General features: G+C 72.9%; 55 protein-coding genes and 2 pseudogenes (1 of these 57 cut by a window edge). 29 read left to right on the forward strand and 28 right to left on the reverse strand.

Annotation, left to right across the window (positions count from 1 at the left end; genetic code table 11):
* On the forward strand, positions 1–15 hold the 3' portion of the coding sequence (locus IE313_RS25050) for an MBL fold metallo-hydrolase (protein WP_189935972.1). It extends 795 nt beyond the left edge of the window; only the last 15 of its 810 coding nucleotides appear in the window; its start codon lies beyond the left edge, outside the window; its stop codon occupies positions 13–15.
* Positions 16–46: 31 nt separating this feature from the next.
* Here IE313_RS25050 and IE313_RS25055 read toward each other — a convergent pair whose 3' ends face one another.
* The 6 genes from IE313_RS25055 to IE313_RS25080 form a co-directional block, all read right to left on the reverse strand.
* A complete protein-coding gene (locus IE313_RS25055) occupies positions 47–604 on the reverse strand; it encodes a hypothetical protein (protein ID WP_189935974.1) in 558 nt (185 codons plus the stop codon).
* A gap of 153 nt (positions 605–757) precedes the next feature.
* The gene (locus IE313_RS36465; protein ID WP_189935976.1) at positions 758–1,195 is read right to left on the reverse strand and encodes an alpha/beta fold hydrolase; all 438 of its coding nucleotides are present in this window, start codon (positions 1,193–1,195) and stop codon (positions 758–760) included.
* Between the two features lie 141 nt (positions 1,196–1,336).
* Entirely contained in the window at positions 1,337–2,170 is an 834-nt protein-coding gene (locus tag IE313_RS25065; protein WP_189935978.1) for an enoyl-CoA hydratase/isomerase family protein, read from the reverse strand.
* Positions 2,167–2,703, reverse strand: a complete 537-nt coding sequence (locus IE313_RS25070; RefSeq protein WP_189935979.1) for a winged helix-turn-helix transcriptional regulator — start codon at positions 2,701–2,703, stop codon at positions 2,167–2,169. Before IE313_RS25070 ends, IE313_RS25065 begins: the two co-directional genes overlap by 4 nt.
* An 871-nt stretch (positions 2,704–3,574) precedes the next feature.
* Entirely contained in the window at positions 3,575–4,000 is a 426-nt protein-coding gene (locus IE313_RS25075) for a VOC family protein (RefSeq protein WP_189935981.1), read from the reverse strand.
* A gap of 189 nt (positions 4,001–4,189) precedes the next feature.
* Positions 4,190–4,894 (reverse strand): TetR/AcrR family transcriptional regulator, encoded by a 705-nt coding sequence (locus tag IE313_RS25080; RefSeq protein WP_189935983.1) that lies wholly within the window; start codon positions 4,892–4,894, stop codon positions 4,190–4,192.
* A gap of 100 nt (positions 4,895–4,994) precedes the next feature.
* On the opposite strand from IE313_RS25080, the gene zwf reads away from it, so the two are divergent.
* Positions 4,995–6,377, forward strand: coding sequence for a glucose-6-phosphate dehydrogenase (gene zwf / locus IE313_RS25085; protein ID WP_189935985.1), 1,383 nt, complete (start codon positions 4,995–4,997; stop codon positions 6,375–6,377).
* Between the two features lie 305 nt (positions 6,378–6,682).
* On the opposite strand, the gene IE313_RS25090 is transcribed toward zwf, so the two are convergent.
* A complete protein-coding gene (locus IE313_RS25090) occupies positions 6,683–8,737 on the reverse strand; it encodes a sensor histidine kinase (RefSeq protein ID WP_373317059.1) in 2,055 nt (684 codons plus the stop codon).
* Positions 8,738–8,977: 240 nt separating this feature from the next.
* Here IE313_RS25090 and IE313_RS25095 point away from each other — a divergent pair, with 240 nt between their 5' ends.
* The 10 genes and pseudogenes from IE313_RS25095 to IE313_RS25135 all read left to right on the forward strand — a co-directional run bounded on the left by IE313_RS25095 (position 8,978) and on the right by IE313_RS25135 (position 18,389).
* The gene (locus IE313_RS25095) at positions 8,978–9,685 is read left to right on the forward strand and encodes a hypothetical protein (protein WP_189935987.1); all 708 of its coding nucleotides are present in this window, start codon (positions 8,978–8,980) and stop codon (positions 9,683–9,685) included.
* A 37-nt stretch (positions 9,686–9,722) separates the two neighbouring features.
* A complete protein-coding gene (locus IE313_RS25100; RefSeq protein ID WP_229924930.1) occupies positions 9,723–10,850 on the forward strand; it encodes an efflux RND transporter periplasmic adaptor subunit in 1,128 nt (375 codons plus the stop codon).
* Between the two features lie 212 nt (positions 10,851–11,062).
* The gene (locus IE313_RS25105; protein ID WP_229924944.1) at positions 11,063–11,770 is read left to right on the forward strand and encodes an ABC transporter ATP-binding protein; all 708 of its coding nucleotides are present in this window, start codon (positions 11,063–11,065) and stop codon (positions 11,768–11,770) included.
* Positions 11,767–13,086, forward strand: a complete 1,320-nt coding sequence (locus tag IE313_RS25110) for an ABC transporter permease (RefSeq protein ID WP_189935992.1) — start codon at positions 11,767–11,769, stop codon at positions 13,084–13,086. The genes IE313_RS25105 and IE313_RS25110 overlap by 4 nt, the downstream gene beginning before the upstream one ends.
* A 128-nt stretch (positions 13,087–13,214) precedes the next feature.
* Positions 13,215–13,712, forward strand: coding sequence for a methylated-DNA--[protein]-cysteine S-methyltransferase (locus IE313_RS25115; RefSeq protein WP_189935994.1), 498 nt, complete (start codon positions 13,215–13,217; stop codon positions 13,710–13,712).
* A 93-nt stretch (positions 13,713–13,805) separates the two neighbouring features.
* Positions 13,806–14,009: pseudogene (locus IE313_RS35470) on the forward strand (MFS transporter); the annotation flags it as partial.
* A gap of 115 nt (positions 14,010–14,124) precedes the next feature.
* The gene (locus tag IE313_RS25120; RefSeq protein ID WP_189935996.1) at positions 14,125–14,871 is read left to right on the forward strand and encodes an aminoglycoside phosphotransferase family protein; all 747 of its coding nucleotides are present in this window, start codon (positions 14,125–14,127) and stop codon (positions 14,869–14,871) included.
* A 685-nt stretch (positions 14,872–15,556) separates the two neighbouring features.
* Positions 15,557–17,038, forward strand: a complete 1,482-nt coding sequence (locus IE313_RS25125) for an amidase (protein ID WP_189936168.1) — start codon at positions 15,557–15,559, stop codon at positions 17,036–17,038.
* A gap of 233 nt (positions 17,039–17,271) precedes the next feature.
* Positions 17,272–17,763 carry an RNA polymerase sigma factor gene (locus tag IE313_RS25130; protein ID WP_189935998.1) on the forward strand — a complete coding sequence of 164 codons (492 nt, stop codon included), beginning with the start codon at positions 17,272–17,274 and terminating at the stop codon, positions 17,761–17,763.
* 5 nt (positions 17,764–17,768) lie between these two features.
* Positions 17,769–18,389 carry a methylated-DNA--[protein]-cysteine S-methyltransferase gene (locus IE313_RS25135; protein ID WP_189936170.1) on the forward strand — a complete coding sequence of 207 codons (621 nt, stop codon included), beginning with the start codon at positions 17,769–17,771 and terminating at the stop codon, positions 18,387–18,389.
* Positions 18,390–18,405: 16 nt separating this feature from the next.
* Here IE313_RS25135 and IE313_RS25140 read toward each other — a convergent pair whose 3' ends face one another.
* A complete protein-coding gene (locus tag IE313_RS25140; protein ID WP_229924931.1) occupies positions 18,406–20,031 on the reverse strand; it encodes a GNAT family N-acetyltransferase in 1,626 nt (541 codons plus the stop codon).
* A gap of 464 nt (positions 20,032–20,495) precedes the next feature.
* Here IE313_RS25140 and IE313_RS25145 point away from each other — a divergent pair, with 464 nt between their 5' ends.
* The 3 genes from IE313_RS25145 to IE313_RS25155 all read left to right on the forward strand — a co-directional run bounded on the left by IE313_RS25145 (position 20,496) and on the right by IE313_RS25155 (position 23,317).
* Entirely contained in the window at positions 20,496–21,380 is an 885-nt protein-coding gene (locus IE313_RS25145) for an RNA polymerase sigma-70 factor (protein ID WP_189936000.1), read from the forward strand.
* Between the two features lie 268 nt (positions 21,381–21,648).
* Positions 21,649–22,410: a GntR family transcriptional regulator gene (locus IE313_RS25150; protein WP_189936001.1), complete on the forward strand. Its 762-nt coding sequence runs from the start codon at positions 21,649–21,651 to the stop codon at positions 22,408–22,410.
* 139 nt (positions 22,411–22,549) lie between these two features.
* Entirely contained in the window at positions 22,550–23,317 is a 768-nt protein-coding gene (locus tag IE313_RS25155; RefSeq protein ID WP_189936003.1) for a nucleoside phosphorylase, read from the forward strand.
* Between the two features lie 221 nt (positions 23,318–23,538).
* Here the strand turns inward: IE313_RS25155 and IE313_RS25160 are convergent, their stop codons facing one another.
* On the reverse strand, positions 23,539–24,696 hold the full coding sequence (locus tag IE313_RS25160) for an ROK family transcriptional regulator (RefSeq protein WP_189936005.1): 1,158 nt from the start codon (positions 24,694–24,696) through the stop codon (positions 23,539–23,541).
* Between the two features lie 237 nt (positions 24,697–24,933).
* Here IE313_RS25160 and IE313_RS25165 point away from each other — a divergent pair, with 237 nt between their 5' ends.
* The 3 genes and pseudogenes from IE313_RS25165 to IE313_RS35475 all read left to right on the forward strand — a co-directional run.
* On the forward strand, positions 24,934–25,389 hold the full coding sequence (locus tag IE313_RS25165) for a hypothetical protein (protein WP_189936007.1): 456 nt from the start codon (positions 24,934–24,936) through the stop codon (positions 25,387–25,389).
* A 210-nt stretch (positions 25,390–25,599) separates the two neighbouring features.
* A complete protein-coding gene (locus tag IE313_RS25170) occupies positions 25,600–26,100 on the forward strand; it encodes an inorganic diphosphatase (protein WP_189936009.1) in 501 nt (166 codons plus the stop codon).
* Between the two features lie 555 nt (positions 26,101–26,655).
* A pseudogene (locus IE313_RS35475) lies at positions 26,656–26,793 on the forward strand (hypothetical protein); the annotation flags it as partial.
* Between the two features lie 203 nt (positions 26,794–26,996).
* Here the strand turns inward: IE313_RS35475 and IE313_RS25180 are convergent.
* Positions 26,997–27,956: an AraC family transcriptional regulator gene (locus tag IE313_RS25180; protein WP_189936011.1), complete on the reverse strand. Its 960-nt coding sequence runs from the start codon at positions 27,954–27,956 to the stop codon at positions 26,997–26,999.
* Positions 27,957–28,099: 143 nt separating this feature from the next.
* Between IE313_RS25180 and IE313_RS25185 the strand changes: the two genes are divergently transcribed.
* Positions 28,100–29,179: an aldo/keto reductase gene (locus IE313_RS25185; RefSeq protein ID WP_189936013.1), complete on the forward strand. Its 1,080-nt coding sequence runs from the start codon at positions 28,100–28,102 to the stop codon at positions 29,177–29,179.
* A gap of 206 nt (positions 29,180–29,385) precedes the next feature.
* Here the strand turns inward: IE313_RS25185 and mug are convergent, their stop codons facing one another.
* The 5 genes from mug to IE313_RS25210 form a co-directional block, all read right to left on the reverse strand.
* Positions 29,386–29,931 (reverse strand): G/U mismatch-specific DNA glycosylase, encoded by a 546-nt coding sequence (gene mug, locus IE313_RS25190; RefSeq protein WP_189936015.1) that lies wholly within the window; start codon positions 29,929–29,931, stop codon positions 29,386–29,388.
* A gap of 14 nt (positions 29,932–29,945) precedes the next feature.
* Positions 29,946–31,415, reverse strand: a complete 1,470-nt coding sequence (gene purB, locus IE313_RS25195) for an adenylosuccinate lyase (RefSeq protein ID WP_189936017.1) — start codon at positions 31,413–31,415, stop codon at positions 29,946–29,948.
* 48 nt (positions 31,416–31,463) lie between these two features.
* Positions 31,464–32,240: an SGNH/GDSL hydrolase family protein gene (locus IE313_RS25200; protein ID WP_189936019.1), complete on the reverse strand. Its 777-nt coding sequence runs from the start codon at positions 32,238–32,240 to the stop codon at positions 31,464–31,466.
* A gap of 271 nt (positions 32,241–32,511) precedes the next feature.
* Positions 32,512–33,525, reverse strand: coding sequence for a hemolysin family protein (locus IE313_RS25205; RefSeq protein ID WP_189936021.1), 1,014 nt, complete (start codon positions 33,523–33,525; stop codon positions 32,512–32,514).
* Positions 33,522–35,129, reverse strand: coding sequence for a hemolysin family protein (locus IE313_RS25210; RefSeq protein WP_229924932.1), 1,608 nt, complete (start codon positions 35,127–35,129; stop codon positions 33,522–33,524). Before IE313_RS25210 ends, IE313_RS25205 begins: the two co-directional genes overlap by 4 nt.
* Positions 35,130–35,696: 567 nt before the next feature.
* Between IE313_RS25210 and IE313_RS25215 the strand changes: the two genes are divergently transcribed.
* Positions 35,697–35,924, forward strand: coding sequence for an antitoxin (locus tag IE313_RS25215; protein WP_189936023.1), 228 nt, complete (start codon positions 35,697–35,699; stop codon positions 35,922–35,924).
* 29 nt (positions 35,925–35,953) lie between these two features.
* On the forward strand, positions 35,954–36,292 hold the full coding sequence (locus IE313_RS25220; RefSeq protein WP_189936173.1) for a fic family toxin-antitoxin system, toxin component: 339 nt from the start codon (positions 35,954–35,956) through the stop codon (positions 36,290–36,292).
* Between the two features lie 33 nt (positions 36,293–36,325).
* On the opposite strand, the gene bioD is transcribed toward IE313_RS25220, so the two are convergent.
* Genes bioD through bioB form a run of 3 tightly spaced genes read right to left on the reverse strand, consistent with a single transcriptional unit; the run spans position 36,326 to position 39,658 of the window.
* Positions 36,326–37,054 (reverse strand): dethiobiotin synthase, encoded by a 729-nt coding sequence (gene bioD, locus IE313_RS25225; protein ID WP_189936025.1) that lies wholly within the window; start codon positions 37,052–37,054, stop codon positions 36,326–36,328.
* A complete protein-coding gene (locus tag IE313_RS25230; RefSeq protein ID WP_189936027.1) occupies positions 37,051–38,388 on the reverse strand; it encodes an adenosylmethionine--8-amino-7-oxononanoate transaminase in 1,338 nt (445 codons plus the stop codon). The genes bioD and IE313_RS25230 overlap by 4 nt, the downstream gene beginning before the upstream one ends.
* A complete protein-coding gene (gene bioB / locus IE313_RS25235; RefSeq protein ID WP_189936029.1) occupies positions 38,381–39,658 on the reverse strand; it encodes a biotin synthase BioB in 1,278 nt (425 codons plus the stop codon). The genes IE313_RS25230 and bioB overlap by 8 nt, the downstream gene beginning before the upstream one ends.
* 160 nt (positions 39,659–39,818) lie before the next feature.
* Here bioB and IE313_RS25240 point away from each other — a divergent pair, with 160 nt between their 5' ends.
* The 5 genes from IE313_RS25240 to IE313_RS25260 all read left to right on the forward strand — a co-directional run bounded on the left by IE313_RS25240 (position 39,819) and on the right by IE313_RS25260 (position 45,303).
* Positions 39,819–40,958 carry an 8-amino-7-oxononanoate synthase gene (locus IE313_RS25240; protein ID WP_189936031.1) on the forward strand — a complete coding sequence of 380 codons (1,140 nt, stop codon included), beginning with the start codon at positions 39,819–39,821 and terminating at the stop codon, positions 40,956–40,958.
* Between the two features lie 269 nt (positions 40,959–41,227).
* Positions 41,228–42,265 carry an ABC transporter ATP-binding protein gene (locus IE313_RS25245; RefSeq protein WP_189936033.1) on the forward strand — a complete coding sequence of 346 codons (1,038 nt, stop codon included), beginning with the start codon at positions 41,228–41,230 and terminating at the stop codon, positions 42,263–42,265.
* Positions 42,266–42,411: 146 nt separating this feature from the next.
* The gene (locus tag IE313_RS25250; RefSeq protein ID WP_189936175.1) at positions 42,412–43,581 is read left to right on the forward strand and encodes an ABC transporter substrate-binding protein; all 1,170 of its coding nucleotides are present in this window, start codon (positions 42,412–42,414) and stop codon (positions 43,579–43,581) included.
* Between the two features lie 8 nt (positions 43,582–43,589).
* Positions 43,590–44,474, forward strand: coding sequence for an ABC transporter permease (locus tag IE313_RS25255; protein WP_189936035.1), 885 nt, complete (start codon positions 43,590–43,592; stop codon positions 44,472–44,474).
* 13 nt (positions 44,475–44,487) lie between these two features.
* Entirely contained in the window at positions 44,488–45,303 is an 816-nt protein-coding gene (locus IE313_RS25260) for an ABC transporter permease (protein WP_189936037.1), read from the forward strand.
* A gap of 51 nt (positions 45,304–45,354) precedes the next feature.
* Here IE313_RS25260 and IE313_RS25265 read toward each other — a convergent pair whose 3' ends face one another.
* Positions 45,355–45,579: a DUF397 domain-containing protein gene (locus IE313_RS25265; protein WP_189936039.1), complete on the reverse strand. Its 225-nt coding sequence runs from the start codon at positions 45,577–45,579 to the stop codon at positions 45,355–45,357.
* An 11-nt stretch (positions 45,580–45,590) separates the two neighbouring features.
* Positions 45,591–46,451 (reverse strand): helix-turn-helix domain-containing protein, encoded by an 861-nt coding sequence (locus tag IE313_RS25270; RefSeq protein WP_189936041.1) that lies wholly within the window; start codon positions 46,449–46,451, stop codon positions 45,591–45,593.
* 315 nt (positions 46,452–46,766) lie between these two features.
* Between IE313_RS25270 and IE313_RS25275 the strand changes: the two genes are divergently transcribed.
* Entirely contained in the window at positions 46,767–47,213 is a 447-nt protein-coding gene (locus tag IE313_RS25275) for an ATP-binding protein (protein WP_189936043.1), read from the forward strand.
* On the opposite strand, the gene IE313_RS25280 is transcribed toward IE313_RS25275, so the two are convergent.
* The 3 genes from IE313_RS25280 to IE313_RS25290 are packed head-to-tail and all read right to left on the reverse strand — an operon-like array spanning position 47,203 to position 48,765.
* Positions 47,203–47,739, reverse strand: a complete 537-nt coding sequence (locus IE313_RS25280) for a DUF6328 family protein (protein ID WP_229924934.1) — start codon at positions 47,737–47,739, stop codon at positions 47,203–47,205. The genes IE313_RS25275 and IE313_RS25280 overlap by 11 nt on opposite strands.
* Before the next feature lie 52 nt (positions 47,740–47,791).
* A complete protein-coding gene (locus tag IE313_RS25285; RefSeq protein ID WP_189936045.1) occupies positions 47,792–48,112 on the reverse strand; it encodes a hypothetical protein in 321 nt (106 codons plus the stop codon).
* An 8-nt stretch (positions 48,113–48,120) separates the two neighbouring features.
* Positions 48,121–48,765, reverse strand: a complete 645-nt coding sequence (locus IE313_RS25290; RefSeq protein WP_189936047.1) for an ATP-dependent Clp protease proteolytic subunit — start codon at positions 48,763–48,765, stop codon at positions 48,121–48,123.
* 86 nt (positions 48,766–48,851) lie between these two features.
* On the opposite strand from IE313_RS25290, the gene IE313_RS25295 reads away from it, so the two are divergent.
* The gene (locus tag IE313_RS25295; protein WP_189936049.1) at positions 48,852–49,130 is read left to right on the forward strand and encodes a type II toxin-antitoxin system Phd/YefM family antitoxin; all 279 of its coding nucleotides are present in this window, start codon (positions 48,852–48,854) and stop codon (positions 49,128–49,130) included.
* A 352-nt stretch (positions 49,131–49,482) separates the two neighbouring features.
* On the opposite strand, the gene IE313_RS36040 is transcribed toward IE313_RS25295, so the two are convergent.
* From IE313_RS36040 to IE313_RS25305, 3 genes are all read right to left on the reverse strand, one after another.
* On the reverse strand, positions 49,483–49,617 hold the full coding sequence (locus IE313_RS36040) for a hypothetical protein (RefSeq protein WP_268256742.1): 135 nt from the start codon (positions 49,615–49,617) through the stop codon (positions 49,483–49,485).
* Positions 49,618–49,852: 235 nt separating this feature from the next.
* Positions 49,853–50,887, reverse strand: coding sequence for an NAD-dependent epimerase/dehydratase family protein (locus tag IE313_RS25300; RefSeq protein ID WP_189936050.1), 1,035 nt, complete (start codon positions 50,885–50,887; stop codon positions 49,853–49,855).
* Between the two features lie 124 nt (positions 50,888–51,011).
* The gene (locus IE313_RS25305) at positions 51,012–51,752 is read right to left on the reverse strand and encodes a lysophospholipid acyltransferase family protein (protein ID WP_189936052.1); all 741 of its coding nucleotides are present in this window, start codon (positions 51,750–51,752) and stop codon (positions 51,012–51,014) included.
* A gap of 952 nt (positions 51,753–52,704) precedes the next feature.
* On the opposite strand from IE313_RS25305, the gene IE313_RS25310 reads away from it, so the two are divergent.
* Positions 52,705–53,259: an LmbU family transcriptional regulator gene (locus tag IE313_RS25310; protein ID WP_189936054.1), complete on the forward strand. Its 555-nt coding sequence runs from the start codon at positions 52,705–52,707 to the stop codon at positions 53,257–53,259.
* A gap of 956 nt (positions 53,260–54,215) precedes the next feature.
* Here IE313_RS25310 and IE313_RS25315 read toward each other — a convergent pair.
* Positions 54,216–54,734 carry a winged helix-turn-helix domain-containing protein gene (locus IE313_RS25315; RefSeq protein ID WP_229924935.1) on the reverse strand — a complete coding sequence of 173 codons (519 nt, stop codon included), beginning with the start codon at positions 54,732–54,734 and terminating at the stop codon, positions 54,216–54,218.
* Positions 54,735–55,055: 321 nt separating this feature from the next.
* Positions 55,056–55,535, reverse strand: a complete 480-nt coding sequence (locus IE313_RS25320; protein ID WP_229924936.1) for a winged helix-turn-helix transcriptional regulator — start codon at positions 55,533–55,535, stop codon at positions 55,056–55,058.
* Positions 55,536–55,800: the final 265 nt, after the last annotated feature.

The raw sequence follows: 55,800 nt of genomic DNA on the forward strand, positions 1-55,800 counted from the left end.
GCTCAGGAGGACTGAGCCGGCGGCCGTGCGGCGACGGCGCGGCCCCTCACGTCGCCGCCCGGATACGCAGGACGGCGGCGTGCTCGGCGATGCCGACGACCGTCAGGTGCATCTTGTTGACGACGGCCTTCTCGCCCACGTGGCAGGTCAGATCGACGTGAGCGGGGGCGTTCGCCGCGGGACCGGTGATGGCGGACGAGCAGCCGCCGTCGCTGGAGAACTGCGACTGGGTCAGCCGGGCGGACAGCGTGACGGTCCGGGCGTCGATCGCGGTCACCCGGACCGGCCCGAGTCCGAAGCGCGCCGGCAGGGGCACCTCGACGGACGCGGTCACCCGGACCTCGCAGGTGCCGTCCGCGCACGAGCCGGCGTTCCTGCCGTCCGCCGCGACCGGCAGCGAGGGAGTGGGAGACGCGGCGGGGGTCGTGGCAGGCCCGGAGTCGGGGCGAGCCGCGGCGGACGTGGACGGGGCGTGCGTCGACGAGGGGGCGCCGCCGGGGGGCGACGCGTCCGGCGTGCACGCCGTGAGCACGAAGGCCACGGTCGTGGACAGGACCACGACGGCGGACCGGACGGAACGGGCGGCTGACAGCGAGCGGATCATCCCCCCACCCAACAGGACCGCCCCGGGACCGGTCCCGGGGCACGGCCGGGCCCGCGACCAGGCCCGCCCCGACCCGCCGGGGTCCACCGGTTCTTCCACCGGAGCCGACCTCGGCCGCGCACCTCCGCGGCTGCTCCGGCGGCCCACGTCGGCTCACCCCGGACGGGGCCCCGCGTCACCGGACCGGCCCCGGTCGTACGCGCGGGTGGGGACGGTCCGCGCCCGGGCGTCAGCCACGGCTGCGAAGCGGTCGAATCCCAGCCGGGCCATCAGGCCGACCTGGTCGGCGGCCATCGCCCGCTTGCCGTACGCGGAGTGGTCAGGGCCTGCGGGCGGCTTGCCGGAGTCGCCGTAGCCGCGCAAGTCGGCGGCGACGACGGTGTGGTCGCGGGCGAGCCTCGGAGCCACGTACCGCCAGGCGGGGTGGGTCTGCGGGAAGCCGTGCAGGAGCAGCACGGGAGGCCCCGAGCCACCGACCCGGCCGTGAATCCGCACGCCGTCGACATCCACGTCGAAGGTGTGGAATCCAGTGCGGAAAGTCAACCCTGCTGAGGACGTGCCCGACTCGCAAGGGCGGTCGGCTTCATTCATGCTGCGCTCCTGCCGGCGGGCCGGTGCGAGGTCATGGGCGCCTGTGCGCTCCGGGGATTGCCGCGGGCCACCCGTCGCCCGGCCCCCCTTCGGCGACTGTGCCGCAATCTCCCCGACCGTTGCCGGTCCGGTTCACGGGTTTCACCGTGTGCCTTCCTCGGGCTGGCGCCCGAGGTGGTATCCCAGGCGCATCTCGTAGTCGCCCGGCTGGTTGCGCCCTGCCGCGAGCGCGGCAGGAAGCCTGCGCTTGGACCCCGGCCAGCCGAATGAGTGCATGTAGAGGTCGTAGGAGGACCGCAGGTCCTCCGCGGACGGCAGCGTGGATCGGTTGACCTGCTGCTTCACCGCGGCGATCGATTCCTTGTCGTAGGAGGCGACGCGGCGGGCGAGCGTGTCGACGAGCGCATCGAGTTCGCCGTCGGGAACCGTGCGGTTGACCCAGCCGTACCGCTCGGCCAGCTCACCCGGGTAGTCGTCGCTGGACAGGGCCACCTCCAGCGCGCGGGCACGGCCGAGCAGCAGGGGCAGATGTTCGAGGCCGCCGCCGCCGGGAAGGTTGCCGTTGGCGGTCTCGGGCTGGCAGAACAGCGCCCGTTCACTGGCGAAACGCATGTCCATCGCCTGGATCAGCTCGCTGCCCACGCCCCTGACCCGGCCCCGGACCTTGGCGATCGAGACGACCGGCAGGCGTGACAGGCGCGTGCTGGCGTCGATCAGCGGCGGGTAGCCGCTCGGGCCCGGTTCCTTGGGAGTCTCAGCCACCCGGGAGGTGTCGTAGTGGTTCAGGAAGTACTCGGGGTTCGCCGACTCGAACACGGCCACGCGCAGCTCCGGAGCAGCCTCCATCGCATCGACCAGTTGGGGGAGCTCCGTGAGCATCTCCGGGGACACCAGGTTGATGGGCGGGCTGTCGAATGTGATCCTCCACAGACGCCGGGTCTCGGCGGTGACGGAGAAATGGGTCCATTTCTTCACGGATTCGTCTCCTTGGGTTGCACATGCGTCCCCGGGGAAGCAGGTCGTACGACAGAGGCGAGGCGTATGGGAGGCCCGCCGGTGCCGGGCCGGGTCCACGCGGTCCGCTCGGTGGTCAGCGGCCGGTCGCAGGTGGTGCACCAGTCAGCGGACCGTGTCGGCCGGCCGCACCCGGTGCAGGTGATCGCCATCGGCCGTGCCCGTTCCGGTGCCGCGGTGTGCTTCGCCCCCCAGTGGGCGAGGGCGTGGAGTACGGGCAGGGCGTCGTGCCCGGCGTCGGTCAGGCGGTACTCGACGCGCGGGCGCACCGTACCGCCGTAAGGGATCCGCTCCGCCAGACCGGCCTCGGTCATGCGCGCGAGGCGGGTCGCGAGCACGTTGTCGGATGCGCCGAGTTCGGTGCGCAGACCCTCGAAGCGGGCGTTGCCGGCGAACAGTTCGCGAAGGATCACCAGCGTCCACGCGTCACCGAGAACATCGAGGCCGCGAGCGATCGGGCACGGCTTGTCCGACCAGTCCGAGCGGAGGGGCATCCTGTTTCCTTTCTTGAAGAAAGTGAATATGGACTGTACGCCCCTGACCTGACGGTCGGCAACCCGCGGCCCTCGCCCGCGTGCCGACGGCCGGCCATGGCCGGGCGGACGCCGATGGTGTTTCCCGGCTGGCCCCGCGGAGGGCCGCGAAGGGGGTCCGCGGGCGGCCGTGAGGGCGACTGGCCGCGTGCGCACCGGCCGCCCGCATTCGCCCACCGGTTGTCCACCGCCTTGGGCGGGACCCGGCAGACCGCCGCGCCATCCTCGGGAGTCCGGCTCGCCACCGACGCGGCCGGCGTCCGCGGCCCGAGGGGACTCCGCGCCGACGGCGACCACTGCCGTGCGTTCCCCACCGGTGCGCTCACACAGTGATCAACGACCCGGAGCACCTACCGTTGCGGATCCGTACGAGTCGCACACCCCCCGACGGTGGTGGGGCCCGGAGAGGGCGGCCGCTCGGAAAGGAGGGTTCCCCATCAGCTTCCGCGGCTCGCCTTTCTCCGAGGGGAAGCGAAGTGTCAGGACCGCGGCGGTTTCGGTGTCCTTCTCGAAGAGGAGGACCGGCACGGGTCGAGGAGGGCCGTACGAGGGGACCGGAAGTGGCGGAAGGTCGCGCGGTTCCGGTTCCGGGTTCGGTTCCGGTTTCGGGAGAGGCGCCACGCCGTCGTCCGCCGACCCGTCGCGGACGACCGGACAGTCCCCGCTCCGCACGCCGGCGGACAGTTCGTGTGGCAGCGGGCGGCGTGACGTAGGGGCCGCCCCATGCCGCCGCGGCGCCGGCGGGACCACGGTCATCGCGGACGGCGGCCAGGGCCGCGTTCGAGTCGGGCCCGAGGGGGACGGCTTCCCGCCTCGCCGTCTCGGGGCGTGCTCAGTCGAGACAGAACTCGTTGCCCTCGATGTCCTGCATCACGATGCACGAATCGTTGTCGTCGGCCAGCAGGCGCACGCGTACCGCGCCGAGCGCGACCAGTCGTGCGCATTCGGCCTCGAGCGCGGCCAGACGCTCCTCGCCCACGAGCCCGGTGCCGACCCGTACGTCAAGGTGCTGCCGGTTCTTGACGACCTTGCCTTCGGGCACGCGCTGGAAGAACAGCCGCGGGCCCGCCCCCGAGGGATCACTGCAGGCGAACCACGAACCCCGGTCCTCGGGCGGCCGCGAGCGATCGAAAGCGTCCCACGTGGCAAAGCCCTTCGGGGGCGATACGACGTACCCCAGCACCTCGCACCAGAAACGAGCGACACGCTCGGGTTCCGCGCAGTCGAAGGTGACCTGGAACTCTCTGATCGATGGCATCGGCGCACCGTAGCAGGGGGCTGCCGCCCATGTCTTGTCAGGAATCCGCCTCTTGACCGGCCGGCCCTCGCGGACCGCTGCGGTGTCGTGCGGTCGCAGGGGCACCCCCGGCCCCCCCGGATGCCGGGATTGTTGGATGCCCGGGATACCGGGAAGCGGTCCCGGCACCCGCACGGCGTGCGGGCGCGCTCACGGCTCGCGTACGCGGTCCGGCAGGTCACGGGCGGGGGGCTCGGTGCCCGGCCCCATCTCCGGACGGGGCCGTGCGGCGAACGACTCCACGTAGGCGATCGCGGCGTCGGTGGCCGCTTTGAGCGGGTGGACGCTGCGGCGCACCTGCGCGAGCAGCAACCCGCCCTGGAGCGACGTCAGCAGCACCGTGGCCAGATCGTGGACGTCGGCGGAGGCGTCCAACTCGCCGCTCCTCTGCATGCGGACGAGACCGGCGCGGATCGGCGCCTCCCAGCGCTCGAACGCGGCGACCAGCTCCGCGCGTGTGTCCGGGCCCGTCTCCACGAGCTCACCGGCCAGCGACCCGATCTCGCACCCGCCCTCGCAACCACGCCGCGCCTGCCCGGCGACGGTCTCCTCGCACCAGGCGCGCAGTGCCGCGAAGCTGTCCAGATGGTCCAGGGCCGGCCGCTGGCGGTCGAGTGTCGCCGTGACCTGGTGGTCGACGACGGCCCGGACGAGGCCCTGCTTGTCGCCGAAGTAGTGGTAGATCTGCGAGGCGCTGACACCGGCCGCCTGCTGGACGTCCGGGATGCTGGTGCCGGCCACGCCCCTGCGGAAGACGAGGCCGGCGGCCGCCCTGACGATGCGCTCGCGAGTGCGCCGCCCGGCCGCCGTGAGCCTCCGCTCGGTGGTGGGCGCGACGGAGTCCTGCCAGGTCATACGGCCAGCGTACCCAAAGTTGGAATTGACTTTCCACCACCGGCGTTGAAGGGTTCGGATCCACCGTTCCAATGAGTTCGCGTTTGAGAGGCGGCCGATCGTGGGAACCCGCGCCGACACCGTTGTGATCTTCGGAATAACAGGCGACCTGGCCTTCAAGAAGCTCCTGCCCGCCCTCTACCACCTGGCCCTGCGGGGTGGGTTGGGCGTGCCCGTGGTCGGCGTCGCCCGGTCCCGATGGGAGGACGGCAGGCTGGTGGCGACCGCGCGCAAGGCCGTCGAGGAGGTACGGCCGGACGTGGACGAGCCCGCTTTCGAGGAGTTGGCGGGGCGGTTGTCCATGGTCAGCGGCGACTATGCCGACGAGGGGCTGTACCGGCGCCTGGCCGAGCGGCTGGAGGGCGCCGAGCACCCCGTCTTCTACCTGGCCGTGCCCCCCGCCGTGTTCGGCGACGCGGTCGACGGACTGCGGGCCGCAGGACTCGCGGACCGGGGGAGGGTCGTCGTGGAGAAGCCCTTCGGCTACGACGCGTCCTCCTCACGTGCGCTCGACGACAAGCTGCGGTCCGCGTTCCCCGCCGAGCGGATCCTCAGGATGGACCACTACCTCGGCAAGGAGCCGGTCGAGGGACTGCTCGCCCTGCGCTTCGCGAACGCCTTCTTCGAGCCGATGTGGAACCGGGAGCACATCGCGAAGGTGGAGATCACGCTGGCCGAGAAGTTCGGCACCCAGGGGCGCGCCGGCTTCTACGACGCGGCCGGTGCCGTCCGCGACGTGCTCCAGAACCACGCGCTGCAGATCGCGGCACTGATCGCCATGGAACCGCCGGCCACTGCCGAGCAGGTCCAGGAGGCCCGCGTCGACGCGCTGCGCCACATGCGCCCGCTCTCCCTGGACACCACCGTGCGCGGCCAGTACCTCGGCTACCAGGACGAGCCCGGGGTGGCCCCCGGGTCCACCACGGAGACCTACGTGGCGACACGCCTCAGCGTGGACACGGCCCGGTGGCGCGGTGTGCCCTTCGTCCTGCGGGCCGGCAAGAACCTGCGCGAGAACGCGACCGACGTGGTGATAGGACTGCGGCGGCCCACGGGCGCCCTGTTCGCCGGAGCCGACTCGGGCTCCGGCTCGCCCGAGGGCAACCAACTGCACCTGCGGCTCGGCCGCGACGACGGCCTGACGTTCTCCCTGCAGGTCAAGTCCCCGGGCCCCGACGCGGTGAGCCGGACGGTGCGGGTGCCGCTCGACCTGGAAACCGTCCTCGGCCCGCGGCAGGAAGCCTACGAACGGCTGCTCGACGACGCCATGCGGGGGCGCTCCGACCGGTTCGTGGATCCCCGTGTGATCGAGGAGCAGTGGCGGATCGTCGGCCCGCTGCTCGACCCCGAGCAGGCTCCCCTGCCGTACGAGCCGGGCGGCTGGGGCCCCGCGGAGGCGGAACGGCTCGGCGTGGACGCGCACCCGGAGCGGAGCGCGCCGTGACCCGCGTCCGTGCTGCGGCAGGTACCCGTGCCGCGGCAGGTGTCCGGGCCGCGGCAGGTGGCAGGACGGTGGCACGTGTCCGCGCGGCGCGTGCCGGTTCCCGGGGGCGGGCCGGTTCCCGGGGGCCTGCCGGAGCGGACCGCGCCGCGCCGACCACCGCCCACGGGTCCCGCCACCCTCGGCGCCGTCACCCGTCGGCCACCGGATCCGCCGGCCGTCGCGGTGCCGCCGCGCGTGCGCACGGTGCCGCCCCGCGGCCGCGCGGCGCCCGTGTACGGCACGCGCCGCCGCGGTAGGCACTGCCCTCACCCCGCCGGGCCGCGCGGTGCGGGGATGCGCAGGACGAAACGGGAACCCTTGCCGGGCGTACTGGTGGCGGAGACCGTACCGCCGTGCGCCTCGGTCAGTTTGCGGACGATGGACAGCCCGAGACCGCTGCCGCCGCCCCGGCGGCTGCGTGACTTCTCGGCGCGCCAGAACCGGTCGAAGACATGGGGGAGTTCGCCGGGCGCGATGCCCGCCCCGGTGTCCGCCACCTCGATCGCCACCGCGTCCCCCTCGCGCCGCGACCGCAGCACGACGCGGCCGCCGGCGGGCGTGTGCCGGATCGCGTTGGAGACGAGGTTGCCGACCGCCTGGCGCAGCCGTACCCGGTCGGCGTCCACGACCAGCGGCGGCGACGGGTCCACCGCGACCGTCAGCCGTACACCCGCCGCCTCCGCGCTCGCCCGGTGCGCCATGGCCGTGGCCGCCAGCAGCTCGGCCACCTCCACCGGCTCCCTCGACAGCCGCAGTTCGCCCGCGTCCGCCTCCGACAGGTCCCGCAGGTCGTCGATGATGTGCTGGAGCAGCCGCGCCTGGCCCAGCAGCAGTGCCACCAGTTCGGAGTCGGGCCGTGCGACGCCGTCCTCCACCGCCTCCAGCCAGCCCCGGATGTTGCTCAACGGGGTCCGCAGCTCGTGGGCGACGTCGCTGGTCATCGCCTTGCGCACCGACTCCAGTCGGGCGCGCCGCGCCGACATCGCGTTGAACGCCGTGGACAGCCGCGCGATCTCGTCCCGCCCGGTGACCGCCACCCGCGCGGAGATGTCACCGCCCTCCATCCGCCGCGCCGCCTGCGTCAGGGCCCGCAGCGGCCGGACCAGCCGGATGCCGGCGAGCGTGGTGACCGCCACGGTCACCAGCAGCACCAGCGCGGCACCACCCGCGATCCGGGTCTTGTTGCCCGCGGACAGGTCGAAGAACGTGGTGGCCGTCCGGCCGGGACTGCTGACGTACAGCCGCGCCACCGGGGCCACGTACGGGGCGAGCTGCTGGCTGCGGCTGGTGCCGAGGCACGAGGCGGCCTGTGCGGACGGGACGGCGCGACCTGCCGACGCCGGTGTCCAGGTACCGTCGAGCGCCAGCCGTACACCGGCCGCGCCACGCCCCGCGAGACAGGCGTTGACCAGCTTGTTCAGGGCCTTGAGGGCCTTCGCCTCGGTGCTGGTGGCGGTGTCGAGCACGCCGGTGGAGCACCGCGTGATGCCCGCGGGCGCGGGTCCCGAGCCGGGATTGCCCAGGGGCTCGCCGTCAGGTCTGATCACTCTGGGCCGTCCGCCGGGTTCTGTCTCGATCCGCGCCTGGACGCCCATCTCGTCACGCAGGCAGGAGACGATACGGCCCGCAGTGACCTCCAGCCGGCTGCGCTCACCGTCGGACAGCCGGTAGGGGCCGACGGCCCGTGGGTCGATCCCGTCGGACGCGGCGGCGGGCAGCAACTGCGGATCGACCGCGAGCGGATCGATGAGGGCCGTCGGCTTGTCCGGCGGCCGGTAGGGGTGCCCGGCCACCGGATCTGAGTCGGCGATCGGCCGCCCCTCCTTGTCCAGCAGCACGATGCGGTGCCCGGTACTGCCGGCCAGCCCGGCGACGGTGGGTGCGACCTGGTCCCAGCGCGGGTGGGTGGCGGCATAGCCGATGAGCGCGTCGTAGATCCGGGCGTCGTCGGCGAGTGCCTGCCCGCGTTCCTGGCCGATCGCCACGGCCGTCGTCCGCACCACCACCCAGGCCGTCGCCGCGATCGAGCAGACGGAGACCAGCACGGAGACGGCAAGCAGCCGCACCAGCAGACTGCGCCGCAGCGGTACACCACGCTCCGGCAGCTCCCCGTCCGACCCGGCCGCGTCCGTTTCGGCCCGGTCCGGCCCGGGGGCACCGGCCGCGGTCCCGTCCGGCCCGGATTCTCCGGTCGCGGTCCCGGCCGGACGGCACGCGGCCGGGGCGTGGCGGTCGCGGGCGGATGCCTCCCGGGCACGGCGGTCGCGGGCGTTCGCGTCCTGGGCGTCGCGGTCGGGGGCGGACGCGTCCGGTCTCTGCACCCTCCTCACGCGGTCCCCCCATCCGTCCCGCGGCCGCAGGCCGTGGACCCGGGTGGGCGGCACGCTCCGGCCGCCGCCCGGTCCTCGCCGTCCTCGCCGCACCCGGCCGTCGTCACCTGCGTGCACATGACGGTGAGTCTAGGAACGCACCCCCGGCCGCGGTGCAGGGCTGTGCGGTGACCATGGGCCGACCACCGGTCCCTGACACGGTTCTGACAATCGCACGGCAGGCTCACCGCCATGTCAGTCCACACTCAGCGCCTGCTCCCGCATCCCCCTCCCGCCGTCCGCCCGCCCCGTGGCCCCGCCACCAGGGCCGCGGCCCTGTGCGCCGCGGTCCTGGCCGCCGCCGTCCTGGCCGGTTGCGGCACGGGCGGCGGCACGGGCGGTGGCCCGAGCGGCGGGAAGGAGGTCGACTCGCTGGCCGGCGGCTCGCCCGGGGCCGGTGGGGCGCGTCACGGCGCGGGCGCGGGCGGCGGCGCGTCGTCCGACGCCGTGCAGGCCAAGCGCCCCCAACTCCGCCTGGACACCTCCGAGGAGGAGAGCGCTCGGCTGACCGACGCGTACCACGCCTGTCTCCAGGCGCACGGCGTTCCCATGAACACCCAGCGTGCGGCCGCCGCGGGCCAGAAACAGGCGTGGCCGCTGGTGCCGCCCGGCCAGGAGGACAGGTACCGGCCCGCCTACGACGCCTGCCTCGTCAAACTGCCGCGTCAGCCACCCGAGACGTCCCCCAGGACCAACCCGCACTACGCGGACGACTACCGCACCTACGTGAAGTGCCTGAAGAAGCACGGCATGAAGATCCATATGGTGCCCGACACCAGCGTCTACTCCGACGGCCTCGGCTGGACGTACGACAGCGACGCGACGTCCTCGCTGCCCGAGTCCGAGCAGCCCGGGGTGGAGCGGAACTGCACGACGGAGGCGTTCGGTGGCAGGCGATAGCGAAACGGACGCGCCGCGGGGCAGGAGGGGCAGGCGCGTGGTCGCGGTGGTCGCTGTGCTGGCCGTCGCGGCGGGCGGCACGTACGGGGCGAAGGCGCTCGTGGCGCACGGCAGGACGCGCGAGCCGAAGGCGGCGGGCCCGCCCCGGGCCGAGACCACCCGCGTCAAGCGGATGGACCTCTCCAACGCCGAGACCCTGCCCGGCACCCTGGGCCACGGCACGCCGACGACGATCAAGGGCACCGGAGGGGGATCCGTGACCCGGCTGCCCGAGCCGGGCTCGACGATCTCCCGTGGCACACCGCTGTACTGGGTGGACGACCGTCCCGTGATGGTCTTCCTCGGCGACACACCGATCTTCAGGAAGCTGGCCGAGCCCGGCGTCACCGGCCGGGACGTCACCGTGCTCGACGAGAACCTGCGTGCCCTCGGCTACGACACGGGCACGCCCGCGAACGCGGGACAACCCCGGACCACGGGCAGCACGGGCAACACGGGCGGTTCCGCCGGTGGTGTGCCGGCCGAGTCGGGCACCAAGCTCACCTCCGCGCTGCTGGCCGCGGTCAAGCGGTGGCAGCGGGACACCGGTCAGCAGCAGACGGGCACGCTCGGCCCCGGTCAGGTCGTCGTGCTGCCCGGCACGGTACGGGTCGACGCGCTCAAGGCCCAGCTCGGCGATCCGGTCGCCGCACCCCTGCTGACGGTGGCCTCGACGAAGAAGTCCATCGGCGTCAAGGTCGACGCGTCGGACGCGGACCCGATCCACAAGGGCGACACGGTCGCCATCACCCTGCCCGACACCAAGGAGGTCCCCGGCAAGGTCGCCTCCGTCGGCACCACCGTGCAGGGCGGCGCGGGGCAGGACGGCCAGGACGCGGGTGTCGGCACCGCGGCGACCCTCCAGGTCACGGTCGTACCGGCCGACAGCGACGACGTGGCCGGACTCGACACGGCGTCCGTGCAGGTCACCTTCACCACCGAGACCAGGAGGCAGGTCCTCGCCGTACCGGTCGGCGCGCTGCTTGCGCTGAGCGAGGGCGGCTATGCGCTCCAGCGGCCCGACGGACGGCTGCTGGGCGTCAGGACCGGCCTCTTCGCGAAGGGCATGGTCGAGGTGTCCGGGGACGGCATCACGGCGGGCGAGCGGGTGGTGACGGCCTCGTGACGGCGTCCGAGGCCATGCCCCCGCGGGGCACCGATCCGCGACCGCGACCCGTACCGAGGGGCACGCGCCGACCGCGGACCCGCACGGAGCCGGAGCAGGCGCAGGCGGCGCAGGCGGAGCAGGGGGCGGAGCGGGGACCGGAGCCGGGGGCGGTGACGGAGGCCGGGGCGGGGCCGGGCGACCGGTCCCGCGGCGGAGCCGGCCGCGCGACCGTGCTGGAGGTGCGCCACGCCCGCAAGGCGTACCCCGGTGGCGTCAGGGCCCTGGACGACGTCTCGCTCGCCATCTACGAGGGCGAACTCCTCGCCATCGTCGGCCCCTCGGGCTCCGGCAAGTCCACCCTGCTCAACATCATGGGCACCCTCGACCTGCCGAGCAGCGGCACGGTCGAGATCGGCGGCCAGGACGCCGCGCGCCTGACCGACCGGCGGCTGTCCGCGCTGCGCGGCCGCCGGCTGGGCTTCGTCTTCCAGCAGTTCCACCTCACCGACGGGCTCACCGCCGCGGAGAACGTCGCCACCGGTCTGCTCTACGCGGGCGTGTCCCGCCGCAGACGCCGCGCCCTGGCGCTCTCGGCACTCGACCGGGTCGGACTGGCCGCACGCACGTCCCACCTGCCGCACCAGCTCTCCGGGGGCGAGCGCCAGCGCGTCGCCATCGCACGCGCGCTGGTCAACGAACCCGCGCTGGTCCTCGCCGACGAACCCACCGGTGCCCTCGACACCGCCAACGGCCAGGCCGTCCTCGATCTGCTGATCGCCCTGAACGGCGACGGCACCACCATCGCCGTCATCACCCACGACCGCGACATCGCGGCACGGCTGCCGAGGCAGGTCGAGATGCGGGACGGACGCATCGTCCTCGACACCGCGAACACCGCGAACACCGCGAACACCGCGAACACCGGGAGGCACCGATGAGCCGCCACGACGGCAGGGCGTCCAGGGCGGCGCCCCGCGGCGCCGCACCCGCCGCCGGGCCCGGACCCGAGCGGGGGCACGAGCGCGGGCGCGGGCCGCGCTCCCGGCGGTCCGCCGCCCGCCTGAGACCGGTCCGCCTCACTCCGTTCGACGTGCTGCGGCTCGGGATGCTCGGGATCCGTACCCGCAGGATGCGGGCCGCGCTCTCCGCGCTCGGCATCTCCATCGGCATCGCGACGCTGGTCCTGGTGACCGCGATACCGGCGTCCAGTCGGCAGGACCTGAACGAGCGGCTGTCCGCGCTCGGCACCAACATGCTGCGCGCCGAGCCGCTGCCGAACCAGCAGCCCCCCGTTCTGCTGCCGCCCGGCGCCGCACGGATGGCGGCGCGCATCGGCCCGGTCATCCGGACCAGCGCGGTCGCCAACACCCATGCGCTGGTGCGCCGTTCGGACCGCACCGACCCCGACGACGGCCTCGGGCTGAGCGTGCTGGCCGGCCAGGACGACCTGCTGCCCGCGGTCGGCGCCCGGATCAGGTCCGGGAGGTTCCTCGACCGGGCCACCGACCGGCTGCCGACGGTCGTGCTCGGCCACCAGGCCGCGGCGCGCCTCGGCATCCCGCGCCTCGTACGGGGGCAGGAGCCACCGCAGGTGACCATCCAGAAGCGGTGGTTCACCGTGATCGGCATCCTCGACCCCGTCCCGCTGGCACCGGACCTGGACCGCTCCGTGCTGGTCGGCTGGGTCGCGGCGGAGCGCAACCTCGGCTTCGACGGGCACCCCACGGTGGTCTACGTCAGGGCCCGCGAGGAGGCGGTCGAGGACGTGGCGGCGGTGCTGCCCGCCACCGTGTACCCGAAGCTGCCCGGCCTCGTGCAGGTCAGCCGGCCGTCGGACGCGCTGGCGGCGAAGCGGGCCACCGAGAGCACGTTCTCCGCGCTCTTCCTCGGTCTGGCCGGGGTGGCACTGCTGGTCGGCGGTATCGGGGTCGCCAACACCATGTACATCTCCGTCCTCGAACGGCGCAGGGAGATAGGGCTCCGGCGGGCGCTCGGCGCGAACCGGGGCCAGATCCGGGGCCAGTTCCTCACGGAGTCCGTGGTCCTCTCCCTGCTGGGCGGGACGGCCGGCACGGTCCTCGGTGTGTCGGCCACCGTGGCGTACGCCGCCTACCAGGGCTGGCCGCCCGTCGTACCACCGCTCGCGGTGCTGGCGGGGACGGCGGGTACGGTCGTCATCGGGGTGGCCGCCGGCGTCTACCCGGCGGTGCGCGCGGCCCGGCTCACCCCTACGGAGGCGCTGGCGACGGTGTGAGCGCGGGGGACCCGCGGCCCGGCGGCCGCGCCGGCGGGCGGCTCTACGTCGCGCGGTGCCCGTGCGTCTTGCCCACGGGTGCCGGGAAGAGCGGCCGGTACAGACCCGAGACGGAGAGGGAGGCCGGGATGAGGACGCACACGCTCGTCGACTCGCCGGTGGGAGATCTGACGGTGGTGGCACAGGACGGCGCGCTGGTGGGCCTGTACTTCGAGGGGCACAGGCGCGGCCCGTCCGCCGATGTCCTCGGGACACGCACCGGCGAGGGCTTCGAGGCCGTCAGGCAGCAACTGGCCGAGTACTTCGCCGGGCACAGGCGGCAGTTCGACCTGCCGCTCGCGCCCCGCGGCAACGACTTCCAGCGCAGGGTCTGGGAGCTCCTGAGGACCATCCCGTACAGCGAGACACGCTCGTACGCGGACCTCGCCCGTGCACTGGGCGATCCGGCGCTGGCCCAGGCGGTGGGCGCCGCCAGCGCCCGCAACCCGCTGTCGGTGGTCATCCCGTGCCACCGGGTCGTCGCGGCCGACGGCAGCCTTCGGGGGTACGCGGGCGGGCTGGAGCGCAAGCGGTTCCTGCTCGGCCTGGAGGAGCCCGCCGCCGCGGCGGCCGACCGGCTGTTCTGAGCCGGGGCCCGGCCCCGGGTACGCCCCCGGCCGGGTGTGAAACCGGCGCCCCCGCGCCTCGCCGTAACCAACGACGGCCCGGCCGCCGCCCGTGCCCGGCTCGGCGGCGCGCTCGGAACCGCACTCGGCCTCCGCACCGCCATGGCCATCACGACAGCAGGGGTCCCGCTCGCCGCACTGATCCTGCTCTTGTCCCCGATCCGGCGATCCCGGGACCTGCCGACGTCCCGCCGGCCGACGAGTAACCGCGAACTCCCGCTGGATTTCGATGGAAAGGCGTCCCTACCCCGTCATTGACCACGACCGCACCTGGCAACCGCTCCTCGGAACCGAGTGCCGCAACCCTCGGGCCGGGTCTCGCGGGGAGAAAATCCGGCGACGTCGTCGATCATCCCCGGGATACTGGGCGCCCATGGATGAGGTCGAAGTCGTCGTCTCCCATTCCGAGCGTGCGACCCTGCGGGTCGGCGACGTGTTCCTGAAGGTGGACGCCGATCAGGAGCGCATCGACGTCGAGGTCGAGGCGATGTCCCTCGCGCCGGTCCCGACACCCAAGGTCCTGTGGCGCAAGCCGCCCGTGCTCGCGATCGCCGCCGTCCCGGGGGCGGCGCTCGGCCGTCTCGGTGAGCCGTCGGCCGCGTCGCCGGCGGCGTGGGCCGCGGCGGGTGCCGCCGTCCGGCAGTTGCACGAGGCGCCGTTGCCGCCCTGGGTGGGCCGGCGCCGCCAGGGTCCCGACGAGTTGGTGGCGGAACTCGACGGCGAGTGCGAGTTGCTCGTGACGAACGGCCTCCTGCCCGCCGACCTGGTCACCCGCAACCTCCAGGTCGCCGAGGCCGCGCTCCGGCCGTGGAAACCGGTGTTCACACACGGCGACCTGCAGGTCGAGCACGTCTTTGTCGACGGCGACGAGGTCACCGGCATCATCGACTGGTCCGAGGCGGGCCGGGGTGATGCCGTGTTCGACCTCGCCACCTTGACGCTCGGACACGAGGAGCACCTCGACGACGTCATCGCCGGTTATGGCACTGACGTCGACCTCGACGTGATCCGTGCATGGTGGTCGTTGCGCAGCCTGCTGGGGGTTCGCTGGCTGGTCGAGCACGGCTTCGACCCCTTCGCGCCGGGCTGCGAGGTCGACGTGCTGAGATCCCGGATGTGAGGTTGCGCGGGCCCGACTGCTGCAAGTGCGTTCTGACGCATCGAGCAGGCCGTGCCCCGCGGCGCATCGCCCGCCCTTGCTCCCAACGCAGTGCGGTGCGCAGTCGTCGCCGGCGGATGACGGCGCGGCCAAGGTGGCGAGCGCGTGGTGGAAGTCGGCGCGGATCTCCCAGCGGATGCACAGGCGGCGGGACCAGTGCAGCAGCGCGATCGCTCCTTCCACGGCCCGGCGGTACACACCCAGGCCGGAGCCGTGCCCGGTGCCGCACCGGGCGCGATGGGGGGTGATCTGGAACTGGCGGACCCTGTCCCGGTAGACCTCGTGGTCACAGCCGCGGTCGGCGTACGGATAGCTGGGGCGGCGCAGTGGCCGGCCGCGCTTGCAGCGGATCGTCGGCACGGCCTGGATCAGCGGGATCAGTTGGGTGACGTCGTCGCGGTCGCCCCGGTGATGATTGCCGCGAGCGGTGTGCCGTGCGCCTACGAGGGGGGACAGCCGTCGATCGGGGCGCTGGGGCGCCTCCGTCGTGACCATCTCCGCAGGTGCGCCAGGCCGCCGCGTCTCGCCATGGCCGGCGGTCGGGCGAATGTGCGGCGGACAGCGCAACATGATGATTCGACAGGCGTATCCCATTGTGCGAATCGGTATTTCATGGCCTCTCCCAGAGGCCAGTACGGTCGCATTCATGGAGTGGAAATCTCAGAATGCAGAAGAAATCGCGGCCGCCTTGCGTTCCGGCGAAGTGACATCGGTGGAGCTGACCGACGAGGCAATCGCTCGTATCGAGCGCGACGACAAGGCGATCAACGCGATCTGCGTGCCGGACTTCGACCGTGCGCGGGCCGCCGCGCGCGGTGCAGACCAGGCGCGCGCCCGCGGCGAGGACCGGCCACTGCTCGGCATTCCGGTGACGGTCAAGGAGTGCTACAACATCGTCGGGCTGCCCACGACCTGGGGCATGCCGATGTACCGGGACTTTGTGCCGACCGAGGACGCGATACAGGTGGCGCGGCTCCGGGCCGCCGGCGCTGTGGTGCTCGGTAAGACGAATGTGCCCTTGAGGCTGCAGGATCTGCAGAGCTTCAACGAGATCTACGGCACCACCAACAACCCCTGGGACCATGCTCGCACGCCGGGCGGATCGTCCGGCGGATCGGCGGCGGCCCTGGCGGCTGGATTCGGCGCCTTGTCCATCGGTTCCGACATCGGCGGTTCATTGCGCACCCCCGCGCATTTCTGCGGTGTCTACGCGCACAAGCCGACGCTCGGACTGGTGGCGAACCGCGGTATGGTCCCGCCGACCACTCCGGCACTGCCGGTCGACCTCGACCTCGCCGTCGTCGGCCCGATGGCGCGCACCGCCCGCGACCTCACGCTCCTGCTCGACGTCATGGCCGGGCCGGACCCGCTGACGCTCGGCGTGGCGCACGACCTGACGCTGCCGCTCGCACGCCACCAGCGGCTGAGCGACTTCCGGGTGCTGGTCCTCGAAGAGCATCCGTTCATTCCGACCGGGTCCGCTGTGCGGGCCGGCGTGAACCGGGTGGCCGACGCACTTGTCGACGGCGGCGCCCACGTCGAACGGCACACTCCGCTGCTGCCCGACCTGGCCGAAGCCGCGACGCTCTACACGCAGTTGCTGTTCTCGGGCTCCGTCGCGCGCCTTCCCGTCGAAGCGTACGAGCAGTTTCGGACCCGCGCCGCCGGACTGAGCGCGGACGACCAGAGTCTCGACGCGGTGCGGCTGCGCGGGATGGCGTTCAGCCACCGCGACTGGATCGAGGCGAACGACCGTCGCGAGCTCCACCGTCACGGCTGGCGGCAGCTCTTCACCGAGTTCGACGCCGTGGTGTGCCCGATCACGCCCACTCCCGCGTTCCCGCACGACCACAACCCCGATCTGCTGGAACGCCGGATCGACGTCGATGGCGTCGAGTACCCGTACTTCGACCAGCTTGTCTGGGCCGGTCTGGCCACCATGCCCGGCCTGCCCGCCACCGCCGTACCAGCGGGCCTGTCCCCCGACGGCCTGCCGGTGGGGGTGCAACTCATCGGTCCGATGTTCGAGGACCGCACCCCGCTGCGGCTGGCCGAACTGCTGGAGCAGAGGATCGGCGGCTTCCAGGCACCGAAGCAGGGCGTACTACCGGATGTCCTCCGAGGATGAGGTGCGGATGACGGACGAGGCCGGGCCTGGTCCTGACGACCGCGGCCTGGGCACGCGGGACCGGCCATGCCGGCCGTCCGGTCGCCTCGACAGCCGGATCGTGTTCGCACCAGAGGCGGAGCCTTCGCGTCCGATGCGAACGCCGAAGGCCCACCAAGGGTGCCCGGCCCCGGCCCACCGGTCCTCGGTAGCGCCCGGGCTCACGTTTTTGGCGGCCGGAGCGTTTACCAGGTGTGAGCAAGCCGCCGTTCGAACAGATCGTGACCGACCACGGGCCCACGGTGTTCCGTGTCGTACGGGCCGTCGTGGGCCCGCACGACGCGGAGGACGCCTGGTCGGAGACGTTCCTCGCCGCGCTGCGCGGATATCCGCGGCTGCCCGCCGACGCGAACGTCGAGGCATGGCTGGTCACCATCGCGCACCGCAAGGCCATCGACGTCACGCGCGCGAGCGCGCGCCGTCCCGCGCCGGTCGGGGAGGTCCCCGACGCGCCCACCCGCCTCGGCCTGCCGCAGGACGCGGACCCCGATCTGTGGCGGGCGCTGGGGGACCTCCCCGACCGCCAGCGGCACGCGGTGGCCTACCACTACCTGGCGGGCCTGCCCTACAAGGAGATCGCCGCCCTGACCGGCGGCACCGCCGACGCGGCGCGCAGGGCGGCGGCGGACGGCATCAGGAACCTGCGCGGCACGTATCCGCGAGAGACCGACAGGATGGGACGGTGACGACGATGACCCACGCCCCCGAAGCCGACGGCGAGCGCCTCCGCGCGGCGCTGCCCGCACCCGACGACGCCGTCATGAGCCGGCTGCACTCCCGGCTGGCGGCGCAGGCCGGTGCCGCGGGCATCCTCGACGTCGCCTACCGCACCCTGGACAGCCCGGTCGGTTCGCTGCTGCTCGCGGCGACCGAGAAGGGCCTCGTCAGGGTCGCCTTCGCCGTCCAGGACCACACCCTGGCACTGCGGCAGCTCGCGGAGCGGGTGAGCCCCCGGGTGCTGCGCGCTCCCGCGCGGCTTGACGAGGCGAGCCGCCAGCTCGACGAGTACTTCGCCGGCCGGCGCAGGCTGTTCGACCTGCCCCTGGACTGGCAGCTCTCGCGGGCCTTCCGCCGCGACGCCCTGGCCCGGCTCCCCGAGATCGCCTACGGGCACACCGCCAGCTACGCCCAGGTGGCGGCCGCTGCGGGCAGTCCGCGGGCCGTACGTGCCGTGGGCACCGCCTGCGCCACGAACCCGCTGCCGCTCGTGGTGCCGTGCCACCGGGTGATCCGCTCCGACGGGTCGATGGGGCGGTACGCGGGCGGGACCGGTGCCAAGCGCTTCCTCCTCGACCTGGAGTCGGCCGCCTGATCCCGGCCCGCCGCGATCAGGCGCCGGACGGCCCTCGGTCCGCCGCGAACGACCCACCGCGCCGGCGCGGTCCGGGGTACGGCAGACGTGCCGGGACCGGAACGGACGACGGCTCCAGGCGCGCCGTGATCACCAGCGTGCCCTCCTCGATCCGGTAGTCGAGGGGCAGGCCCAGGCCGCGCATCGTGGCGACCATCCCGGTGTTGGAGGCACGGGTGACCGCGTAGACGTGCTCGCTGCCCGCCTCGACGGCCATGGCGACCAGCCGTCCCAGCAGCTCGCGCCCGATGCCGCGGCGCTGCCAGTCGTCCTCCACAAGCAGGGCGACCTCCGACTCCTCGCCGTCCCACATCAGATGCCCGAGCGCCACGATCCGGCCCGAGGCCGTCTGTGCGGCGAGCGTGCGGCCGAAACGGGGGCTCAGCAGATGGTCGAGGTAGCTGTCCGCGCCGCCCACCGGGCCGTGGTAGCGCAGGCCCAGCGTGTCCGCGGAGCAGCGCCGGTGCATCGCCCTGGCCGCCGCGAGGTCGTCGGTGCCTGCCCGGCGTACGGTGACCGCCTGACCGCGGGGCAGCGTGAACACATCACGGCCCGCGGGCACCCGGGGGCCGAGTCGTGCGTCGAGTTCGACCAGCGCCCGGGCCCGCGCGAACTCCGTCGGCGTGAACGGCAGATAGGGCCGCTCCACGGTGATCAGCTCCCCCTCGGGCGCCCGCAGGCGCAGCACCGTGTCCTCAAGGGCCCCTTCGACCGGTGGCAGGACGCCCGGCGCACCGGTCGTCCTGCCACCGGTGACCGGACCGCGGCTCTCACGGGTGGAGGCCGGGAACGAGCGGATGGTGCAGCGGCCCAGCAGACCCCGGAGCGCCAGCGGGAGCTCCGCCGGGTCGAGGGCGGTGCGGGTGGCGAGGCCGAGCACGCGCGTCGGCGTGTCCACCAGGTCGTGGGCGTCGGCGCGTTCCAGCCAGGTGTCGCCGCCGCCCACGGCGCAGACGGTGCCGCTGAGCTCCGAAGCGGTCAACTCGGCGGGCACCCGCAGCAGGAACTCGTCGACGGTGCCCTCGGCCAGCGGATGCGTCTGCAGGCTGAGGATGTCGATCTCCCGCTCGGCCATCGCCCCGCACAGCACCGCGAGGGATCCCGGGGCGTCCCGCACGGTCGTCCGCAGCCGCCACAGCGTGGTGGGGGACAGGGCCGCCGCAGGGCCGGCGGCAGGTACCGGCGGTGCGGCGGCCACAGGGGCGGTGACGTGCGGTGCCACGGCGGGAGCGGTGCCGTCCGTGCCGGGGACCGGTCCGGCGGAGGCGGGGAAGGAACCGGTGGGGACGGCACCGCTGGATCCGGTGGGGGCGGAACGGGTGGGGACGGCACCGGTGGGGTCGGGGCCCGTGGAGGCCGGCGGCGGTGGGGCGTGGCTGTGGCGGCGTGCCCACCACGTGTGGAACGCGACCGTGGTGAGCAGGGCCACCGCGTAGGCGCACAGCACGTAGGGGCCGTGCGGCCCGTGTCCGATGAGGTTCGCCATGACGTCGGCGACCGCGACCGCGGTGAAGAGCGCCGCCAGCTCCACCAGATCGCGACGCCAGTGGGGGACGGGACGGCCGTGCCGTGCATGCGTCACATCAGACATGTCTGGACTCATGCTGTCACTGTGTACAAGCCGTGTTGCCGAGTCGCGAACGCTTCGTGACCGCTGGGTAAAGCCGTGCCCGGGGCTCCCCGCACTGCCCGGAACGGGACCCGTCCGTGCAGGTGGAGGCCGTGGCACGGCTATGGACGAGTCGGACGGAAGGGACCTCTCCGTGCGCTTCGGCGGGCGCTCGCCCCCGCTGATGGTCACTCTCCGTGTGTGTCGGCCGGACCTTTGGCCGAAGCTTCCGGCTCGCGGGCGGTGGGTGCGGACGCGTTCGGACCCGGCGGAGCGGGGGGCGTACGGCGCCTCGGGCGGTGCGCTCGGGCCACGCGCCCGGGCGCACCGTCCTGGCCGCCCGCCCGGCCCGTACGTGCGGTCTTCGCCCGGCCCGTGCGCACGCTCCCGTCCGGCCCGTGCGCGGGGCGCGCCCGATCCGCCTGGACAGCGGCAGGCCGGTCCGCTGGGATGGCCGGGTGGCAACCGACACGGCGACCGAGGTCTTCGAGGAGCACCGCCCCGTGCTGATGGGCGTCGCCTACCGCATGCTCGGCCGGGTGGCTGACGCGGAGGACGTCGTCCAGGAGACATGGCTGCGCTGGTCGGCCGCGGAGCACGGGGAGGTGCGCGTCCCGCGCGCGTACCTGGTTCGCACCACCACCCGCCTCGCCATCGACCGGCTGCGCCGGATCAAGTCGCGCCGCGAGGCCTACGTGGGCCCCTGGCTGCCCGAGCCGCTGGTCACCGACCTGGCCAGGACCGTCCCCGACGCGGCGGAGCGCGCCGTACTCGCCGACACCGTCTCGCTGGCCGTCATGGTCGTCCTGGAGTCGCTGTCCCCTCTGGAACGCGCCGTCTTCGTGCTCCGGGAGGCGTTCGGGTTCCCGTTCACGGAGATCGCCACCACGCTAGACCGCAGCGAGCAGGCGGTGCGCCAACTCGCCACCCGGGCCCGAAGGCACGTCGACGAGCGCCGGCCGCGCTACGACGTCGATCCCGTGGAGCGCCGCGACCTGACCGAGCGCTTCCTCGCCGCCGCCGTCGACGGCGACCTGGACGGACTCGTGGCCCTGCTGGCCCCCGATGCGCGGCTGGTCGGGGACAGCGGGGGCAAGGCCAAGGCACCGGTGCGGGTCATCGAGTCCGCCGACAAGGTCGCACGGTTCCTGGACGGCGTGGCGCGGCAGGGCATCGCGGACCCGCGGTTCAGGTTCCTGGAGGTCAACGGCGGCGTCGCAGTGCTGGTCCTCTTCGGGGGCAAGCCGGACAGCGTGCTCCAGATCGACGTCAGCGAGGGGCGCGTCCAGTGCGTCCACATCGTGCGCAACCCTGACAAGCTGCTCCATCTGGCCGACGTCTGAGACGGACGCGGGGCCCGGCCCCGAGCCCCTCGTCCCGCGGCGGGCGAGGGGCTCGGGTGTGTGCGGGGTCAGCCCGAGGCCCTTGTGTGCGCCAGGCGCACCACGCGCATCACGCACACCACGCGCATCACTCGTACGCGCGGTAACAGTGCGGCGGATTGGTCTTGACCAACTCCCCGCGCCGCCGTATGGTCGGGCATAGTGCAGGAACCTTTAATAAAGAACGAAGTCAAAACTCTGCCAGGACACGGCGATTGCGGAGGACAGGGTGGGGACCACGCAGCTCGAATCGGTGCCGGAGCCCAAGTACTGGCACCTGCGGACCGTGCTCAGTGAGGCGCTCGACTCCGAGTTCGCGGTCGGGGAGATCCTGCCGAACGAGCGCGAACTCGCCGCCCGCTTCGGTGTGGCACGCGCCACACTCCGGCAGGCCCTGGAACAGCTCGAACTCGAAGGCCGCCTCCAGCGCCGCCGCGGCGTCGGCACCACCGTCGCGCCGCCGCGCGTGGGCGTGGCCGTAGGCCCGTCCGGACACGCCTGGCCGGGCGCGGGCGACGACGGCTGGCAGGCCGTCGACTGCACCCTGGCCGCACCCCCGGGCGCTGTGGCACGCATGCTGGAGACCGCGCCCCAGGAGCCCGTGCACACGGTCCGCCGCAGCCGGGTCTCGCACGGCCAGCCCGTCGCCGCCGAGCTGCTGTACATCCCCGCGTCCTCCGTGCCCGACCTCTCCGCGATAGACGCGCCGACCGGCACCACGCGTGCGCGTGCCGTGCTGCGGGAGCTGCACCGCCAGACCCTCGAAGGCCAGGACCGCTCCGTCGAGCTGGGCTCGGCGGGCGCCGACGATGCCAAGGAGCTGGACCGCCTCCCGGGCGCCCCGGTCCTCGTCGTCACCACCCGGTTCTTCACCGAGGGACGCACCGCCGCGGTCTCCCTGGCCACCTACCGCGCCGACACCTGCCGCCTCACCTTCGGCGACTCCGGCAGCGTGGAGATACACCACGGCCCGGAGACCCGCGCCTCCTGACACCGCACGGCCACCCGCCGGACCCCCGGACACCGCCCCTGCGCGCCGGTTGCCCAGCCGAGCGCGGCCGGGCCCGTACGCGCCGGCGAGGGGCACCCGCGCCCTTGACCCCCGGGCGCGCTGACGCCAACCTCGGCGAATGACCTTCCCCAACCTTCCCGGCAAGCACGCACTCCCGGCGCTCTTCCAACCGCACGAAGCCCCGCGCCACGCCCTCCGGAAGCAGACCGCGCTGCCGTCCGGCGTGGTGATGGTGTACAGCGCACGGCTGCGGGACGAGGTGCTGGAGCGTCACACATCGCGCCGCATCGAGGGCTTCTTCGGGGATTACCACCTGGTGGACGTGGCGGGCGGGCAGGTCGGCCTGCTCAGCGGGTTCGGCATCGGGGGCCCGGCGGCCGCCTGCGTGCTGGAGGAGGCCATCGCCTCGGGCGCGGTGCGCGCGATCAGCATCGGGGGCGCCGGCGGGCTCCGCGTCGGCCAGGCCCCCGGTGACCTCGTCGTCTGCGACCGTGCGGTACGGGACGAAGGCGTCTCGCACCACTACCTGGCGCCCGCACGCTACGTACGACCGGACGAGGAGCTGACGGCGCGTCTGATCGAGGCGCTCAAGGAACGCGGACGGCAGGTGCAGGTCGGCGGCACCTGGACGACTGACGCCATCTACCGCGAGACGCGCCAGGAGGTGCTCGCCTACCGGGAGGAGGGAGTGCTCACCGTCGAGATGGAGGCCGCGTCCCTGGCCGCCGTGGCTCGGTACCGGGGAGTGTCCTTCGCGACGGGGGTCGCGGTGATGGACTCACTGGCCGAGGAGTCGTGGGCGCCGGAGGGGCTCGTGGCCGCGGCCGCGTTCGCGGCGCTGAACGCCCTGTTCGACGCAGCGGCCGCCGTACTCGTCGCCGGCTGAACCCCCGTGAGGAACCCGCGGCCCCGGGGCCGCGTCGTGCGCCGCTCCTGGTTCGATCGAGTGTCCCGCGTCGACCGAGTGTCCCGCGGCCGGTCCGGCGGGCGCGGTACGGCGGATGTGGTCCCCAGGGGCCGGGGCGTCCCTCGGGGCAGGGCGCTCCGAGCGGGAACCGGGCGCGGCGCGGGGCGTCCCCGTGCCCGGAGGGCGGCTGCGGTGCCCGTTCACCGACGGGCCGTCACCGTGCCCTCCACGGCGAACAGCTCTTCCTCCACATGGTCGAGCGCGAGGCGCAGGGCTCCGGTCGCCACCGCGGCCTCGCCCAGTAAGGACAGGGCGACCCGCGGTGGCCTCAGGCAGTAGCGGGCCAGCTCGCCGCGGAGCGGGTCCAGCACACCGTCGAGGCCCGCGGCCCAGCCGCCCACGACCACCAGCTCGGGGTCGAGGGCCAGCACCAGGGCCGCCACGTCGTGCACCAGCCGCTGGATGAAGCGGTCGACGGCCGCCCTCGCCCGCACGTCGCCCTCGCGCGCGTGCCGGAAGACCTCGGCCACCGCCTGCTCGTCCAGCGGGTGCAGCGGCTCGTCCGTCGTGGACAGCAGCGTCTCCGGGGTGGCCTCGCGGCCCAGCAGGTGCAGCGCGCCGATCTCGCCGGCCGCGCCCCCGTAACCCCGGTGCAGCCGCCCGCCGATCAGCGAACCGGCGCCGGGGCTCAGTCCCGCCATGACGAACACCACGTCGTCCGACCCGGCCGCCGCGCCCTTCCAGTGCTCGGCCACCGCGGCGGTGTTGGCGTCGTTCTCCACGAGCACCGGGCACTTGAAGGAGCGCCGGAGCCGCTCGCCCAGCGGCAGCCCCGTCCACTCGGGCAGCGCGGTACCGAGCCGGACCGTGCCGTCGGCCTCCACGATGCCTGGGCTGCCCACGCCGACGGCCCGCAGCGAGCCCCGCGGAACGCCCGCGCGGCGCAGCAGGTCGGCGACCACCGACCGGAGCCGGTCCAACCGTTCGTCGGCGGGCGCAGTCTCGCAGACCTCCTTGGCACCGGTGCCGAGCACCTTGCCGTCCAGGTCGGAGAGCACGGCAGCCACCCGGTGCGGCCCGATCTCCAGGCCCAGCAGGTGCCCCGCCTCGGCACGGAAGCGGAATCTGCGGGCGGGCCGCCCCTGGCGTCTCGTCCCGCCTTCCTCCGCGGCCGTCTCCACCACCAGGCCGGCCTCGATCAGGCCCTCCACGACACCCTCCACCGTGGGTCTCGACAGGCCCGTCACATGCGTGATCTCGGTCAGTGTCGCGCAGTCCGTGGCGCGCAGCGCATGCAGCACCACCGCGGAATTGATCCTCCGGAGCAGAGAAGGATCCCCGCCGGTCAGCCGCCCCAACGTCCGTCCTCCCAGCCAGTGCCCGTGATGGCCGGATGTTACTCGCCAGGAGGGGTCGGCGGCGAGTACGGGGAGGGTGGAACTCCCGGAGCACGGCGGGCGGATGCGGAGGCGGCGGGCGCCGGTGACCGCCGCCCCGGCCGTGCTGCCCCACCGCGGACCCCGTCCGGTGGTCCCTCCCGCGGCCTGACGGGCCGCCAGGTAGGCCCTGTCAGTGCGTGCGGGTTTACTGGAGGCATGAGCGCAGCCCCGCACCTCGCCACCGTCGATCTGCTGTGCGCCCGCGAATTCCCCGCGGAGCACGGCGGATCCGACCTGGGCCGTGGCGGACCGGGGTACCACCTGGCCGAATGGGCGGCGGGCGGCGGCCCGGCGGGCGAAGCGGAGGACGACGCGGGCTGCACGGCCCGGCAGGCGGCGGAGGAGCAGTGCGAGGCCGAGCGCGACGGACTGACCGCCCGGCTCACCGAACGCTGGGGCGCGCCACAGGTCTTCGGGCTCGGTGGTGTCCTGCTCCGCGCGATGGAGTACGGCGAGCGCATACCCGAGCCCTGGGCGTACCTCAGCGCCCACGCGCCGGACGTATACCTGTGGCGGGCGGACGGCCGCTGGATAGCCCTCGCCGTCTCACGCCTGGACCCGAGCCGCCCGCCCGCACTGCTCGCCGCCGTCACGGAGGTGGATCCGCCGTAGCCGGGGCCCCGTCCGCACCCGGCCCGCGTCACCCGCCTCACCCGCGGCCAGTGGCCTTGCGCGGTGGGTCACCGAGCCGCCGCCCGGGGGTGTCCGGCGCCCCGGGCAGACCTACCATGAAGGGGAGGGGCCGCAGGCAGCCGGGAAGCGCCAGGGCCGTGCGCCTGCCGAGGGTCCCGGGGCGGGGCGCGACCAGGGAAGAAGGCCACGGTGGAGTTCCAGGTCACTGTCGAGATCCCGCAGGGCTCACGCAACCACTACGAGATGGACCACAAGGCGGGCCGCATTCGACTCGACCGGTTGCTGTTCACCTCCACCCGCTATCCCGCCGACTACGGATACGTCGACGGCACGCTCGGCCGGGACGGCGACCCCCTCGACGCGCTGGTCCTCACCGGCGAACCCACCTTCCCCGGATGCGTCATCGACTCCCGGGCGATCGGCATGTTCGTGATGCGCGACGAGAAGGGCCCGGACGAGAAGATCCTCTGCGTTCCCGCACGCGACCCACGCTACGAGGGCCTCCAGGAGATCACGGACGTCGCCGGGTTCGACCGCCTGGAGATCACCCACTTCTTCGAGGTCTACAAGGACCTCGAACCCGGGAAGTCGGTGGAGGGCTCGCACTGGGAAGGACGCGAACAGGCATACAGGGAGATCGAGGAATCCCGGCTCCGCAGGACCGAGGCAGCGGACCACCCCGGCCCGTGACTCGCCCCGCGGCGGCCCGCCGGGCCCGGTGACCCGCGCGCCCGTCGCCCCGCACACCGGTGACCGGCCGCTAGGGCGGTGGGCCCCGGTCCCGGCTTCCCTGGTCTCCCTGGTCTCCCCGGTCTCCGGTTTTCTCGGCTTCCCCGGTTTCCCCGGCCTCCCCGGCTTCCGCGGCCTCCCGTTTCCTCGGCTTCCCGGTCGCCGGTGCACGAGCGACGACAGCCCGAGGGCCAGCACGAGTCATGACAGCCCGTCAGCAGCCCAGTAGCCCCAGCAATCCCAACAGCCCCAGAGGCCGTCAGCGCCTGAGTCGCCGGAGGCTTCCGAGTCGGCTGACCTGCCTGACCCGGCCGAGCCGGCTGAGTCGCGCGAGCAGGCTGAGTCGCCTGGGTCGCCCGCGGGGGCCCAGCCGCCCAAGCGGCTCCGTCCGGCCGCGGCGGCACGCGGCCATCCGGGCACCCGGCCCCCTGCGCACCTCGCAGTCGCGCACCGCCCGCTCACGCCAGGGCACCGACGCCCGCGCAGGCGAGATCGCCGAGGCACTCCTGGCCAGGAGTGCCGAGTTCGCCGAGCTGTGCGCGATCCGCTTGCTCTCGAACAGGCATCCGCCGCCCGTTCGAGAGCAAGCGGATCGCGCACCCCGAGCTCGGCACCGTCGAGGTCCAGTGCCAGGTGCTCTTCGACGCCGACCAGGACCAGGCACTGCTGGTGCACTCGGCCACGCCGGGGACCGAGAGCCATGACAAGCTCCAGTTCCCGTCCGTCCTCGGCGACCGCTCCGCGCAGGAGCGATGTGGAGGAGCCCGCTCCCGCCCCGCCCGGCGCTCGCACCCCGGAGCGTGGCCGGGCCCGGCCGGCGAAGGGGCCGGCCCGCCCCCGGTCGCGCCTCGGGCACCTCAGAGAGGGGCGACGGCCGCACCGACGCGGCCGTCCGCCCGGTCCGGGCGCGCGGCCTCCTGCCGCAGCCGCGCGGCGTCCCGTCCCGGTGGGACGCCGAACTGCCGGCGGTACTCGCGGCTGAACTGGGACGCGCTGTCGTAGCCCACGGCGAAGCCGACCGCGGCCACCTCGTCCGTGCCGCTCATCAGCAGCAGCCGGGCCTCCTGGAGCCGGATCAGCTTCTGGAACTGGATCGGCGTCATGGCGGTCACCGCGCGGAAGTGCCGGTGGAAGGGGGAGACGCTCATCGCGGAGAGCCGGGCCAGGTCCTCGACGCGCAGCGACTGCGCGTAGTGCTCCCTGATCCAGCGGATGGCCCGGCCGATGTGCGCGAGACGGCTGTCGGCCAGGCCGATCTGGCGCACCAGCGCGCCCTGCTCGCCGGTGATCAGCCGCCACAGGATCTCCTTCTCGATGAGGGGGGAGAGGACCGGCAGATCGGCAGGGTGCTCGAACAGCCTGATCATGCGCGCCAGCGCGTCGATGAGCTCCGCGGGCGCATCGCTCACCCCCAGACCGGGGCGCGTCGTCCGTGCGGCACTTCCGCCGCCGGCAGCGGTCCGCGGGGTGCTCCCGGTCTCCAGCAGGAGGGAGGCGATGGCGGCCGGCCTGAGCGCGAGTCCGACACCGAGGAACGGCTTCTGCGGGCTGGCGCGGGTGAAGTGGCCGCTGACCGGCAGCCCGACGGAGACCACCAGGTACTGGCCGGCGCCGTAGTCGTAGATCCGATCGCCGAGCGTGAGGCGCTTCGCGCCCTGCGCGACGACCGCGAGCACGGGGTCCGTGATGCTGGAGGTGGGCTCCGTGGGCCGGTCCACCGAGGAGAGCAGCAGGCCGTCGATGGCACCGGCGGGCTGCCCCGCGTGCCGGGCGATCAGGGCGCGCAGGTCGTCGAGGTGCGGGGTCGGCTCACTCATACGGCGGTACCTCCTTCATGACGATCCTGGCAAGACGAGCAGGATCGTGCAAGAGATCGACGGTATCGCCCTAACGGCTTCGCTGCTCAGGCTGCTGTGATGGAGGTACCAACTTCTTCATGCCACTGCAACGGAGCATTTCCATGACACTCGACTCGTATGTCAGCCTCGGACGGTCCGGCCTCAAGGTGAGCCCCTTCTGCCTCGGCGCGATGAACTTCGGCGAGGACACCGGGACGGGCTGCAGCGTCGAGGAGGCCGAGAAGATCCTGGGGACCTACCTCGACCACGGCGGGAACTTCGTCGACACCGCCAACTTCTACACCAACGGCCATGCGGAGGCGATCCTCGGCGACTACCTCGCCGCCCGCCCCGGCCTGCGCGACCGGCTGGTGCTGGCCACGAAGTTCTTCTGCAACCTCCACCTCGGCGATCCCAACGGCGGCGGCGCGGGCCGCAAGGCCGTCATCGGACAGCTTGAGGAGTCGCTGCGCCGGTTGCGCACCGACTACGTCGACCTTTACTGGCTGCACAACTACGACTGGTCCACGCCCCTCGAAGAGACGCTGCGCACCCTGGACGACCTGGTGACCGCGGGCAAGATCCGCTACGTCGGCTTCTCCGACACCCCGGCCTGGTTCACCGCCAAGGCCCACACGACGGCCCTGCTGCGCGGCTGGACTCCCATCACCGCGCTCCAGATGGAGTACTCGCTGCTGGAGCGCACCATCGAGGGCGAGCTGATTCCGCTGGCGCAGGACGCGGGCATGGGGATGCTGCCGTGGAGCCCGCTCAAGAGCGGCTTCCTCTCCGGTGCGTACGGCCGGGGGCGGGCCGCGGTGGGCACGAGGCGGTCGGCGGTGCTGGGCGAGCCCACCGAGGAGCAGTTCACGGTGATCGACGCGGTCGCCGCCGTCGCCGAGGAGACCGGTACGACGTCCGCCGCCGTGGCCCTCTCCTGGGTGCAGAACCGCCCGGGCGTCACCTCCACCCTCATCGGCCCCCGCACACTGGAGCACCTGGAGGCCAACCTCAAGGCCCTCGACGTGCGGCTCACCCCGGCCCAGAGCGCCGCATTGGACGAGGTGTCCGCCCCGGCCCTCAACTTCCCCTACGACCTCAACCGCCGGGTGGGCCCGATGCTCAGGAACGCCGGGGCCACCGTCGACGGCGTCCGGGGCGAGGTGTACCCGCCGCTGCTGCAGAGCACGGCACGCTACTGACCGATCGGCACGCTGCGGACGACCGGCACGCTGCCGACCGGTCGGCACCGCTGCCGGCCGATGCGCACCGCGGCCGGTCGGCACCGCGGCCGGTCGACCGGTGCACGGCCGACCGGCCGGTGCCTCGCCGGGCGGTCCGGGGCACGCGCCGATCCCGGGTGGGAGGCCGGCGGCCGGTCCGGGTGCGGCGGGTCCGGCCCCGGTCCTCAGGCCCCCGCGGCCTCCCGCAGCCGTCCGAACTCCTCCGCCATCGTCGCCGCCGTCCAATGGGCGTTGAGGCCACTGGGGTTAGGGAGTACCCAGACACGGGTGGTGCCGATGGTGGACTCCTGCGGGCCGATGACGGCGCGCCGGTCGCCGAAGGCGGTGCGGTAGGCGGTTATGCCGGCCACCGCGAGCCAGGCGGGACGCAGCCGGACGACCTTCTCGGCGAGGAGCCGGCCGCCCTCGCGGTACTCCTCGTCGGTGAGCTCGTCGGCGCGGGCCGTGGCCCTCGCCACCACGTTGGTGATGCCGATGCCGTGGCCGAGCAGTTCGTGCTGCTCGGACGGGTGGTACTGGCGCGGTGTGAAGCCTGACAGGTGCAGCACCGGCCAGAAGCGGTTGCCGGGACGGCCGAAGTGGTGGCCCGTCGCCGCCGTCCAGAGCCCGGGGTTGATCCCGCAGAAGAGCACCCGAAGGCCCTCCGCGGCCACATCGGGCACCAGACGGTCGCGCGCGGCCTCCAGCTCTGCGGGGGTGAAACGCGGCACGGTCGGGCCCCCGGTCAGAGGATGGCGCCGGGCGCGTACCCGGCGGCCTGCGGGTGCTTCCCGACCACGGCGTCGATGCGCGCCACCACCGCCGCGACCTGGTCCGCCGCCGCGCCGGTGAAGGACAGCCGGTCTGCCATCAGGGCGTCGAGCTGCGCCCGGTCCAGCGGGATGCGCTCGTCCGCGGCGAGCCTGTCCAGCAGGTCGTTGCGCTCCGCGCCGCGTTCGCGCATCGCCAGCGCGCAGGCCACGGCGTGCTCCTTGATGGCCTCGTGCGCCACCTCGCGGCCCACCCCCGCGCGCACGGCGCCCATCAGCACCTTCGTCGTCGCCAGGAACGGCAGGTAGCGGTCCAGCTCACGGGCGACCACTGCCGGGAAGGCGCCGAACTCGTCCAGCACCGTCAGGAACGTCTCCAGCAGACCGTCCAGCGCGAAGAACGCGTCCGGCAGGGCCACCCGCCGTACGACGGAGCACGAGACGTCGCCCTCGTTCCACTGGTCGCCGGCCAGCTCGCCCGTCATGGAGGCGTAGCCGCGCAGGACCACCATGAGGCCGTTGACCCGCTCGCAGGACCGGGTGTTCATCTTGTGCGGCATGGCCGAGGAGCCCACCTGCCCGGGCTTGAACCCCTCGGTGACCAGTTCCTGGCCCGCCATCAGGCGGATCGTCCTGGCCAGCGACGACGGCGCCGCGGCGAGCTGGACCAGGGACGTGACCACCTCGTAGTCGAGGGAGCGCGGATAGACCTGCCCGACCGAGTCGAACGCCTGTGCGAACCCCAGATGACCTGCGATCCGGCGCTCCAGCTCGGCCAGCTTCGCCGCGTCCCCGCCCAGCAGGTCCAGCATGTCCTGGGCGGTGCCGACCGGGCCCTTGACGCCGCGCAGCGGGTAGCGGGCCAGCAGGTCCTCCAGGCGGCCGTAGGCCACCAGCAGTTCGTCGGCGGCGGTCGCGAAGCGCTTGCCCAAGGTGGTGGCCTGTGCGGCGACGTTGTGCGAACGGCCCGCCATGACCAGCTCGGCGTGCTCGCCCGCCAGCTTCCCGAGCCGGGCCAGCACCGCCACCGCCCGGTCCCTGACCAGTTCGAGCGAACGGCGGATCTGCAGTTGCTCGACGTTCTCCGTGAGGTCGCGTGAGGTCATGCCCTTGTGGACCTGCTCGTGGCCGGCCAGGGCGTTGAACTCCTCGATCCTGGCCTTCACGTCATGCCGGGTGACCCGCTCGCGCTCCGCGATGGAGGCCAGGTCGACCCGGTCCAGCACGAGCTCGTATGCGCTGAGCGCGTCCTGCGGCACCTCGATGCCGAGGTCCTTCTGGGCCCGCAGCACCGCGAGCCACAGCCTGCGCTCCAGCCGCACCTTCTCCTCGGGGGACCAGAGGGCGGCAAGCTCGGCGGAGGCGTAGCGGCCGGCCAGGACGTTGGGGATGACGGGCTTGACGCCGGCGGGGACGGAGGACGCGGAGGGTGCGGAAGAAGTCACGTGGACCGATTCTAGTGGCGGTCCGTGCAGGCCGGTGACGCCGCCGGGTCAGGCTCCGCCCTCGTAGGGCAGCAGCTCGGGGCGCTTGGGCGGCCGCCCGTCGCCCGACGAGCGGCCCGTGAGCCGGCGGCCGATCCAGGGCAGCAGATGCTGCCGGGTGAACCTCAGGTCCGCGGTCCGCCGTGCCGCCCAGCCGGTCCGCACCGCCGGGGGCAGCCCGGCCCGCCAGTCACTCCGGGCCTGGTGGCCGAGGGCCTGCCACACCGCCTCCGCCACCCGCTCGTGGCCCTCGCCCGTCAGGTGCAGCCGGTCCACGTCCCACATCCGCGGGTCGCCCAGCACGGGAGCCCCGAAGAGGTCGACGACGATCGCGCCGTGCCGGGCGGCCAGCTCGTCTATGCAGGCGAACAGTGCCTCCACACGGGGCCGCACCCGTTCGAGGACGGGCCCCTGGCGGCCCGGGCTGCGCATCAGCACCAGCCGTCCGCAGGACGGCGCCAGCTTCTCGACGGCCTCCTCCAGGAGCCCGCGCACCCGCCCCATGTCGCACCGCGGCCGCAGCGCGTCGTTGAGCCCGCCGACCAGGGTGACCACGTCCGCCTGCATGGCGACCGCCGCTCCCACCTGCTCGTCGACGATCTGGCCGATCAGCTTGCCGCGCACGGCGAGGTTGGCGTACCGGAAACCGGGGGTGCGGGCGGCCATCCGCGCGGCGAGGAGATCCGCCCAACCGCGGTACGAACCGTCGGGCAGCAGGTCCGACATGCCTTCGGTGAAGCTGTCGCCGAGCGCGACCAGACTCGTGTATTGGGCATTCTTCTGCATGGCGACGAGATCGTACCGCGGCGAGGACACCTGGGCAGACGTCCGAGGAGCCGGTCCGCGCGGTCCGGGACCGTACGGGGGCGCCGTGGCAGCGGAGGGGGCGGGTACCGCCGCCGCGGGGAAGCGGGCCACCGCCCCCGCAGGGACCGGATCGCCGCCCCGCAGGCTCCGGGGCGCGCGCCGGACCCCGCGGGAGGCCGCGTACCGCCCGCCTCCCGTGACCTCCCGTGACCTTCCGTGACCTTCCGAGGCGGCTCGCGGGGGCCGCCGGTCACACCGGCGCGCCGAACAGCTCCCGGAGCACGTCCTCCATGGTGACCAGGCCCGCCAGCCTGCCGTCCGCGCCGCGCACCGCCGCGATATGGGTGCGGCTGCGCCGCATCGCCGTCAGGGCGTCGTCCAGGGGGGCGGCCTCCCGCACCTGGGTGATGGAGCGCATCTCGTCGGCCCGGAACGGCTCGTTCCGGGGCATGGCGTCCAGCGCGTCCTTCACGTGCAGATAGCCGGCGATCCGGCGGTTGGCGTCCACCACGGGGAAGCGGGAGAAGCCCGTCTCGGCCGCCAGCCGCTCCAGCTCCTCCGGGGTGATTCCCACGCGTGCGTAGACCACCCGCTCCAGCGGCAGCAGCACGTCCCGCACGGTGAGGCGGCCCAGTTCCAGCGCGTCGTGCAGCCGCTCCTGCGCACGGTCGTCGAGCAGTCCCGCGTCCCCGGCGTCCCGCACCAACCGCGCAAGGCCGGCGTCCGAGATCGTCGCGGCCACCTCGCCGCGCACCTCCACCCGCAGCAGCTTGAGCACGGCGTTGGCCAGCGCGTTCACGCCGAAGATCACCGGACGCAGGGCACGGGCGATGGCGACCAGCGGCGGGCCGAGCAGCAGGGCGCTGCGCACCGGCTCGGCCAGCGCGATGTTCTTGGGGATCATCTCGCCCAGCAGCATGTGCAGATAGGTGGCCGCGACCAGCGCGATGACGAAGGAGATCGGGTGCACCAGGCCGTGCGCGAGGCCCACCGCGTCGAAGAGCGGCTCCACCAGGTGCGCGATGGCCGGCTCCGCGACCACGCCCAGGACCAGGGTGCACAGCGTGATGCCGAGCTGGGCCGCCGCCATCAGGGCCGAGACGTGTTCGAGGCCCCACAGCACGCTGCGGGCCCGCCGGTCGCCGGCCCGCGCCCTGGGCTCGATCTGGCTGCGGCGCACCGAGACCAGGGCGAACTCGCCGCCCACGAAGAAGGCGTTGGCGACGAGCGTCGCCAGGCCGATCAGGAGTTCGAGGACGGTCACGGGGCGCTCCCACCGGTGCCGTTCTCCCCGGTGCTGTTCTCCTCGGTGTCGGGCTCCCCGGTGCCGTTCTCCCCGGTATCGGGCTCTCCGGGGCCGTTCCCGTCGCCGTGGCGCGCGCGCCGCCCACGTGTACGGCCGTGGTCGCCTCGTCCGTCGTGGCCGCCGTCGTGGCCGCCGCGTCCGCCGCCGTTGCCGCCGGCCTCGCCGCGGTGGCCGGTGCCGCCCCGGTCGTGGTCACCGCCTCGGCCGCGACCGGGGTGCAGGTCGGCCCGGGTGCTCCCGTAGTCGCCGTCACGCCGCCCGGGCGGTGCGTGCAGCAGGACCCGTGCCGCGCGGTGGCCCGCTGCGTCCACCACCTCCAGGCGCCAGCCCTCGACCTCCACCGAGTCGCCGGGCGACGGGATCCGGCCGAGTGCCGTCGCGATCAGGCCGGCAAGCGTCTCGTACGGCCCCTCCGGGATGTGCAGGCCGATCCGCTCCAGGCGGTCGGTGCGGGCGGCGCCGTCCGCCGCGTACAGCGGGCGCCCCTCCGCGTCCCGCCCGCTGCGGGCCAGGTCGGGAGCCTCGTGCGGATCGTGCTCGTCGCGTACCTGGCCGACCACCTCCTCCACGATGTCCTCCAGGGTGGCAACCCCGGCGGTGCCCCCGTACTCGTCGATGACGACCGCCATCGTGCGGCGGGTGGACAGCCGGTCGAGCAGCCGGTCGACGGTGAGCGTCTCGGGCACCAGCAGCGGCTCGCGGATCAGCTCCGTGACCGCGGTGTTCGGCCTGTGTTCCGCCGGCACGGCCAGGACGTCCTTGATGTGCACCACGCCGATCACGGTGTCGAGGCTGTCGCGGTAGACGGGGAAGCGGGACAGTCCGGTGGCTCGGGTCGCGTTGGCCACGTCCTCGCAGGTCGCCAGGGCCTCCAGTGCCATCACCTGCACCCGGGGAGTCATGACGTTCTCGGCGGTCAGTTCCGCCAGGTTGAGGGTGCGCACGAACAGCTCGGCCGTGTCCGCCTCCAGGGCGCCCTGGCGTGCGGAGTGCTCGGCGAGCGCGATGAGCTCCTGGGGGCTGCGCGCCGAGGCCAGTTCCTCCGCGGGCTCCAGCCCGAGGCGGCGTACCGCGCGGTTGGCCGTGTTGTTCAGGTGCGCGATGAACGGCCGGAATGCGGTGCTGAACCAGCGCTGCGGGGTGGCCACCCGGCGCGCCACGGCCAGCGGTGAGGAGATCGCCCAGTTCTTCGGCACCAGCTCGCCGACGATCATCAGGAAGACGGTCGACAACGCCGTGCCCAGCACCAGCGCGGCCGAGGAAGCGGTGCTGTGGGAGATGCCGAGGTCCCGCAGCGGGCCGGTGATCAGCTTGGCGACGGACCCCTCGGAGAGCATGCCCACCACCAGGTTGGTGACCGTGATCCCGAGCTGCGCGCCGGACAACTGGAAGGTCAGTTGCCGCACCGCCCGCAGTGCGCCACGGCTGCCGCGCACGCCCCGTTCCACGGCCTCTTCGAGCTCGCTGCGCTCGACCGTGGTGAGGGAGAACTCCGCCGCGACGAAGGCGCCGCAGGCCAGCGAGAGCAGCACCGCCACCAGGAGCAGGAGCACTTCGGTCATCGGGTCACCTCCGTCCCCTCCCGGGGCAGGCTCGTGGCGGCCGCGCGACCTGACTGGCGGAGCGGGCAGCGGGGGCTGGGGAGGCGGCGTGGGCGTGGGGGATGGGCAGATTCGCCCATGGGGGGAGGCCGACACCTTTCATGGGGTACGGATGTCCAGCCATGGTAGAGAAACGCACGGGCCCGGGGTGCGCGCGCCGCACCGGCGGAGAGGTACCGGCGCCGTTCGGTGCCGGCCGGGCCGCGAGCGAGGGCAGTACGGACTTCCCGCCCCCGCCGGGGAGGACGTGACACGTGCCGCCGACGGACGAAGAACACGAAGAACACGAAGAACACGAAGAACACGAAGAAGACGGACAGGACGAAGAAGACGGACAGGACGAAGAGGGCGTGACACGTGCCGTCGGGACGAACGGAGAAGGCGCGGCCGCCCGCCGGCGAACCCGGCGGGCGGCCGGGTGGGCGTCGGCCGGTCCAGCCGCGGTGCAGGGTGGGCGGCGGGAGCGGATACCCCGGACGGGTGCAGGCCCTCTTGCACTGCTAGCGCTGGAGCGCTAGCTTTCTTCCCATGGCGAAGACCCAGCTCAATGTGCGGGTGGACGAGGACACCGCCCGGGCGGCCCGCGAGCGCGCGCTGGCCCGCGGTATGAGTGTCAACCGCTACATCGAGGAACTCGTCAGAGCGGACGCCGGCGAGGTCGGGCAGACCTTCGTGGAGGCGGCCGCCGACTTCATGAAGCAGTACGGGTCCGTATTCGCCGAGGAGTTCGGCGCGGAGCGCGAAGGCCGTCGTTGAACCTGCACATCGATCTCGCCTGGCTCCTGATGATCGCCGAACAGAAGACGCCCGGAGATCCCCAGGTCACCGACTGGGGTGCGCTGGTCGCCGCCGTCAGCAGGCATGAAGCGAACATATTCGGCATCCCGGTGTACGACACCCCGCACACCAGGGCGGCCGCCCTGCTCCAGCTCCTGCTGCACGTCCCGGCGCTGGAGCGCTCCAACGCGATGTTCGCGTCCGCCGTGGCCTACGCCTACCTGGTCGCCAGCGGAGCGAAGGTCGTCACCTCTCCGGAGCAGGTGCGTTCCCTGGCGCGACTGGTCAAGGACGGCACGGCGAGCGTGCACGAGATCGCGCGGGAACTGCGCCAGTGGAGCCTGTGACCGTGCAGCGGCCCGCCCCCGGCCGGGGCGCCGTCACGCCGGGGTGCCGGCCGCGTACCGTGCCCTGAACCCCGCCGCGTCCCAACTGCCGCCCAGCCGGGGCGCCAGCCAGTTGCCCGCCCCGGCGCGGAAGGCGTCCGGGGTCAGCGCCGCGGCCCGCTCGGGCAGGGCGCCGAGCAGCGGGGCGCCCGCGACATCCGGCAGGTCGACCAGGTTGCACCGCTCGGCGAGGCCCGGGTCGCTCGGCCAGCTACCGATCACCACGCCGAGCTGCGCCAGGCCGCGGGTCCGCAGCGCCTCCGCCGTGAGCGTCACCGCGTTGAGCGTGCCGAGCCCGGGCGCGGCCACCACGAGGACCTCGGCCGCCAGCTCGCGTGCCGCATCCGCCAGCGTGGCCCCGTCGGCGTCGAACCGCACCAGCAGGCCCCCCGCGCCCTCCACCAGGACCAGGTCGTGGTCCGCGGCCAGCTTCCCGGCCGCCTCGGCCACGTCCCGCGCGGACACGGGTGCCAGGCCGGCGCGCAGCGCCGCCGTCGCGGGCGACAGCGGCTCGGGGAAGCGGGCGAGTTCCACCGCCGTGAGCGCTCCCGCGAGCCGGACCACCTCGTCGGCGTCGCCGGGCTCGCCGGGCGCCACACCGGTCTGCGCCGGCTTGAGCACCGCGACGGACCGCCCCGCCGCCCTGGCGACGGCCGCCAGTGCAGCCGTCGTCACCGTCTTGCCGATCTCCGTACCCGTCCCGGTGACCACCACGACCGTCATCGCTGCGTACTCCTTCCCGCCGACGTGTGCGAAGGCCGCGCCGCCGCCCCGCCGGCCGCCTCCGCCGCCGCGCACATCGCCCGGCAGATCCGTGCCACGTCCTCGTCGTCCGTCACGTACGGCGGCATGGTGTAGACGAGATCGCGGAACGGCCTGAGCCAGACGCCCTCCTCGACCGCCGCCCGGGTCGCCGCGGCCATGCCCGCCTCGTCCAGGGGCCGCTCCAACTGCACCACGCCGATCGCGCCGAGCACCCGTACGTCCCGTACCGCGGGCAGCGCGGCCGCGGGTGCGAGCCCGGCGTGCAGGGCCCGCTCGATGCGCCGCACCCCGGCGGCCCAGTCCTGCGAGAGCAGCAGCTCCACGGAGGCGTCCGCGACCGCCGCGGCCAGCGGATTGCCCATGAAGGTCGGCCCGTGCGCCAGGACGGGCACCTCACCCCGTGCGATGCCCTCGGCGACCCGTGCCGTGCACAGCGTCGCCGCCATCGTCAGATAACCGCCGGTCAGCGCCTTGCCCACGCACATCACATCGGGCCTGACACCGGCCTGCTCCGCGGCGAACAGCGTGCCCGTGCGCCCGAAGCCCGTCGCGATCTCGTCGAGGACGAGCAGCACGCCATTGCGGTCGCACGTCTCGCGGAGCACCCGCAGGTAGCCGGGGGAGTGGAAGCGCATCCCGCCCGCTCCCTGCACCACCGGTTCCACGATCACGGCCGCCAACTCCCCGGCGTGCCGGGCCACCAGGTCGTCCAGGGCCGCCGCGTACGACTCCTCGTACTCCGCGGGCGGTGCCTCCGCGAAGACCTGCTGCGGCAGGACGCCGGACCACAGCTCGTGCATGCCCCCGTCCGGGTCGCACACCGACATCGGGTGCCAGGTGTCGCCGTGGTAGCCGCCGCGCCAGGTCAGCAGCCGCCGCTTCTCCGGACGGCCGAGGGAGCGCCAGTACTGGAGGCACATCTTGACGGCCACCTCGACGGAGACCGAACCGGAGTCCGCGAGGAAGACGTGTTCCAGGCCCGGCGGTGATATGTCGACAAGTCGTTTCGTCAATCGGATGGCGGGCTCATGGGTGAGGCCACCGAACATCACATGGCTCATCCGGTCGAGTTGGCGCCGCGCCGCCTCGTTGAGCACCGGGTGGTTGTAGCCGTGGATCGCCGACCACCAGGACGCCATGCCGTCCACCAGCTCACGGCCGTCCGCCAGTCGCAGCCTGACACCCGAGGCGGACGTGACGAGCAGCGGCTCCTGGCGGCCGGGCATCGGGCCGTACGGATGCCAGACGTGCCGGCGGTCCAGCTCCAGCAGGGTGCGGGCCGCCTCACGCATTGGGCGCGAGATCGGTGCCGGCGCCGCGGCGGCGCAGCGCCACCAGGTCGGCGTGCGACACGGGCCCGGGCTGCTCCGGGGAGCGCTCCGCCGTGGTTCGACCGGCCTCGCCCCCGCACCCGCTCGCGCCCCCGCACCCGCCCGTGTGGCCGTTCGCGCCCCGGCAGTCGTCCGCGGTGGCGCGGTCGTCGGCGTGCGCACGGCCGTCGGCGGGCGTACAGGAGGGGGCCGTACGGCCGTCGGCCGGCGCGCCCCCCGGGGCCGTGCGCCGGTGCCCGGGCAGTGTCGTCGTGCCGGCGCCCTCCACCTCGAACCCGGCGTCCGCGATCATGTCCAGGTCCGCCTTGCCCGCCTGGCCCTCGCTGGTCAGGTAGTCGCCCAGGAAGATCGAGTTGGCCAGGTGCAGGGCGAGCGGCTGGAGGGTGCGCAGGTGGATCTCCCGCCCGCCCGCGATCCGCACCTCGGCGTCCGGGCAGACGAAGCGGACCATCGCCAGGATGCGCAGGCAGTGCTGCGGGGTCAGGTGCCACTCCGCGCCCAGCGGAGTGCCCTCGAACGGGATCAGGAAGTTCACCGGTACCGAGTCGGGATCGAGCGCACGCAGCCCGAAGACCACGTCGACGAGGTCCTCGGAGCTCTCACCCATGCCCGCGATCAGGCCGGAGCAGGCCGAGAGACCGGCGCTCTGCGCCTGCCGCACGGTGTCCACCCGGTCGTCATAGGTGTGCGTGGTGGTGATGGCGCCGTAGGTCGCGGCCGAGGTGTTGAGGTTGTGGTTGTAGGCGTCCGCCCCGGCGGTGCGCAGCCGCTCCGCCTGCCCCGCCGAGAGCAGTCCGAGGCAGGCGCAGACCTCCACGCCCTCGTTCTGCTCCTTGATCGCCGCGATCGTGCCCGACACCCGGTCGACGTCGTGGTCCGTCGGGCCCCGGCCGCTGGCAACCAGGCAGACCCGTTTGGCGCCGCCCGCCACCCCGGCGGCCGCGGCCTGCGCCGCCTCACCCGGTTTCAGCCAGGTGTACTTCAGGATGCCTGCCTGCGAGCCGAGGCGCTGCGAGCAGTACGAGCAGTCCTCCGGGCACAGCCCCGACTTGAGGTTGACCAGGTAGTTGAGCTTCACCCGCCGCCCGAACCAGTGCCTGCGCACCCGTCCGGCGGCCGCCACCACATCCAGCAGCTCGTCGTCGGAGGTCGCCAGCACGGCGAGCGCCTCCTCGCGGGTCGGCAGCTCGCACCGAAGCCCCTTGTCCACCAGCGTGTTCAACAGGTCCATGACGATGATCCTCGCTTATGCCGGTGCTCTGAGCCAAGGAGGATCCATACAACACCACACGCCCAGGCTGTGGGTATTGCCACAGCCTGGGCGTGTGGTGTGACCGCTAGGGTCTGTGCATTGCCTACAAAACCATTTCTGTTCTACTCCGGAGATCCGCATGCCCACAGCGCCCTTCGACTGGATCGAGGCGCAGGCCAGGCAGCGCCGCGCCGCCGGCCTGGTCCGCACCCTGCGCCCCCGGGCGCACGACGCACGGCGGCTCGACCTGGCCGGAAACGACTACCTGGGCCTGGCCCGCCATCCCGAGGTCACGGCCGCGGCGGGCGCGGCGGCGCGGCTGTGGGGCGCGGGATCCACCGGCTCCCGGCTGGTCACCGGCACCACCGAACTGCACACGCGGCTGGAGCACGAACTCGCCGCCTTCTGCGGTGCAACGGCGGCCCTCGTCTTCTCCTCCGGCTACGCGGCCAACCTCGCGGCCGTCACCTCGCTCGCGCCGCACGGCAGCCTGATCGTCTCCGACGCGGACAACCACGCCTCGCTCATCGACGGCTGCCGGCTGGCCCGCGGCACCACCCGGGTGGTGCCCCACGCCGATCCCGCCGCCGTCCGCAAGGCGCTGGCCGGCCACGGCGGGCCGGCCCTCGTCGTGTGCGACTCGGTGTTCTCGGTGGACGGCGACGCGATGCCGCTGGCCGCCCTCGCCGACGCGTGCCGTGCCGCGGGCGCCGGTCTGCTCGTCGACGACGCGCACGGCCTCGGTGTGCTGGGCGACGGCGGCCGGGGCGGGCCCTGGTCTGCGGGCCTCGCCGGCGCCGACGACACCGTCACCGTCGTCACGCTCTCCAAGGCCCTGGGCAGCCAGGGCGGCGCCGTGCTCGGCCCGGCCCGGGTCATCGACCACCTGGTCAACACGGCGCGCACCTTCTTCTTCGACACCGGCCTCGCACCGGCCGCGGCGGGCGCCGCGCTCGCCGCCCTGCGGCTGCTCGAACGTGAACCGGACCGCCCCGAGCGCACCCGCGCGGCCGCCCTGGCCCTCCATGAACGCCTCACCGCGGCCGGTCTGACGGCCCGGCGGCCCGCCGCCGCCGTGGTCTCCGTGCACGCCCCGTCACCCGAGGCGGCCGTCCGCTGGGCCGCCGACTGCCGTGCCGCGGGCGTGGAGGTCGGCTGTTTCCGCCCGCCCTCGGTACCGGACGGCGTCTCCCGCCTCCGCCTCGCCGCCCGCGCCGATCTGACGGAGCACGATCTCGAACGGGCCGTGGAGACGGTGGTACGCACGGCACCTCGTTGAGCGTGAACGCCGGGGCGCACGCGCGGTGTTCGGGCACCGGCCTCCCCCGACGCCCCGGGGCGGACCCACGGGGCGGGGGCGGGGCCGGTCCCCGGGCGCCCGGGAAGGGGCCGGCGGGGCGAAGAACCGGCCGGTCAGGCACGTGCGGACGGTCCGGCAGCACAACGGATGAGCCGTCCCGCGCTTGAGACACGGCCCACCGGGGCAAGAACACGGGCACCGGATCGAGATCCGATCCACGCCCACCAGCTTCGGAAAGGTTCGGGCCCATGGAGGCAGCGGCGATCCGGCTCAGGGATGTGACCAAGGCCTTCGGCAGGTTCACGGCAGTGGCCGGGATCGACCTGGAGATGTCCGACGGGGAGTTCTTCTCGATGCTCGGACCCTCGGGGTCGGGCAAGACCACCGTGCTGCGCCTCATCGCCGGTTTCGAGACGCCCACGGCCGGAGCCGTCGAGCTGGCGGGCCGCGACGTGACCCGCCTCGCGCCCTTCGAGCGGGACGTGCACACCGTCTTCCAGGACTACGCGCTCTTCCCGCACATGACGGTCGAGCAGAACATCGCCTACTCCCTCAAGATCCGCCGGGTGCCGAGGCCGGAGCGACTGCGCAGGGCCGGGGAGGCGCTGGAACAGGTGCGGCTCACGGGGTACGGGAAGCGGCGTCCCGCACAGCTCTCCGGCGGCCAGCGGCAGCGCGTCGCGCTGGCCAGGGCGCTGGTCGGCCGTCCGAAGGTGCTGCTCCTCGACGAACCGCTGGGCGCCCTCGACCTCAAGCTCCGCGAACAGATGCAGACAGAGCTCAAGCAGATCCAGCGGGACGTGGGCATCACCTTCGTGTTCGTCACCCACGACCAGGAGGAGGCGCTGACCCTGAGCGACCGCATCGCCGTCTTCCACCGGGGCAGGGTCGAACAGGTCGGTACACCCGCCCAGATCTACGAACGCCCCGCGAACACCTTCGTCGCCGGTTTCGTCGGCACCTCCAACCTCCTCACCGGCGAGGCGGCCGAGCGGGTCGTCGGCGCCTCGGGCACGTACAGCATCCGGCCGGAGAAGATCCGGGTCCTGGACGGGGCCGCGGCCGGGGACGACCCGGAGCACACCACGGCAGCCGGCACGGTCGCCGACGTCCTCTACCTCGGCGATGTGACCCGGTTCGTCGTCGACCTTGACGCCGGCGGCAGACTCACGGCCCTGCAGCAGAACCTGGAGACCTCCTCCGAGGACGTCGCCGCCTACCGCGGCGCCCGCGTCGGCCTCCGGTGGCGGCGCCGTCACACGGTACGCATCCCCGACCCCGGCTGAGCCCCTTTTCCCCGCTTCCTTCCGCTTCCTCCTGCTCCCCCCACCTCCGAACCGCCTCCCTCACCCGTGCGCTCCCCCCGCCAGTTCCCTCACGTCTGGAGAACGTCGTGCGCGTGAACCCCACCCTCAGGGCCGCAGCGGCATGCATGGCGCTGCTCGCGGCCGCGGCCTGCGGATCGTCCGACTCCACCGGCTCCTCGGGATCGCCGGGCGCGGGCGGGTTCCACCCGCCCCACCTCGCGGCCCGGTCCACGCTCGGCAAGCCCGAGGGGCAGGTCAACCTGATCGCCTGGGCCGGATACGTCGAGGACGGCTCCGACGACCCCGGGGCCGACTGGGTCACCGACTTCGAGAAGCGCACCGGCTGCGACGTCCACGCAAGGACCGCGGCCACCTCCGACGAGATGGTGTCCCTGATGAAGACCGGCGACTACGACGCGGTCTCCGCCTCCGGCGACGCCTCGCTCAGGCTGATCGCCTCAGGTGACGCGGCCCCGGTCAACACCAGGCTGGTGCCCCACTACAAGGACGTCTTCCCGGGGCTGAAGAACCGGGCCTGGAACTCGGTCGAGGGCGTGGCCTACGGCATCCCGCACGGGCGCGGCGCCAACCTCCTCATGTACAACACCCGAAAGGTCAGGCCCGCCCCGGACTCCTGGTCCGCGGTCTTCGACGACGCCTCCCGGTACAAGGGCAGGGTCACCGCGTACGACTCGCCGATCTACATCGCGGACGCGGCCCTGTACCTGAGCGCCACCGAGCCCGGCCTCCACATCAAGGACCCCTACGCGCTCGACCAGAAGCAGTTCGACGCCGCCGTGGGCCTGCTCAAGAAGCAGAACGCCGACATCGGCGAGTACTGGAGCGACTACCTCAAGGAGATCTCCGCGTTCAAGACCGGCGACTCCGTCGTCGGCACCGCCTGGCAGGTCATCGCCAACCTGGCCAAGTCCGAGGGCGCCGACGTCCGCGCGGTGCTGCCCAAGGAGGGGGCCACCGGCTGGTCCGACACCTGGATGCTCTCGGCCCGGGCCAAGCACCCCACCTGCGCCTACAAGTGGTTCGACTGGATCATCTCGCCCAAGGTCAACGCCGAGGTCGCCGAGTACTTCGGCGAGGCCCCGTCCAACGCCAGGGCCTGCGACGAGAGCGCCGACAAGAACCTCTGCGCGGTCTTCCACGCCGCCGACGAGCCGTACTGGAGGAAGGTCCACTACTGGACCACGCCCATCGAGCAGTGCCTCGACGGCCGTACCGGCGTCCGGTGCGTGCCGTACGCGAAGTGGGTGCAGGCCTGGAACGAGATCAAGGGCTGAGGCGGGCCGTGACGTCCACCGGGCAGGCCGCTGGATCCGTCCGGCGGCTCGCGGGAGCGCTGCACCGCCGTCCCCGGCTGCGGCTGTCGCTGCTGCTCGGCGCACCCCTGCTGTGGCTGGTGGTGGCCTATCTCGGATCGCTGGCGGTGCTGTTCCTGTCGGCGTTGTGGACCACCGACTCCTTCACGTCCGAGGTGGTGAAGGTGTGGTCCGCCGAGAACTTCTCGGCCCTGGTCTCCGAACCCCTCTACCGGCAGGTCGCGCTGCGCAGCATCGGCGTGGCGCTGGCAGTGACGGCGCTGTGCGCCGTCATCGCGTTCCCGGTCGCCTTCTACACGGCGCGCGTGGCGCACCCGCGAAGGCGCCCGCTGCTGGTGGTGGCCATCCTCACCCCGCTGTGGGCCAGCTACCTGGTGAAGGTGTACGCGTGGCGGCTCATCCTGTCCGCCCAAGGGCCGCTCGACTGGGTGCTGGCACCGTTCGGCGTCAGCGGGCCCGGCTACGGCAGGGCCGCCACCGTCATCGTCCTGACCTACCTCTGGCTGCCGTACATGATCCTGCCGGTGCACGCCGGGCTCGAACGGCTGCCGGAGAGCCTGCTGGACGCCTCTGCGGACCTCGGCGCACGCTCCTGGCGCACCTTCCGATCGGTGGTGCTGCCCATGGTGCTGCCCTCGGTGGCGGCCGGGTCGGTCTTCACGTTCTCGCTCAGCCTGGGCGACTACATCACCGTGCAGATCGTCGGCGGCAAGACGCAGTTGATCGGCAACCTCGTCTACTCGAACGTCACTCTGAACCTGCCCCTGGCCGCCGCGCTCGGCACCGTCCCCGTCGTCGTCATCGTGCTCTACCTGCTCGCGGTGCGCCGCAGCGGTGCGTCGAGCAGCCTGTGAGGAGCGCCGACCCATGCGACTCTCCCGACCCGCACGCATAGCGCTGCGCACCGCCGCGGCCGTCGGCTTCGCCGTCATCTACCTGCCGCTGCTGGTGGTCGTGCTGAACTCCTTCAACCGGGACCGCGGTTCGGGCTGGCCGCCGCCCGGCCTCACCCTGCGCTGGTGGACGGCGGCGTGGCGCAACACGGGGGCAAGGGAGGCGCTGTGGACCTCCGTGGCGGCGGGCACGGCGGCCACCGCCGTCGCCCTGGCGCTCGGCACGCTGATCGCGTTCGCCGTGCAGCGCCACGCCTTCTTCGGGCGCGAGGCGCTCTCCTTCGCCGTGGTGCTGCCCCTCGCGCTGCCGGGCATCGTCACCGGGATCGCACTCAACTCCGCCTTCAGAACGGTGCTCGAACCGCTGGGTGTCGGCCTCGGGCTGTTCACCGTGGTCATCGGGCACGCCACGTTCTGCGTGGTCGTGGTGTTCAACAACGTCGTGGCGCGGCTGCGCAGGACGCCCGGCTCCCTGGAGGAGGCCGCGATGGACCTGGGCGCCCACACCTTCCGCGTGTTCGCCGACATCACCTTCCCGCTGGTGCGTTCCGCGCTGGTGGCGGGGGGCCTGCTGGCGTTCGCGCTGTCGTTCGACGAGATCGTGGTGACGACGTTCACCGCGGGGCCGGGCGTGCGGACCCTGCCGCTGTGGATCTTCGACAACATGGCGCGGCCCCGGCAGGCGCCGGTGGTCAACGTGGTGGCGGCGGTGCTGGTGCTGCTGTCCGTGCTGCCGATCTACCTCGCCGAACGGCTCTCCTCGGACACCGCCTCGGGCAGCAGGATCTGAGTGCCCGGGGCGGGCCGTGCGGCAGGAGCCGGACGACGACGCGGTCCCGGCTCAGCCCACCTTCTCCAGGAACGCCCGCCAGGCCGCCGGCGGGAACAGCACGGCGGGCCCTTCGGGACGCTTCGAGTCGCGCACCGCCACCAGGCCGGCGCCCGGTCCGGCCGCCAGGGCGGCGGCCTCCACGCAGTTGTTCGCTCCCGTGCTGCGGCTGCTGCGCCGCCACGCCGCGCCCCGCAGTGCGGTGCTGGACGGTATGTGCCGAAACCGTGCGGCCATGAGAGTGCTCCCTACGTTCCCTCGCCGACATGGGCGATGAATTCCATTGAGTCCTCGGGGGAAAGGGCGTAGCCCTGAAGCGAGGTGAAGGCATCGGTATACGCCCGTAGGTCTTCTTTCCGTTCCAGATAGAGGCTACTCGTCAAATGGTCGAGAACGATGACATCGAGATCGGTAATGTTCGGAAATGACAGAACGACAAAGGGTCCGGTGATTCCGATGTGCTCGCCGGCGGCGAACGGCAGGACCTGGAGCCGCACGTGCGGGCGTTGGGCCGCATCCAGCAGGGCACGGAGCTGACGCCCCATCACCCCCGCTCCGCCGACCGAGCGGCGCAGCACGGCCTCGTCGAGCACGGCACTGAACTCGACCGGAGGATCGGCGCGCAGCACGTCCTGGCGTGCCAGGCGCACCTCCACCAGCGCGTCGATCCGGTCGTGCGGCGCGGGGCCGAGGGCGGCACGGGTGACGGCCCGCGCGTAGTCCGGCGTCTGGAGCAGCCCAGGCACCACCGATGTCTCCAGCGTCCGCACCCGGCTGGCCTGCGCCTCCAGGCTGATGAAGTCCCGGTAGGCGGGCGGCAGCAGGCCCCGGTAGGCGTGCCACCAGTCGTGCCGTCCGCCGTCGTGCTCCGAGCCCGCCAGCGCGGCGAGCAACTGGCGCTGCGCCGGGTCGCCGACACCGTAGGCGTCCAGCAGCAACTGCACGTCGGCGGGCCGCACTCCGCTGCGGCCCGTCTCGACGCGGCTCACCTTCGACTGGTGCCAGCCGACGAGTGCAGCCGCCCCGCCGCTGGTGAGTCCGGCGCGCAGACGCAGCGCGCGCAGTTCGGCGCCGAGTCTTCGGCGGCGCACCGCGGGACCGTTGCGCATGGTCGTCTCCTTTCCGGTGCTCCGGTGCTCCGGTGCTCCGGTGCTGTACCGGTGCTCCGTTCTACCGGTTCCCGGCGCTCCGGCCGACCCGGCGGGTCGGCCGAACGGCAGGGGACGCGACGGCCTTTCTCCCGAATGCGGTCGACGGAAGCAGAGTTCACCGCATCGAGGGACAGATATATGCACTTACCGGTGGATCGCCCCCCGCGGCCGGTGGCCGAGTGGCAGTCTGGCGCCCAGCACCAGTCCGGGGCCGCCCTCGAACCATCCGCACGTGCCGGAGCCCGGCCCCGGCGGGAAAGGGACGACGTCGTCATGGCAGACCATCAGGAAGCATCCGTCACCCTGCCGAGCGATCCCGCCTCGGTCTCCGCCGCTCGCACGTACGTCAGCAACCTCCTCACCCAGTGGGGCCTGCCGGGGGAGGCCCAGGCGGCGGACACCGCGCGGCTCATCGTCTCCGAACTCGCCACCAACGCCGTGCAGCACACCCTCGGGCAGTCGCCCACCTTCACCGTCCACGTATCGCTGGAGCGCGACGAGGAGATCCGCATCGGCGTCACCGACAGCCACCCGCGCCACCCCGAGCGCCTGCCCGGCCCCCTGCGGCAGGACAACGGCCGGGGCATGGTCATCATCCGCTGGCTGATCGCGGAGCACGGCGGCCGGCTCTTCGTCGACCCCACCCCCGAAGGCGGCAAGACGGTGTGGATCGTCCTGCCGTGGACGGTTCCGATGCGGGAGGGCCCGCTCAGTCCGTAGGTCCTCGGCTCCCGTCGCCCGTGGCCGGGGTCTGCACCGTGTCGGGTCCGGGCACGCGGCGCCGCGCCATCAGCGGCATGACGCCCCACAGCCCGGCGTGCAGCAGGAACACCGCCACGCCCGCGCCGATGCCGGCCGGCCTGCCCAGCGCCACGTCCACCACCAGCAGGACGGACCCGGTCAGCGCGAGTGCCAGCGCGGCCATGCCGGCGATCGCGAAGCGCGAGGACGTGTCGACGATCTGCGGCTTGGCGTGCCGCCGGAACAACCCGCGATGCAGTGCCGCCGGTGCCATGAAGAGCACCGTGGCCAGCACCGCGAGCAGCAGCGTCGCCACGTACATCCCGCGCTGCACGCTGTCCAGCGACGGGAAGCGCGGTGTGAAGGCCAGGGTGAGCAGGAACGCGAAGAGGATCTGCACCCCGGTCTGGGTGACCCGCAACTCCTGGAGCAGTTCGGCGAAGTTGCGGTCGGCCCGCTCCATCGGTGTCTCGTTGCGGATGGGCTCGGCAGGCGGCTCGTTCATATGAGCATGAGTAACCCACCCGGCGCGCCTCACGCCACTACCGGGCCCAAGGTCATGAGGAAGGCTTGTCGCCGTGTTGCGAGGGCACCGTGACCCGGGCGGCGCGCCGCTCGCCGTCCAGGACGCGCAGCGCTCGCGTGAGGGTCTCGGCGTGCAGCTCGCTCTCCCCGCGCTGGTGCATCAGCACCAGTGCGTCCCGGAGGGCGACCGCCTTCGACACCAGGGCCTGCGCGGCGCGCAGACCGCCGTAGGTGTCGCCGGCCCGGGCCGGATTGATCCGGCCCAGCAGGTCCACGACCTCCAGGTACCTGTCGACCAGCTCGCCCTCGGCCCGGGTGAGGGCGGGCAGCGGCGGAAGCTCGGGTGGCAGCATCGGGTTCCTCAGCTCGCGTCGAAGTACGAGTCCGACCCGCGGCGGGTGGGCACGACCCGGTCCACCAGGCCGTACTCGACCGCCTGCTGGGCGTCGAGAATCTTGTCGCGCTCGATGTCGGTGTTGATCTGCGCGACGCTCCTGCCGGTGTGCCGCGAGAGCATCTCCTCCAGCAGATCGCGGGTGCGCAGGATCTCGCTCGCCTGGATGGCCAGGTCGGACGCCTGGCCCTCGATGGGCTCGGCGAACTCCGGCTGGTGGATGAGGATGCGTGCGTCCGGCAGCGCGGACCGCTTTCCGTGTGTCCCGGAGGCCAGCAGCACCGCGGCCGCCGAGCCCGCCTGGCCGAGGCAGATCGTCTCCACCTCGCAGGTGACGAACTGCATGGTGTCGTAGATCGCGGTCATCGCGCTGAACGAACCACCGGGCGAGTTGATGTACAGCGAGATGTCACGGTCCGGCGCAAGGTATTCGAGGTGCATGAACTGGGCCATCACATCGTTCGCCGAGGTGTCGTCGATCGGGGTGCCGAGGAAGACGATCCGCTCGTCGAGCAGCTTCGAGTACGGATCCAGCGTGCGCTGCCCCGTGCTGGTGCGCTCGGTGAACTCGGGCAGGACATAACGGCTGGTAGGACCGGTCGGACGGGTCATGGCAGCGCCTCCTCGAAACGGTCTCCGGGTCTCTGCACGCCCCTGTAAGAAATGTACAGGATGTACGTGCCGTTATGATGGGGAGCATGGCCTACGAGATTCCGGTGACGCAAGCGCGGGCAGAGCTCGCCGATCTGATCAACCGCGTCGTGTACGGGGGCGAACGGGTGGTCGTCACCCGTCACGGCAAGCCTCTTGTCGCCCTGGTCTCGGCGGCTGACCTGCGACGACTCGAAGAGGAACGGGACATGGCCGACGAGCAGGTGATCAGCTCCGTGTCGGCGATCGGTACGGCGCCCTCCGCTGCCGGCGAACCGCAGCGCTTCGGCATCGCCGCGGAGCACCGCGGCCCCGACGCCCGCTGAGGCCGCGCCCGGCGTCGTCGCGCACCGACGCCCCGGCCTCGTCGCACCCCGGCCTCGTCGTGCGCTGATGCCCCGGCCTCGTCGTGCGCTCGTGCACCGGCGCGGCTGTCCCGTGTCGCCCGTGTCCGTACGGGTTCTGTGTCGCGGGTGCCCCGCGGGGCGGTCGTGCGCCCGGCCGTGCCCGCCCGGCTCCGCTCCGCTGCTGGGCCGGTCGGAGCCCTGGGAAAGCCATGGGCCGGTTCCGCACCGCCGCTCGCGCGAACCGTGCGCTGCGTCGTGTCCGCCTGGTCACCCGACGCTGTGTACGAACAAAGAAGCGGTATGGCGATAACTTTGCACAAAGTTAGACGATCTAGGGGATGACGAGGGTCCTGGGGTCGTTTTTTCGGTCGCGCATTGGCCGCTGTTCGTCCCCTTCGCCGACGCCGCCGGGACCCGCGCCCCGCAGGGCCATCTCGACGCCCTGCTCGCGGTGCTGCAGAGCCACGGGTACGGCGCCTGGGTGTGGGACAGACACGTCAGCGACCACCTGGCCGTGGTCGACGTCTTCGTGCCCGTCATGGAGCGCTTCATGGTCGTCACCGACGGCCGGGTCGTCCTCCCAGGGCCGCGCGGCCTCGCCGCACGGGAGGGGGCGGCGAGGGCAGGGGCTGAGGACGCCCGGGGCGGGACCCCCGTCCTGGGCCCCGCCTCCGCGGTCGGGCCGGGCGTGAGAGCCCGGGTCACCCGCGCTCCCCGGCGAGCCAGGCGTCCTCCGCCGTGTAGTCGAAGAGACCGGTCCTTTCGTACGTGCGGGCCAGCGCGGGGAAGGCGGTGCGCCAGTCGCGGTCGCGCAGTTGTGCGGTGAGCCAGCGCACCGTCTCCGGCAGGGAGTCGCGGTAGGTCGTCACGGGGCGGTAGCCGAGTGTGCGCTCGGCCGCGGCCATGTCGTAGACGACGGGGTGCGCGGCGGACCACGGGGTGCTGCCGAGGCCCGGCGGCGCCCCGGCGGGCATCGGCAGGGTCTCGGTCTCCACGCCCATCACGGCGTCGATGGCCTCACCGATCTCGCGGACGGTGGGCGCGTCGGGATCGCCCGCGTTCAGCACCCGGGAGCCCGGGCGTGCCGCCGCGAGCCGGATCAGTTCGGCGAGCGTGTGCACGCTCACCGGATGGAAGCGGCTCTCCCCGTGCGCGAGCACGCGCACCCGCCTGCCGTCCAGGTTCCGTTTGACGAAGTACAGCTCGCGCGGTGTCCGGCAGTACGGGCCGTGGATCGCGCCCGCCCGCAGCAGGGTCGTGGGCAGGCAGTCGCCCGCCGCGAGCAGTTCCCGCTCCAGAGCCACCTTGCGGGTGCCGTAGCTCGACCCGCCGGCGGCGACCGTCGGCTGGGTCTCCGGGATCGGCACCGGAAAGCGGGGGAAGCCGTCCGGCTCCTCCTGGGTGTCGAAACTGCGGCCGCGGTCGTCGGCGTACACCGCCCCGCTGGAGATGACCACCGCGGAACCCACCCGGTCGGCGAGGGAGAGCAGTTGGCGCGCCTCGGCGGGCCCGTAGGCGGCCATGTCGACCAGGACGTCGCAACCCCCGTCGAGCACGGCCGCCAACGCCGCGTCGTCGGTCCGGTCGAGGCCCACCACGCGTACCTCGCGCGGCCAGCGGTCGTCCCGGCCGCCGCCGCGCGAGGCCGCCGTCACCGTCCAGCCGTCCTCCGCGAGCGCCCGCACCGCGGCACGCCCCGTCTGACCCGTCGCCCCGATGACCACCGCGTGTCCCATGGCCGGACGGTATGCGCGGGCCCGGCCGGACGGCCAGCACCTTTCGCCAGCCGCAGATTCACCCCGCGGATTCCGTCCCGGGGGATGACGGGACCGGCGCGGGCCGGTACGGACCGGGCGGCGGTCAACTCAGGGGCAGCCGAGGGAACTTCCTCCCCCGCTCGGCGCCGTCCGCCTCACCCTGCTCGGCTGCCTGCTCCGCCTTGACCGCGGCAGCGTACTTGTCCACGTACTCCTGGCCGGACAGTTCCAGGATGGCGTACATGATCTCGTCCGTGACCGCACGCAGGATGGTCTTCTCGTCCTCCATGCCGTAGAAGCGGGAGAAGTCCAGCGGGGCCCCGAACCTGATCTTCACGGGGCGCAGGCTCGGCAGCACCTGGCCGGGCGGCTGGGCCTCGAACGTGCCGATCATCGCGCACGGCACGACCGGGACCCGTGCCTTGAGGGCCATGGCGGCGACACCGACCTTGCCCTTGTAGAGCCGTCCGTCGTGCGAGCGGGTGCCCTCGGGATAGATGCCCAGCAACTCGCCCTTGCCCAGTACGCCCAGGCCCTCGCGGATGGCGGCCTGGCCGGCCTCCTTGCCGGACCGGTCGACCGGGATCTGGCCCACGCTGTGGAAGAAGGCGGCGGTGAGCCGGCCCTTGATGCCGCCGCCGGTGAAGTACTCGGCCTTGGCGAGGAAGGTGATGCGGCGCTTCAGGATCGACGGCATCAGGAAATGGTCGGAGAACGACAGATGGTTTCCGGCGATGATCGCGGCGCCGGACGCCGGCACATGGTCGAGACCCTCGATCGAGGGCCGGAACAACAAGCGCAGCAGTGGGCCCAGGAATACGTATTTGAGCACGTGGTAGAACACGGGTGGCTCCCTAACGAATCGGCTCAGGGCTGCGTACTGCGGTTCGTTCTGCCAGGTCACAGCGTGTTTAGGAGTGATCAGTGTAGGTCCAGGCATCGTCGTCTGTAACCACTTCTGATCGGAGTCGTACGGACTCGTGACAGAGGTGCCTGCACCGCCCCGCTCCCGGCGGCTCTCGGGTCCCACCCGTGCTGGTCAGGGGCTCGCGAAGGCTCGCCGCCACGGGGGCATGGGGGCCCGAGCCCGGGCACGGGACGCAAGGGGGGTTCGAAGTCGCGCCTTTCCACCCCGTCCCTGACGGCCCGTGGCGGGGCCGGAGGTGGCACGGGGGGCGGTGTGGCCCAGGGGGTGGCACATCGCGGAAGGAGGTTGCTGCCGGGGGCGGCGGGGCGGGGCGGCCGACGGTGTGCGGCAGTTTCCCGTGCGGTGTGCCGTGCAATCCGTATGCCTTGGTGGGTGATTGCGTTGGCGATTATCCGGGAACTGCTCAGAATTTGTACTATTAGTTATCGGTGGTCGTAGGGCAAGGCTTCCCCATGTGGTGACACCAGGCTGCTGGCCGAAATCACATGGGGTGCGCGGCGCAGCGACCCGATGACTGAGCGGCAGGGTCGCGAGCGACTTCCGCGGCATACCGTGCAAGGTCCTGGAATCCCGCTCCGAAGTCAAGCGCAGAACCGGCCTCCGCCCTGTTGGGATGCCTTAAGGACGGTCTTGACGGTCTGTTTTCCCGTCCCGTAGCGTTTTGCAAAGACAGCCGTCCTCACGGCCGGCGCGACGAAGGCGAGGGTGTGCCCCCGAGTAATTCCGGGGTGAATTCTCTGTGCAGGGGGATGAGACATTGAACAGGACACGTGCGGACACGGCTGTCCCCCGGGCCGCGGCCCGTGGAGCACCGCCACCGCGCCCAGGTGGGCCGCGGCAGTCCCGCATCGACGCCGACCAGTTGCTGATGACCAAGGTCGGACTGCGGTTTCCGACCGAGCTGAGTTTCGCGGAATGGGAGCGCGCCGGCCATCATCTCTCCCGCATCGTGGATTCCTCGTCGTGGTGCCTCGGCGATTGGCTCATGTACGGCAAGGAGCATTACGCCGACCGATATCAGCGGGCCATCCGCGCGGCCGGACTCCAGTACCAGACCTTGCGGAACTACGCATGGGTCTCCCGCCAGTTCCCGCTGAACCGCAGGCGCGCCCGCCTGAGCTTCCAGCACCACGCGGAAGTGGCGTCGCTTTCCACGGAGAAGCAGGACATGCTCCTCGACCAGGCGGAGCGGTTGAGGTGGACCACCAAGCAACTCCGCAGCCACATCCAGGACGCGCGGTCCCAGGCGAACGGTGGTGCGCGGGAGGAGTTCGCGCTGATTCCGCGGATCCAGGTGCCGAGCAGCCGCCTCGTGTCCTGGCGCAGGGCGGCGCACCAGACCGGCATCGAATTCGACCGATGGGTGCTGACGGCACTCGACCGCGCCGCCGAACAGGCGCTCGGAGAGCCGGCGGACGACTGAGCGCCGGGGCCCCGTCCTGGCGGGGTCCCGGCACCGGCGGTCCGTCCTGCCCGGGTGTGCCCGTGCTCCGGGGCCAGGGGCATGGGCGCGCCCGGGTCCCGCCGTTCACCCGCCACCGCCCGGCCTCTGACCCGCGTGCACTCCGGCGCTACGGCTCACCACCGGCGCCCCCGCACCGTGACCGACGCGCCCGCAGCAGCCATGGGCCGCCTGCGCGCCCGCGTGCACAACCGATGGGCCCTCGCACATGGGCCCGCTGCCGTCCGGCCGCATCCCGCGCAGCGCCTCGGCCCCGAGCCCGCGGGGGGCGCCGGCACGGAGATCGCCATCGCCTGCGGAACGCGCGGCACCCATGGAACGCGCGGCACCCGCGGCATGTGCGGCACCCGCGGCGCCTGTGGCACCGATGCCGCCTTCGAACACCCGTGTGTACGAGGAGCGCGGTTCGCTGCACGCACCGGCTCCGCCGACTCCGCCGGGCACACGGACACGGCCTCGTCGCCTGCGCGGCGGCAGCCGGCGAGAGGGCCGCTGTCGTGCCGAACACGGCTCCGTCACCGCGCCGTCCTGGCCGGACGCCACCCCCCGGCCTACCGGAGTCCTTCCGTCCGCCCGGCGGATCGGATGCCTCGTCGCGCCACTTGGCCCCGGGGTCGTCGGCCCCTGCGGGGGCCGCCCGGCACCTTCCCCGGGGAACGCGGTCGGCACGGCCCGCGCACACCCCGCGCGGTAGGCCCCTGCGGATACGGGGGAGACGCCTGCCTGCCGGTCCCGCGGCGGACGACGGCGGAGCAGGGGCGGCCGTCAGGGCACCGCCGCCCGCCGGCCGGAGGTCCGGGGAGCGGTCACCGGCGTGCCCGCCCCCCGCGTCACCTCCTCCCCCTGGGGGCCGGGACCCCCGGCGACGGGCGGGAAGGGCGCCGTCGCCCCTGCCGGGACCGTCATCTGACGTGGCGTCAGGAGTTGGGGCAGGCACGGACCGGCCGCTCGGTCTCCGAGAACGGCTCCAGCAGGTAGCCGCGCCCCCAGGCCGTGCGGATCGCGAGGTTGACCGGGACGAGCCGTCTCCTGAGCCGCATGATGTGCAGGTCCAGGGAGTTGCGGGTCGGACTGTTCAGGGCGGACCTGGCCAGGCGCTGCCTCAGCTCGTGACGGGGGACCACTGCCTCGAAGCGCTCCACGAACAACTCCATCAGCTCCGTCTGTGTGGTGGATATGGTCACCCACTGGGCGTCGAAGTAGAGCGTGCCCGAGGAGTCCAGGACCGGGGTCCTGCGGCTGCGCGCGCGGTGTCGCAGGGCGGCGACCCGGGCCTCCAGGTCGGCCCGGGATATCGGCGCCCGTACCCAGTCCTCCCGCGGATCGCTGCACAACGGCGGCTCCGCCCCGCCCTCCACGACGAGCAGGCAGGGAATTCCTTCTCGTTTGCAGTGGTTGCGTAAGTTCGCTTGGGCGGGCCATCGTACGAACTTCACATCACTATTGGAGCTCTTGTACACGGCGACCCCCAGAGTGAATGGTCCCGGGCGCAGACGGCGCCGACAGGATCAAAGAACACTAGCAAGAGGACCAAAGGCCGGACAAGAAGAATGAATTCACGGTTCGTCCGCCGGCATGCTTTACCGTGGATTAGCTGTTTCCCCGCAGGCCACGCCCTTTCGGATAGTCCTGTCGACAGGACGGTTCGCCGGGTAAAGGAACGGCCCGGCGCCTCGCCCCGCCATCCTTCGGTACCGGGCGCACGGCGTTGTGCCGGCCCGCACCGCCGTGCGGCGCGGCGCGCCGGTCCGCACCGCTCACCCGGAGTGCCGCGCCGTGTACCGGGCGCGCACCTCGGGACCGGCCGCAGGGCCCGCGGTGAGGACATGCGCGCCGGTGTCCACGCGCCGGCCCGTGACCCGGTCGACCAGCACGGGTTCCACCTCCCTGCCGGTCGCGGCGTCCACCAGGACCACGCTGCGCCGCTCGGGCGGCAGGCGGTCGTTGACCCATGCCGTCAGGGCAAGGAGCACGGGCCTGAGCGCGCGGCCGAGGTCCGTGAGCACATAGGCGTCGTGGCGGGGTCCGCTCTCGCTCGGAAGGTGGTCCATGAGGCCCGTCCTCACCAGGGTGGACAGCCTGTTGGCCAGCACATTCGGTGCTATTTTCAGATTGTCGCGGAACTCTTCGAAATGGGTGTTCCCATCAAGTGCGTCATGCAGTAACTCCAGCGTCCACCAGTCGCCGATGAGCCGCATGGCATACGCCAGCGGACCGTCCTCGTTGCGCGCCCCCACCGCTTTTTCCTCCGAATTCCGCGCCGGTCGCACCACCGGTGCACCTGACGCGTCGATGCCGACGAGTAGAAGGTTGAGCCGCAAATCTTTTACGTACACCATGGCGAGGACTCACCCGAAAGTGGCCGCTGATGTCGCCGTCCTGTCAGCATCGGCCCGGTTCAGGATCGATGCCGGAGCTGGGGGCGGGGCCGGGGGAGCCGGGGCTCGGGCCGGGCCGCACAGCGCTGCGGTGCCCGCCCGTCGGGCGGACACCATGACACCC

It is taken from the genome of Streptomyces sulfonofaciens (assembly GCF_014656295.1).
Classification (GTDB): Bacteria; Actinomycetota; Actinomycetes; order Streptomycetales; family Streptomycetaceae; genus Streptomyces; species Streptomyces sulfonofaciens.

Coding starts and splice junctions, on each gene's coding strand:
- IE313_RS25055 (WP_189935974.1), bottom strand. CDS start 604: ATGATCCGCTCGCTGTCAGCCGCCCGTTCCGTCCGGTCCGCCGTCGTG.
- IE313_RS36465 (WP_189935976.1), bottom strand. CDS start 1,195: ATGAATGAAGCCGACCGCCCTTGCGAGTCGGGCACGTCCTCAGCAGGG.
- IE313_RS25070 (WP_189935979.1), bottom strand. CDS start 2,703: ATGCCCCTCCGCTCGGACTGGTCGGACAAGCCGTGCCCGATCGCTCGC.
- IE313_RS25075 (WP_189935981.1), bottom strand. CDS start 4,000: ATGCCATCGATCAGAGAGTTCCAGGTCACCTTCGACTGCGCGGAACCC.
- IE313_RS25080 (WP_189935983.1), bottom strand. CDS start 4,894: ATGACCTGGCAGGACTCCGTCGCGCCCACCACCGAGCGGAGGCTCACG.
- IE313_RS25095 (WP_189935987.1), top strand. CDS start 8,978: ATGTCAGTCCACACTCAGCGCCTGCTCCCGCATCCCCCTCCCGCCGTC.
- IE313_RS25110 (WP_189935992.1), top strand. CDS start 11,767: ATGAGCCGCCACGACGGCAGGGCGTCCAGGGCGGCGCCCCGCGGCGCC.
- IE313_RS25115 (WP_189935994.1), top strand. CDS start 13,215: ATGAGGACGCACACGCTCGTCGACTCGCCGGTGGGAGATCTGACGGTG.
- IE313_RS25120 (WP_189935996.1), top strand. CDS start 14,125: ATGGATGAGGTCGAAGTCGTCGTCTCCCATTCCGAGCGTGCGACCCTG.
- IE313_RS25125 (WP_189936168.1), top strand. CDS start 15,557: ATGGAGTGGAAATCTCAGAATGCAGAAGAAATCGCGGCCGCCTTGCGT.
- IE313_RS25135 (WP_189936170.1), top strand. CDS start 17,769: ATGACCCACGCCCCCGAAGCCGACGGCGAGCGCCTCCGCGCGGCGCTG.
- IE313_RS25140 (WP_229924931.1), bottom strand. CDS start 20,031: ATGAGTCCAGACATGTCTGATGTGACGCATGCACGGCACGGCCGTCCC.
- IE313_RS25155 (WP_189936003.1), top strand. CDS start 22,550: ATGACCTTCCCCAACCTTCCCGGCAAGCACGCACTCCCGGCGCTCTTC.
- IE313_RS25165 (WP_189936007.1), top strand. CDS start 24,934: ATGAGCGCAGCCCCGCACCTCGCCACCGTCGATCTGCTGTGCGCCCGC.
- IE313_RS25180 (WP_189936011.1), bottom strand. CDS start 27,956: ATGAGTGAGCCGACCCCGCACCTCGACGACCTGCGCGCCCTGATCGCC.
- IE313_RS25185 (WP_189936013.1), top strand. CDS start 28,100: ATGACACTCGACTCGTATGTCAGCCTCGGACGGTCCGGCCTCAAGGTG.
- IE313_RS25200 (WP_189936019.1), bottom strand. CDS start 32,240: ATGCAGAAGAATGCCCAATACACGAGTCTGGTCGCGCTCGGCGACAGC.
- IE313_RS25210 (WP_229924932.1), bottom strand. CDS start 35,129: ATGACCGAAGTGCTCCTGCTCCTGGTGGCGGTGCTGCTCTCGCTGGCC.
- IE313_RS25215 (WP_189936023.1), top strand. CDS start 35,697: ATGGCGAAGACCCAGCTCAATGTGCGGGTGGACGAGGACACCGCCCGG.
- IE313_RS25220 (WP_189936173.1), top strand. CDS start 35,954: ATGATCGCCGAACAGAAGACGCCCGGAGATCCCCAGGTCACCGACTGG.
- bioD (WP_189936025.1), bottom strand. CDS start 37,054: ATGACGGTCGTGGTGGTCACCGGGACGGGTACGGAGATCGGCAAGACG.
- IE313_RS25230 (WP_189936027.1), bottom strand. CDS start 38,388: ATGCGTGAGGCGGCCCGCACCCTGCTGGAGCTGGACCGCCGGCACGTC.
- bioB (WP_189936029.1), bottom strand. CDS start 39,658: ATGGACCTGTTGAACACGCTGGTGGACAAGGGGCTTCGGTGCGAGCTG.
- IE313_RS25240 (WP_189936031.1), top strand. CDS start 39,819: ATGCCCACAGCGCCCTTCGACTGGATCGAGGCGCAGGCCAGGCAGCGC.
- IE313_RS25245 (WP_189936033.1), top strand. CDS start 41,228: ATGGAGGCAGCGGCGATCCGGCTCAGGGATGTGACCAAGGCCTTCGGC.
- IE313_RS25250 (WP_189936175.1), top strand. CDS start 42,412: ATGGCGCTGCTCGCGGCCGCGGCCTGCGGATCGTCCGACTCCACCGGC.
- IE313_RS25260 (WP_189936037.1), top strand. CDS start 44,488: ATGCGACTCTCCCGACCCGCACGCATAGCGCTGCGCACCGCCGCGGCC.
- IE313_RS25265 (WP_189936039.1), bottom strand. CDS start 45,579: ATGGCCGCACGGTTTCGGCACATACCGTCCAGCACCGCACTGCGGGGC.
- IE313_RS25270 (WP_189936041.1), bottom strand. CDS start 46,451: ATGCGCAACGGTCCCGCGGTGCGCCGCCGAAGACTCGGCGCCGAACTG.
- IE313_RS25275 (WP_189936043.1), top strand. CDS start 46,767: ATGGCAGACCATCAGGAAGCATCCGTCACCCTGCCGAGCGATCCCGCC.
- IE313_RS25280 (WP_229924934.1), bottom strand. CDS start 47,739: ATGAACGAGCCGCCTGCCGAGCCCATCCGCAACGAGACACCGATGGAG.
- IE313_RS25285 (WP_189936045.1), bottom strand. CDS start 48,112: ATGCTGCCACCCGAGCTTCCGCCGCTGCCCGCCCTCACCCGGGCCGAG.
- IE313_RS25290 (WP_189936047.1), bottom strand. CDS start 48,765: ATGACCCGTCCGACCGGTCCTACCAGCCGTTATGTCCTGCCCGAGTTC.
- IE313_RS25295 (WP_189936049.1), top strand. CDS start 48,852: ATGGCCTACGAGATTCCGGTGACGCAAGCGCGGGCAGAGCTCGCCGAT.
- IE313_RS25300 (WP_189936050.1), bottom strand. CDS start 50,887: ATGGGACACGCGGTGGTCATCGGGGCGACGGGTCAGACGGGGCGTGCC.
- IE313_RS25310 (WP_189936054.1), top strand. CDS start 52,705: ATGACCAAGGTCGGACTGCGGTTTCCGACCGAGCTGAGTTTCGCGGAA.